We start from the raw sequence: 56,731 nt of genomic DNA on the forward strand, positions 1-56,731 counted from the left end.
CCAGCATGTCCGCCCAGCGATCCTCCAGCCTTTGCAGCACATCCCGCCGCACCCGCGCCTGTGCCAGCAGCCCCTCGTCATAATCCCGCCCCGCATGCGGCACGGAAACGACCACCGGCCCGGCGGGGACGTCGGGTTCGTAAAGATCGTAGGCGGGCGTGGTTTCGGTCGGAACCGGCGGCGCGCTATGTCCCAAGCAAGATCCTTTCACAGGCCGCCGCCCAAAAATGGTTACTCGGCTGGATAATATTTACACCTTGTCGCATATATAGTCGCTTCACGCCATCCGCGAAGGGGGCGATCAGGGGTCGGCCGTCACAGGCCTGGGACGAGACGTACGGGGCAATGGTTCGAATTCTGCTGGCGGAAGATGATGAAAGCATGCGCGCCTATCTGGCCCGCGCGCTGGAACGTTCAGGATATGAAGTCGTCTCCGTCTCCACCGGAGCGCAGGCGGTGCCGCATATCGACAGCGACCGGTTCGACCTGCTGCTGACCGACATCGTCATGCCGGAAATGGATGGGATCGAACTGGCCCAGCATGCCGCCGCCGTGGCGCCCGACATGCGAATCATGTTCATCACCGGCTTTGCCGCCGTCACGCTGAAAGCGGGCAAGGCCGTGCCGCAGGCGAAGGTCCTGTCAAAGCCGTTTCACCTGCGCGACCTGGTGCTGGAGGTCGAGCGCATGTTCGGCACCGAAAGCCTGACCGGCCTCAGCTAGGCCGAGACAACCTCTTCCATATCGGGCGTCGGCGGCAGGGGCTGCCCGGCCATGGCGGCCGCGAACCGTTCCCGGTCCAGCCCCTTTTCCCAAACCGACACCACCACCGTCGCGACCGCATTGCCGATGAAATTGGTGAGGCTGCGGCATTCGCTCATGAAGCGGTCGACGCCCAGGATCAGCGTCATGCCCGCCACCGGCACCGAGGGCACGATGGAAAGCGTCGCTGCGAGCGTGATGAACCCCGCCCCCGTGACGCCTGCGGCCCCCTTGCTGGAAAGCATGGCGACCAGCAGCAGCAATATCTGCTCCTCCAGGCTCAGATGCACATTGGTCGCCTGCGCGATGAACAGCGCCGCCAGCGTCATGTAGATATTCGTGCCGTCCAGGTTGAAGCTGTAGCCGGTCGGCACCACCAGCCCGACCACCGACTTGCGGCACCCGGCGCGCTCCATCTTCTCGATCAGGCTCGGCAGCGCCGCTTCGGAGGAGGAGGTGCCGAGCACCAGCAGCAGTTCCGCCTTCAGGTAGCGGATCAGATGCAGGATGTTGAACCCGGCGAGCCGCGCCACCACGCCCAGCACCACCAGCACGAACAATATCGATGTCAGATAGAAGGTCGCCACCAGCCCGGCCAGATTGGCGAGCGCCCCCACCCCATATTTTCCGATGGTGAAGGCCATCGCGCCGAAAGCACCCAGCGGCGCCGCCTTCATCAGGAAGGACACCAGCTTGAAGATCGCATGGCTGGCCGATTCCAGCACCGTCATCAGCGGATCGGCCCTTTCCCCGATCATGGTGAGCGCGATGCCGAACAGGATGGCGACGAACAACACCTGCAGGATATTATGTCCATCCGCCACGGCGGAGACCAGCGTGCCGGGTATGATGTCCAGCAGGAAACCCGTGAGCGTTCGGTCATGCGCCTGCTGCTGATATTGCGCGACCTTCCCGGCATCCAGCGTCGCCGGGTCGATATTGAGGCCTGCCCCCGGATGGACGACATTGGCGACGATCAACCCGACGATCAGCGCCAGGGTGGAAAAGGTCAGGAAATAGGCGAAGGCCTTGGCCGCGACACGGCCGATCGCGCCCAGCTCCTTCATCCCCGCCACGCCGGTCACGATGGTGAGGAAGATGACGGGCGCGATGATCATCTTGACCAGCTTGATGAAGGCTTCGCCCAGGGGCTGTAGCGCGACGCCGGTTTCGGGAAAGAAATGCCCGATCCCAACGCCAAGGGCGATGGCGATCAGCACCTGAACATAAAGCTGGCGGTAGAATGGCAGGCGGGCGATGGGCTGATCAGACGGCGTGGGCGATGGCAGCATGGCGTTTGGCGTCCCCTTTTCGCACCGCAACATATGACCTGCCGGGCTGCTGTCCAGAAGAATAGCGGCAAGGCTCAATTTCCCGCTTGCGCTCCCTTACACCCCCGGCTATTGGCCCACTCCACCGTGGGCGTGTAGCTCAGTGGTAGAGCACTGTGTTGACATCGCAGGGGTCGCAAGTTCAATCCTTGCCACGCCCACCATCGAAAACCCCGCCAAATCAACGGTTTGGCGGGGTTTTTGTTTGCCTGCCGCAAGCCGTAGCGCCTGGCCATGCCCATCAATTTTTGGGCAAATTCTGGGCAAATCCGGGTCTCTTTGGGCAAATTCTGGGCATGCAAATGCCGGGCGATGGGAGCGAAATCCCGAGTCGCGCACACCGCCGAAATTATCTCGGACTGCAAGCGATTCGCTTAGCTCGGGCTCCAAAAGGGTCGATCCCGCAGCCGCGCAGGAAGCGTATAAACGCTGCTCGCCCATCACGGCCGTTGCCTACCGACGCATCCGTGCACTGCCACGAAGCCGGGCACCTCCATGGAATGGATGATCACCTTGCTGTCGCTTGGCATGCTGTTCCAGTTCAGCATGCGCCCGTACCAATCAGGACGACAGCATGCCCCAGACCTTCATAAAAGCTAACGCGCCTCACGCTGAAGCATTTGGAGCGAAACTCCCGGCGCAAGCGCGCGATCAGATGCAACAGGAAGATAAGATGCTCTCCATTCGAACCCGTGGGAAGAACGGCATTTATTATATCCGAGGTACCGTCACGCTTGGCGACAAGCACATCGACGTCAAGGAGTTCAGTTCAGGTACGAGTGACCGCGATGCTGCGGCGCACCTGATGGCGGAACATGAAACGAAGCTGCGGCACCGGCTGATGTTCGGTCCGGCCGCAATCGTGGCGCAAGGCAAAATAGCCGACGCTTTTGAAAGCTACCTGACCAAGGCGAAGCCCCCCTGCCCGTCCGATGTCCTGCGCATCGGCAAGCTCGATGGCCTGATCGGAGACTTCAGCCTGCGCGAACCCAAGCAGGCCTGGGAGCATTTTCGCCGCGCCTATCTGACCGGCCATGACCCGGCGGGCCAGGATCGCTATCGCGCCGTGTTCCAGGCCGCGATCAACGTCCATCACGACCTGCACGACCTTCCGCCCCTGCGCATCAAGGCGATCCCGTTCGACAATGAACGGGTGCGCTTTCTCAGCAAGGAAGACCGCGACCGGCTGATCGAGGCCTACTCACCGCACATACAGCCGATCATCACCCTGCTCGCCTTCCATGGCCCACGTATCCAGACGGCATTGCAGCTCCCGTGGGGTGTCGAGGGCGTCGATATGGAGCAAGGATCGATCCGGCTTAACCACAGCAAGAATGCCGTCATCCGGTCCGTTCCGATGCATCCCCGCGTCATGGACGTTCTGCGTCCGATCTGGGAGAAGCGAGGGCAGCCGACAAAGGGGCATGTTTTCCTCAACCGGTTGGGCAAGCACTATTCCGACACCCGCAAGGCGAAGATCCCCGGCGGCAACCCGATCAAGAACCAGCACGCCACCGCTTGCAGGCGTGCCGAGATAGAGGATTTCACCGTCCATGACTGGCGACACCACTGGGCATCGCACTGCGTCATGGCCGGGATCGACCTCATCACCATCATGAACATGGGCGGCTGGAAGTCGCTGCGCATGGTCCAGCGCTATTCCAGCGTCAGTGTCGACCACATGCGCGAATCCATCAATAGGCTCAGCTAAAGCGAGCCGCACGTCCGAGAAGGATTTGGGGCAGACCGCACAGTCTGCTCCATTTCCTGCGAGAACCGATAGCCTGGCGAAGCCGCCCATAGGGTGCAGCGCAATCAGAGAAAGCGCCTCGAGAGGTTGTTCAGTGGTTGAGCGAGCGACTGATGGCGGCATGGATTGTAGCCTGCCTCGCGGTCGATACCAGTTGCGGGTGTGAAGCCAGGTCCCCGCGCCTGTTGCGGCGGCCTGATGCATCTCGACAAAGTTTCGGGGGGAATATGAGAGCGGGATACCGCTATCTTCGAACACTTAGAGCGGAATTCCGCTTGATCTTCGAAATTTTTCCTGTAGCGATATTCCGCATAGTATATATTTTAGAGCGGAATTCCGCATGCAAATGGATATTTTTTCTATCTTGGGGGATCAATTGCGTCAGTGGCGCGGCAGACGCTCCATGAGTCAACTTGGATTGGCCCGGCGGCTTGGTCGTGATCGCGCGCGCATCTCTGAACTCGAACGTGATCTGATCGGCGGCCGCCGGGGTCGCGACCGCCTGACCCTATTCGCCGAGATCTGCGACGCGCTGGATCTGGTGCCCGTCCTCGTGCCACGCGCCCAGGCTAGCACAGTCCGTGATCAGGTCGAAGGCGCGCGCGGCATCGACTTCAACCGCCCGGTGCGCTCGACGTTCGAGGAGTTGTTCGTCGATCTCGATGAGGACGAAGAGGAGAACCGCTAGATGGGGAAGGCTTCCGCGATCCTCGGCGTTCACCTGCTTGATGCGAAGCTTGGGCCAGTGAAGGTAGGAACGCTCACGCGCGATGCCGACGGCGCGGTCGCCTTCACAGTGTCCGAATCCTATCTCCGCGACACGGCACGGCCCGTACTCAGCCTTGGCTGGTATGATCCGACGTCTGACGCAGGCACCCGCGACCGGCTTTCCGCTCGTGGCGACAAGATTGGCCTGCACGGCTCGATCCCGCCCTGGTTTGCCGGGTTGCTTCCCGAAGGCGCGCTTCGCGAACTGGTGCTCACCGAAATGGGTCCCGGGGATCATGACCAGTTCGACGTGCTCACCCGGCTGGGCGCCGACCTTCCCGGCGCCGTGCTGGTTACAGCCGAAACCGACACACCAGCCTCCGCCGGCCCTCTCGATCTGATATCTATAAAAGGCTTCAAGGCGGCCGAACCCAAGGGTGTGGTCAAATTCTCACTCGCCGGAGTCCAACTCAAATTCACCGCCAATATCGACGGCGAACGGCTTACACTTCCCGCCCGGGGCGACACCGGCCGCTGCATCATCAAGGTAGCAAGCGATACCTATCGCGGGCTTCCGGGAGCTGAGCATGGCGCAATGACGCTGGCGGGCATGATCGGCGTCGAGACAGCGCCTTGTCGGCTGATGCCGCGCGCCGCCGTCGCGGGTATACCCGACGAAATGCTCGAACACGGCGAGCAGGTATTGGTGGTCGATCGGTTCGATCGCGCAGCCGACGACACGCGCATTCACATTGAGGACGCCGGGCAGGTCATCGGAGCGATCGGGGATCGCAAATATACCATGGCCACCACCGAAACCGTCATCAACATGATCAGCCGCTTCAGTACTGACCGCCGCGCCGACATCCTCGAGGCAATCCGCCGCATTGTCGCGGACGTGCTGATCGGCAACGGCGATAATCACCTCAAGAACTGGTCCTTCCGTTTCCCTGAACCGGGGCAGGTCCGCTTGTCACCAGCCTACGACATTGTTCCGACTGTCCTTTTTCAGCCGCGCGACACGCTCGCTCTACGGTTCGTACGCACCCACAGCTTCGACACTGTCAACCTCCACCGATTCGAACGAGTGGCGAGCTTTCTGCGGGTGGACCCCAAGTGGGTCGTTCGCGAGGTCAAGGCGACGGTGGAACGTGCGTTGGACACTTGGCCAGCTACGGCGCCGGAACTTCTGGGCGAGCGGTGGTCGGGAACACTTCTCGCAAGGCTCAACACGCTGGCGCTGGTCCAGGAAGTGCGAGGTTCGGCAAAGATACCGATCGGCTCTTGAAGTTCGAGAGATGGCTGGACACCGTCCACGACTGGCGCCACCACTGGGCATCGCACTGCGTCATGGCCGGGATCGACCTCATCACCATCATGAACATGGGCGGCTGGAAATCGCTGCGCATGGTCCAGCGCTATTCCAGCGTCAGTGTCGACCACATGCGTGAATCCATCAACAAGCTGAACTGAAGCGGATCAGGTAACATCAAAGAAGAATGTGGGGCAGGCGACGGAGACCAGCTCCACTTTTTCAGTCATACCATGAAATCCACTCGCCACTCTCTGGGGTGCTGACAGGTCCATGAAACCCTCAAGGGATCCACGCCGCCTGGCGCTGCAAATTACAGATTATATTCCCTAAACTTTGCAAACCCCCAGATTCCTATTCACCTCGATACTCCAGCGCCATCAGCTGTGCCTCACCAGGCCAACCAACGAGAAGCGTACCGGCAGGACCGCCGACCCTGCCGGTTCTACTCAGAGACCTATCACGCCGGCAAGACCGCCGATATCCGCGATTTGGTGGGTGGCATAATGAGGTAGGCTAGGCTCATGTCCGCGCGCGACGAACACGCGCGCACCGTAACCCAGATCACAGGCGGACATGTGATCATACCGAAAACTGGAAGATACGTGCATGGCTTCTTCGGGGGAGCACCCGAGCTGGTCGAACATATATTCGAAAGCCTGCAGCCGCGGCTTGTACGCCTGCGCATCCTCTGCCGTGAAGACATGGGCGAACGGAGCGCCAAGCTTGGCGACGTTATCATGTATCTGTGCGTTATCCGCGTTGGAAAGAATCACCAGGGGGATTTCCTTGGCGACCTTGGCTAGGCCCTCGGGGACATCGGGATGAGGACCCCAGGTTGGAATGCTATTATAGATTTTGGATGCGTCCGCCTCGCGAAATTCCACGCTCCACTTCCGGCAGAGACGTTCGACGGAGTTCCGGACTACCTCATGCAATGGCTTCCAGTCGCCAAGAACTTCGTCGAGCCGGTATGCTTTAAAGTCCGCGAGAAAGGCCTCCATCTGCTCCGAGGCAATACGATCGGCAAACAGCTGACGGCCCATCGACCCCATCTCGTAATTGGTCAGGGTGCCATAACAATCGAATGTGATGTATTTGGGTCTAAATTGGCTCATTGGAAATCCTTCCCGTTGTTCGTTCCGCACCGCGAGAACGCGACGGCCCCGCTGGCCCAATACTGGTTCAGCCAAGCAGAAGAAGATTCCGATTAAAGGCGAAGCGTGCAGACTTGTAGCCGTTTTTAACCACGAAATAGGCAATAAACGTGCCTGTAGCATAGTAAGATCATGTCAGGGAGTTTTGAGACGAGGCGCGGATGCTTGACGATGACAAAGATGCCAGGAAGTCGAATGACAAAAAGGCGCTGCGCAGCGCACGCTGGTTCCGCAAGGATGATTTGCCGGGCTTCATTCACCGCTCCACGCTTGCGGCTGCCGGCTGGAGCCGTCAGGACCTGATGGAGCGTCCGGTCGTCGGGATCCTCAATACCTGGTCCGACATCAATCCATGCAACATGAACCTCCGCGTCCTTGCAGAAGATGTGCGGACCGGGATCATAGAGGCAGGCGGAATCCCATTCGAGACGCCGCTGATGTCGCTCAGCGAAAACATTATCAAGCCCACCTCGTTTCCGTTTCGCAACCTTCTGGCCATGGAAGTGGAAGAGTGCGTTCGCGCCTATCCCTTTGATGCGGTAGTCCTGCTGGGCGGATGCGATAAGACACAGCCAGCGCTCATCATGGGAGCGGTAAGTGCAGGCGTGCCGTTTATCTTTCTCGCGAGTGGCCCCGCGACGCCGCGCTCGGCGACCGGCGGGAATCTCGCCAATGCCACCGGCGTTTGGCGAATGGTCGACAAGTTGCGCGCTGGGGAGTTTGCGGAAGGGGAGTTCGCCGATTTTGAGCGCAATGTCATGGGAACGGTCGGACATTGTGCCGAAATGGGCACTGCATCGTCGATGGCGGTCATTTCCGAGGCACTGGGAATCTCCCTGCCGGGCAGCAGTCTTGTGCCTGCAGTCGATCGGCGCCGCAACCAATTTGCGCGGGAGGTGGGGCGCCGCAGCGTAATCCTCGCAAATGCTGCCGAAGCCGGGCGCACACTACTTGACAGGCGCGCATTCGACAATTTGACAGGCGCGCATTCGACAATGCGATCACATTGCTCTGCGCCGTGGGCGGATCGACGAACGCGATCATCCACCTTCTGGCGCTTGCCGGGCGCGCCGGTGTGGACCTCTCGCTCGAACGTTTCGATGAGATTGGCCGCCGGGTGCCGCTGATTGCCAATGTTCAGCCGGCCGGCGAGCATCTGACCGAGCGATTGATGGCTGCGGGCGGGGTGCCGGCATTACTTAAGAGGCTCGCTCCCCTGCTCCATTTGGACGCCCGCAGCGTTAGCGGTCAAACGATCGGCGATGTCGTTTCGGCGGCCGAAATACTCGACGAAGACGTTATCCGTCCACTCGACAAGCCCGTTCGGATCGGAGAAACTCTAGCGGTTGTGCGGGGCAATCTTGCTCCCGATGGCGCCGTTATGAAGGTCTGCGCCGCGGAAGCCCGGCTGCTCAATCACCGTGGTCGGGCCGTCGTTTTCGAAGACGTTCAGACGATCGCCGATCGGATCGACGATCCCGCGCTCGGCATTGACGAGAACAGCATACTGATCCTGCGTAACGCCGGCCCCGTGGGTGCGGCCATGCCGGAATGGGGCATGCTGCCGCTGCCCCGCCATCTCCTGGCGCAAGGCGTACGGGACATGTTGCGCATATCCGATGCTCGGATGAGCGGCACGGCTTATGGGGCCGCCATATTGCACGTCTCTCCCGAAGCGGCAGTCGGTGGGCCGCTGGCGCTGGTTCGCGACGGGGACATGATCGAATTCAATCTTGCAGAACGGAGGCTCGATCTGCTGGTGGACAGCGACGAGCTCGAGCGTCGACGTGCCCAATGGCAGGCACCACAGCCTCGCCACAACCGCGGCTATCGCTCGCTATATAGTCGCCACATCGAGCAAGCCCATCGTGGCTGCGACTTCGACTTCCTGCGCGGTGCCGAAAAGGATTCACTCCCCGACGGGCTGTTCGACGGCTGGGTGGGGGGATGGTAAATGGCGATCCTCTATCGCTCCGACGCTCCTCGCGCCGCAGCTTGGTCCCAGTTTTTCGCCAAGCATGCTCCCGACCTCGACTTTCGCGTCTGGCCGGATGCTGGAAACCTTGACGAGATCGAGTATCTGATTGCCTGGCAGGCGCCGCGTGAGTTCCTGACATCCTTGCCGCGGCTGAAGGTCTTGTTCTCGTCGGGCGCCGGCGTCGATCATGTCGATCTTTCCGCGGTGCCTGATCACGTCCCCCTCGTCCGCATGGTCGAACCGGGCATCATCGACGGCATGGTCGAATATGTGAGTCTCGCGGTTCTCGCGGTTCACCGTGATTTCTTCGACTATGTCGAGGCCCAAGCATCGCGAGAATGGAACCCGCTCGAGGTTCCACCCGCTTCTTCCCGTACCATTGGGGTGATGGGAATGGGGGTTCTGGGCCGCGCGGTACTCGAAAGGCTGCGCAGCTATGGTTTTCGCCTCCGGGGCTGGAACCGGTCCCCGCGCACGATTATCGGTGTTGATAGCTATGCGGGGGCCGAACAATTCAACGAGTTCCTGAGTAGATGCGACGTTCTTGTGTGCCTGCTGCCACTCACGCCAAGCACCGTGGGTATATTGAACAGCAAGACATTCTCTGCCCTGCCTCATGGTGCGTCTATCATTAACGTCGGACGAGGGCCTCATCTGGTCGAAGCCGACCTCCTGGCTGCCTTGGACAGCGGTCATTTGAGCAGGGCCATCCTTGATGTCACTGAAACCGAGCCGCTCCCGCCCGAACATCCGCTGTGGGCGCACCCGCGGGTGTTTGTAACACCGCATGTGGCGAGCATGACCCAACCGGAGACGGCCGCACCGATCCTGCTCGACAACATTCGTCGAGATCAACGCAACGAACCGCTCATCGGCGTGATAGACCGATCCCGCGGCTATTGATCCAAGGTGGTGGGGCCACCGCTGGATCCTGTCATAGGCGGGGCGCCCGCTACCAATAAGCGACAGACCGGACGGAGCGGGCACGGGGCGGCCCCTCTCGCCTCTCTGCCTGTCTACTGAGTTCGCCTGTGGGCGCCGGGCCTGACTTCAGACCCGGCAGTCAGATCGCCGCGATGTTCAGCTTCGATCCATCGACCAGTCGGGACAGCCGGAACGGTACGGGATCCACGCTAGGCGTGTCGTTCGCGACAAGCTCTGCAGCCAGATAGCCAAGACCCGGACCCAATCCGAACCCATGCCCGGAGCAGCCCGCCGCGAGGACAAGGCCATCCACCCCGTCCACCTTCGATACGACAGGCACTGCGTCCGGCGTGCAATCGACGAAGCCACCCCAGGCGCTATCAATCTCGATTTGGCCGAGTTGGGGGAAGGTCTTCCGTACACTCTCCACCACCTGGCTCACCAGCCATTTCAAAGGCGGAGGATCCAGCACGCGATTCTGTTCGAAAATCCGATCGTCGCCGGTCAGCAGGGCTTGCATTGAATCCGGCCCCGAAACGAACGATCGGCCGATGCCAAGCCTGACATTCTTCAGGCGACGGAAGAATTGCGGCATGAATTCACGGCTGTAACGGATAGCCTGCGGCGTGATTTCGAGGTTCGCCTTGCCACTGATCGCAAGCGTATAGCTGCCGTCCAGTCGGCGCGTGATCGTGCAGTAGGGTGTGGAGACCGCCTCGCCTATGTTGATCGTCGGGGTGGAACGTAGCGCGGTCTGTCGGATGCTCGCCTGAGGGAAGCTGATCCCGAGCGGCCTAAGGAAGCGAGAGGACCAGGCGCCAGCGGCACACAGCACGGCGCTGGCCTTGATGTAGCCTTTCTCCGTGTGCACGCCCGCAATCTTTCCGTTGGCCAGCTCGATTGCTCGCGCCGCGCATTCCTGGTGGATCGTCGCGCCCAAAGCCCTGGCCCCCTCGGCAATAGCCGGCGCGGCAAGGGCAGGCTCGGCCTTGCCGTCTTGTTCCGAATAGGTCCCGCCGACCCACTTGCCGCGCGCTTCGGGGACGCGCTCGGCCACTTCCGCCCGGCTCAGCACCTGGGTATCGACGTCGTATTCCCGGGCGATCTCGCGCCACTTTTCCCAACCGGCGAGCACGGCCTCGTCATGAGTCGCATAGACAAGGCCGCACCGTCGGAAGCCTAGGTCTCGATTAATTTCGCGCGTGAGTTCGTCCCACAGTCGCATGGAGAGCACGGAGAGCGGCAGTTCGCGCCGGTCGCGGTTCTGCTGGCGGCACCAACCCCAATTTCGGCTCGACTGTTCGCAAGCGACGTGGCCCTTCTCGAGGAGCGCCACAGAGAGGCCGCGCTTCGCTAGATAATAGGCCGCTGTAGAGCCGAGGATGCCGCCGCCAACGATGACGACGTCAGCCTCAGACGGAAGACGCTCGTCACTATGAATGCGCTCGACCTGGGGTGACATGTTTCAACGGACCTCGATGCAAAGAGGTGGAAGCGGGGTTCCATCATTCTTCATTGCATCTTGCACTTGATAGAATGCACCGAAATCACGCTGGATTTCGGAAGATTTTCGGGATTTGGCCGCTTGATTGATCGGAAACGCTCTGCCTGGCATGCCGCACCGGCTAGTAAGGGTTGGAGGGCGAGCAGACCGTCCATTTTAGACCAAGCAGCGACGGTTCGAAAAAAGATGCCCGCTGTGAGCACTTTCGAGGCGGGGCTGGCGATGGTGTCGCCCACGGATGAGCGACTTTGCGGCCGCCGCCGACGCAACTGACGGCCACTGAAAATGGCCCCGCCTCAGTAGGGGGACAGAGGCGGGGCCAAGACTTCTTCCAAAGGGGGAGAAGAGCAATGATATTGCGCCTTTCTGACCGAGTCGTCCATCGCGCAGATGGAACGGCTTTGGATGCGGCGCTATGCATCCACCGACAAAATCCTAAATTGCCACCCTGGCCCTTACCTCGCCAGCATATACGCATGCCAGCGACGAAATGGCTCCTTATCGCGCGAGTGCCGTAATATCTATCCGGAACGACCTTCATGAACAAAGTCATGCCAGTGGCGGCATGGCAGATGGATTGCCCGCCAAAATGCAAATCGCGTGGCCCTGATGAAAATTGTCCCGCCTCTTCGTGGAGGGAGGCACGAAGAGGCGGGAACGCGACCCTGTGGCTTCTTGGTTCGGGGTAGAGGAAGGATAGCGCTTATCCTTGGCCATGTCTCATAAGGAATCAAAGACTTGCTGAGAGATGGGTTCATATTGGTCACTCAAACTGGCAGCTATTACGGGGTTTGATGCTCCTCCCGCCCCTCGGCCACCAGAACGAGATAGTCGCGTATTCGAGAGCGGAACTCCTCCGCCAGATGAATATGCATCCGGCGGCCATCCACGGTATCCGGCGCCCGGATCACGGCCCCCTTCTCGCACAGCTGATTGAGATAGCGCAGCGCCGTCGTATGCGGCGCTCCCGAAGCGATGCAGGCGCTGCTCACTGAAATGGCCTTTCCCTCTGTTTCGGCAGCGAAAAGGTCCAGCAGCATATGCCAGGCCGGATCGACGGTGATGCCGAACGGTAACACCGCCTGCCGAGCATCGCTTTCCCGCAACAAGCGCCGCGCCAGGGAGCCAAGACGCTTCTCCGCCACGTCACCCATCGAAGAAGGGGTTTCCTGCCCCCCGGCATCGACAAGGATTTCGGAAGGTCCCGTCAGCGATCGAATGGTTTCGCTGAGGCGGGCAAGATCGTTTTCGATCGCCTTAAGATCTGTGGGGCGGAGCAGTGCTGCGCGTTGGCCGAACATGGCGGTCATCTTTGAATCCCCCCATTTTCGAGCCTTCTCGAGGCACGTTGATCCATCAGCACGCCGACGGCCATGACGATCAGGATGGGAATGCCCCAGGCGGTGGTCATGCTGTAATAGACCTTGGAAACCAGCTTGGGCGCTGCCCAGGCAACCAGGTGCGAACAGACGCCATTGAACTGGAAGGCCGCTGCCCAGATCGGCCACCATCGTGACGAGGTCAGCGCGAGATAGATGAACCCGATCAGCAGCAGCAGGTCGCCGCTGAACACCAGAGGGTTGGGCTTGCCGAATGGATGGTGGCCACCCATTCCGATATAGGTGAGCAGGCTCGCCAGCATGACGAGCAAGGCACCTGCTTTTCCTGCCCAGCCACCTTGGAGCCAGACATAAAGCGCTATGCAGATCAGAGCTGCATTGAAGGCGGCGGACAGATCCATTCGACTTCCCCGAGATAGGCGGCCTCTCAGGCGGCGGCACTGCCGGGCATATCGCCGAACAGCGACGGCACGCCCGCCTTGCCGCTCTGCATTTTCTCCCGGGGGCAGCCAAAAAGATTCTCGTCGGCGACTTCGGAGCGCTTGCGGATGCGGTGCGCCTTGCTATGCGCCTCGACCAGGCTCTGGCGGCTTTGCAATATGGCGTTTGTGCAGCGCGTAAGGTCGGAAAAAATCTTCTGCCCGCTTAGAGGATCAAGTCCCATGGACCGCCCCACTTCTATCATATTCGCGCTGGCCCGAAGCGTGTGGGCGAGTAAATCGTCGAGCTTAGCGTAAGCCATGTTCAGGTCGGTGACCACCGTCTGAGCGGCATTTTTGCTAAGCGGCATGGGGCTGTCAGCTTTGGACATGGGATCTCCTTGGACGACGAGCGTCGTCTTGAAAGTCGGATTGTCTGAACGCGCGACCGCTATGAAAAGAAAGACATGATCCACAGGCCGGCCGCGACAAGCGCGGCAACCGTTCCGCCGATCATGAGCGCCAGGCTCAGGATCCACTTCATGCGTTGCAACGCATCTAGATCATTGTCTCGACCTCCCAGCGGAGGGATGCGCAGCGCTTGATGTTCGACCGGCATCTCCTGCCCCCCAACAATCGACATTTGCGGGGCGATGGCAACCTCTTCCGGTTGATATATCAATGGCTGATATGTCTGCCGTCCCTCCACTTCGGAGAGGATGCGGGCGGCTTCGAAACGATCGGCAACCCCCAGCGCGCGCAATGCCTGGCGCACCCGCTGGTTCACCGCATGATCTGATTTGCCGATCTGCCTGGCGATCTGCTTGGTGTTGAGATTCTGGGCGACCAAGCGAAGGCATTCTTTTTGCTTGTCAGTGAGGCGCGAGATGTCCGGGTCGCTCATGTGCTTATATCCGGCGTAGGGACGATGGCGCACAAATCGACCGGGGCGCCAAATTTCATTCGCATATTCATTCCGCCATGGTGCAAGGCTGCCCCTCCCTCAGCGCAGCGTGGGGCAAGCGATTCGACGCCAAATTAGATAGTATTGTGATTCATGAACAGGCCGGCTTGGTCTGCTCGACCGCACGAAAGACTGGCGTGCGTCATGGCTGGGGCGTTGCCTCTCGACATCTTCGAGCCCCCCTATCCCATTGCCGAACATGCGGGAGATGATGCAACACCATCAGGCACCCGGCCTCACCTGGTTGCGGCAACGGCTCAAGAAATCCGCATCGATGCAATGGGAAGGGCCGCCAAGTCTTCCATAGACGGCAAGACGATGGTGATCGCTCTAATCTATCGGGAAATGTCGATGCATATTGTCAGATGAAAACCTATCGGATAAATCCGATGCATGGATCCGAACCTCGCTCTCAAAGCTCTTGCGGCGCTCGCACACTCCACGCGGTTCGATGCCTTTCGCCTGCTCGTCCGGCATGAGCCCGACGGTCTGTCCACGGGGGCGCTCGTCGAAGCCAGCGGCCTGAGCCAAAGCACCCTTTCCACCCATCTCGCTGTTCTGGCGAAGGCTGGCCTCGTCAGCGCCGACAAGCGCGGCCGGCATCAGATTCAGCGCGCCAATATCGACACGCTTCGCGGCCTCATGATCTTTCTCGCCAAGGATTGCTGTCAGGGCCGCGCCGAACTCTGCGAGCCGCTGCTCGCCGACCTCACTTGTTGCTGAAGGACCGGGCGCCCGTGACCACCATCGTCATCTATCACAATCCCGGCTGCGGAACTTCGCGGAACACGCTGGCGCTGATCCGCAATTCGGGGGTCGAGCCGCATGTCGTCGAATATCTGAGGACACCGCCGTCGCGCGCACTGCTCATCGAAATGATCGAGCGGGCCGGCATGACGCCGCGCGCACTCCTGCGCGAGAAAGGCACGCCTTATGCCGACCTCGGCCTGGGTGACGATACATTATCCGATGAAACCTTGATCGATGCGATGATGGCGCACCCCATTCTCATCAATCGTCCGCTGGTGGTGACGCCGCTCGGCGTGAAGCTCTGCCGGCCGTCCGAGGCAGTGCTCGACATCCTGCCGGATGCGCAGCGCGGAGCCTTCGCAAAGGAGGACGGCGAGCAGGTCGTCGATGGGGCGGGGAACCGCATCACGGCCGCGTGACCCGGCGTGCCGTCTTTGCCGAGGCGGCGGGCAGCTTCATGCTGTTCGCCACGGTCATCGGCTCGGGCATCATGGCCGAACGGCTTGCCGGCGGGAACGTCGCCATTGCCCTTCTCGGCAATGCGCTCGCGACCGGCGCGATCCTGTTCGTCCTCATCACGATGTTCGGGCCGGTGTCCGGTTCCCATATGAACCCGGCCGTCACCCTGGTCATGCGGCTGCGCGGCCACATCCGCACCGATACGGCTATCGCTTACGTCGCTGCCCAACTCGTTGGCGGCATAGTTGGCGTCTGGCTCGCGCATCTGATGTTCGACCTGCCGATCCTCCAATTGTCGGCCAAGATCCGCAGCGGTCCCGGCCAGCTCGCGGGCGAAGCCATCGCGACATTCGGGCTGATCCTCGCCATCCTCGGAACGGCGAAGATGCGGCCCGAGAGCATCCCCATCAGCGTCGCGCTTTACATCACCGCAGCCTATTGGTTCACCTCGTCGACCAGCTTCGCCAATCCTGCAATCACCATCGCCCGGTCGTTGAGCAACAGCTTCGCCGGGATCGCCCCGGCCTGCGTGCCCGCCTTCATCGCTGCCCAGCTTGTCGGCGCGCTGGCCGCGCACTTCATTGCCGACACGATCTTCGCGGAACCGCATAGCGAGGCCGCTTAGATCGGATCTTCTTCGATACGATATTTCCCAAGGAACCGTCATGACCCGCGTTCGCCTGCTTTGCGATCCCGATCACCTCCCGGCACTTGACCCGGCCTATGTTATTTCCCGCCCGGCGCTGGGCCTTGGCGACGACCAGCCATCACCCCGCATCCTGCTACTCTACGGGTCGCTACGCGATCGATCCTTCTCGCGCTTCGCGGTCGAGGAAGCTGCCAGATTGCTTCAGCTATTCGGCGCAGAAACGCGCATATTCGACCCATCCGATCTACCGCTGCCCGACCAGGTCAAAGGCGACGATCATCCCGCTGTCCATGAACTGCGCGAGCTGTCGCTCCGGTCGGAAGGCCAGGTCTGGTGCAGCCCCGAGCGACACGGCGCGATCAGCGGCATCATGAAGGCGACGCGGTCGAGAAGATGTCGCGCGACTGGTTCGATGATCTCCGGCAGAAAGCCGACCTCTGGCTCACCGCCGCGGCGCGGGCTAGAGCGGGTCGAGAAAGGTCTCTCCTCACGGCATCCCATTCATGGCCGTCGTTCATGGGCTCTTCTCCAACCCTCCGGAATGGCCACCATTGTTCTTGCCCGAAGGCAGAAGGAGGGGAACCAGGGATCCTTCCACCCTGCCTGTCGACACACTAATCGAAAGGCCCGTCGGCTCACAACATTGCAATTTCGCCCGATCGCAGCGTCGTGGCAGAGGCGTTCCTGCTTCCCCACGGTTCGGCCGTTCATCTTCGATTCCGGGCAAGACGCGGCATTTTGTGCAGGCGCGACGGGAAATTACGCGCGATAATCTTTCGAAAAAAAGGCGAAGGCAGCAGCCAATGCTAGCCAGGGTGACTACATGTCGGTTTCTGGACAAGCATCAGGCGGGTGTTTCATCCGCCAGGGAGCGACGGCATGGCGACAAGCGTAGGTACGATGGCGACGTTGCGACGGATGACGGTGGACGATCTGCCCGCCGCGCAGTCGCTTTCCAAGGCTCAGAGATGGCCACACCGCGTTGAGGATTGGGAGATTCTGCTGAGTCTTGGCTTCGGCTATGTCGCGGAAAGCGAGGACGGCATCGTAGGCACGGCCATGGCGTGGCTCTATGGCGCCGACGCCGCGACATTGGGGATGGTCACCGTCTCGCCGGAAGCGCGCGAATCCGGCATCGACCGGCAGTTGATGGACGCGGTGCTGAGCGACCTGGGCGAACGCACGATCTTGCTCAACGCCACGGCCGAGGGGAAGCCGCTTTACGCCGAAATGGGATTTGAAGCTGCCGGGCCGGTGTTCCAGCATCAGGGCGCCGCCTTTGCCGTGCCGATCGCCGAACTCATTCCAGCTGAGCGGGTGCGTCCGCTGGGAGCCAAGGACATGCCCACTCTGCACGATCTTGCCCGTCGCGCCACCGGGATGAATCGCGACGCCCTGTTGAATGCGCTGGTGCCCGGTGCGCAGGGGGTGGTGCTTACCCGCGACAACGAACCGGTCGGCTTTTCGCTGTTCCGCCGCTTCGGCCGGGGTCATGTCGTGGGCCCGACGATCGCGCCGGATAGCGGCGGAGCGAAGGCGCTTATCTCCCACTGGCTGGGGTCTAATGCCGGCATCTTCTGTCGCATCGACATACCGGCGGAAAGCGGCCTTGGCGACTGGCTCGAGGAACTGGGGCTGCCGCGGGTTGCGGAGGTGACGCGCATGGTGCGTGGTCGGCCGCCCAAGGCCGACCCTTCGGCCCAAATTTTCACTCTCACGACGCAGGCCCTCGGATGACTATTTCACTCAACAATCCTGACCTTTTCGTCCAGCACGTCCATATCGACGGCGAATGGACGGGCGCGCGATCCGGCGCGACGATGGACGTCGACGATCCGGCGACCGGCGCGGTCATCGGCATGATCCCCGATTGCAGCGAAGCCGACACACAGGCCGCCATCGACGCGGCGGAGGCGGCCTGGCCGGCATGGCGCGCGAAGACGGCCGGCGAACGGGCGGCGCTGCTGGAGCGTTGGTACACGCTGATGATGGACAATGTCGCTGATCTCGGCCGCATCATGACCGCAGAGCAAGGCAAGCCGAAGGCGGAGGCAGAGGGCGAAATCCGTTATGCCGCAAGCTTCGTCAAATGGTTCGCCGAGGAAGGCCGGCGCATCGATGGCAGCATGATTCCCGCGCCCGAAGCCAATCGCCGCATCCTGGTGATGAAGGAACCGGTCGGCGTCTCGGCGGCGATCACGCCCTGGAATTTTCCTTCCGCCATGATCACGCGCAAGTGCGCGCCAGCGCTGGCGGCCGGCTGCCCGGTCGTCGTGAAGCCATCCGAACTGACGCCGTTCAGCGCGCTGGCGCTGGTCAAGCTGGCCGAACAGGCGGGTTTCCCCAAAGGCGTCATCAACATCGTCACAGGTCAGGCCGCCCCCATCGGAAGCGCGCTGACCGGCAGCGAGACCGTACGCAAATTGTCCTTCACCGGATCCACCCGGGTAGGCGCGCTGCTGATGCGACAGAGTGCCGACACCATCAAGCGCCTCAGTCTCGAGCTTGGCGGCAACGCGCCGCTGATCGTTTTCGACGACGCCGACCTGGACCTGGCGGTGGCCGCGACCATGGCGAGCAAGTTCCGCAACGCTGGCCAGACCTGCGTGTGCGCCAACCGTATCCTCGTGCAGGACGGCGTCTATGACGCCTTCGCGCAGAAGCTGGCGAAGGCGGTTTCAGCGCTCAAAGTCGCGCCGGGCGACCGGGACGGCAGCACCATCGGCCCGCTCATCAACCGGGCGGCCGTCGACAAGGTGCACGCGCATGTCGAGGATGCGCTTTCCCATGGAGCGAGCATCTTCGCCAAGGCGCCCGAAGGCGCGACGGGGGAACGCTTCGCTACCCCCGTGATCCTGACCGGCGCCACCCGCGACATGCGCCTCGCGCGCGAGGAAACCTTTGGACCGGTCGCTCCTCTTTTCCGCTTTCATGACGAGGCGGAGGGGATCGCGCTAGCCAACGACACCAGCTTTGGCCTTGCCAGCTATTTCTACACGGAAAATCTCCACCGCGCCTTCCGCGTGGGCGAGCGGCTGGAAGCGGGCATGGTCGTTCTGAACACGGGCGGCATGGCGATGGAAATGGCGCCCTTTGGCGGGATCAAACAATCCGGCCTGGGCCGGGAGGGCGCCCATGCGGGGATCGAGGAATATCTTGAGACCAAGGCGTTCCACATCGGCGGTCTCAAACTGTAATCCGGATATCTAGGGGGATTTCGTGACGCGCACCTACTCCATTTCCGTCATTCCAGGCGACGGCATCGGCAAGGAAGTCATGCCCGAGGGCATCCGCGTGCTCGAACGCGCGGCAAGCCTCTATGGCTTTGCCATCGAGCAGAAATGGCAGGATTTCGCCTGCTGTGACTATTATGCCCGGCATGGCGTCATGATGCCGGAGGATTGGAAGGCGCAGATCGGCAATCCCGATGCGATCTTCTTCGGCGCGGTGGGCTGGCCCGACATCGTGCCCGACCATGTCTCGCTCTGGGGATCGCTGCTCCAGTTTCGGCGTGAATATGATCAATATGTCAATCTGCGCCCGGTGCGGCTGATGCCCGGCGTGCCCTGCCCGCTTGCCGGGCGCGAGCCGGGCGATATCGATTTCTGGGTCGTGCGGGAAAATACCGAGGGCGAATATAGTTCGGTCGGCGGCAAGATGTTTTCCGGCACTGATCGGGAGGTGGTGATCCAGGAGACGGTCATGACCCGCCACGGCACCGACCGGGTGCTGCGCTACGCCTTCGAGCTGGCTGCGACGCGTGAGCGCAAGCATCTGACTTCCGCAACAAAGTCCAACGGCATCGCCATCACCATGCCCTGGTGGGATGAGCGGGTCGAGGAAATGGCGAAAAACTACCCGACCGTCGCGCACGATAAATATCATATCGACATTTTGACCGCGCAGTTCGTGCTGAACCCCGACCGGTTCGATGTGGTCGTGGCATCCAACCTGTTCGGCGACATCCTTTCCGATCTGGGCCCGGCCTGCACCGGCACCATCGGCGTGGCGCCGTCCGGCAACATCAATCCCGATCGCACCGCGCCATCCCTGTTCGAACCGGTCCATGGATCGGCGCCCGACATCGCCGGGAGGGGCATCGCCAATCCCGTCGGCCAGATATGGTCCGCTGCCATGATGCTCGAGCATCTGGGCGAGGTGGAGGCCGCTGGCGCGATCATGCGGGCCGTCGAGACGGTGCTTGCCGAGCCGGCGCTGCGCACGGGAGACCTCAAGGGCAAGGCCACGACCGAACAATGCGGCAGGGCGATCGCGGACGCGATCGGCTGAAGCGGCCGCCAAGCGCCATGTCCAGCCGGCGGCAGATTATGCCGCCGACTCCCGCCGAAAGGGCGAGTACGGGTCGCTGCCCGGCGCACATCGGCCTTTCGCTCCGCCGCATGCGGCTAGGCTTGGACCATGATCACAACAGCGAGCCCACTCATGACGCTCCATTCCAACCGGTCGTTGCTCGACATCGACCGCGACCATCTGATCCATCCCGTCACATCCTTCCGTGCGCATGAAGCGCGAGGCGCGACCATGCTGCAAAGCGGCAAGGGCATGTGGCTGACCGACATGGAGGGGCGCGAACTTCTGGACGCCTTCGCCGGCCTGTGGTGCGTCAATGTGGGCTATGGCCACGACAGCATCGTCGAGGTCGCGGCAGAGCAGATGCGTCGCCTGCCCTACGCCACCGGCTATTTCCATTTCGGCAACGAACCGGCTGCGCGGCTGGCGCAGCGACTTGTCGACCTCAGCCCCGAGGGGCTGGATCATGTCTATTTCACCCTGGGCGGATCGGATGCGGTCGATGCCGCGATCCGCTATATCACCCATTATTACAACGCGATCGGCAAGCCGGCGAAAAAGCAGTGCATCGCATTGGACCGAGGCTATCACGGTTCGACCAGCACGGGGGCAGGGCTGACCGCACTTGCGAATTTCCACCGCAATTTCGACCTGCCGCTGCGCTGGCAGCATCATATCCCCTCCCCCTATCCCTATCGCAGTGACCTGGAAGGCGATGATGATGGCATCATCGCGCGCTCGGTCCAGCAACTGAAGGACAAGGTGGCCGAACTGGGCGCGGACAATGTCGCGGCCTTCTTCTGCGAACCGATCCAGGGGTCTGGCGGCGTGATCGTGCCGCCGGTCGGCTGGCTAAAGGCGATCCGCGCCACCTGTGACGAACTCGGCATCTTGATGGTGGCGGACGAGGTCATCACGGCGTTCGGACGCACCGGCCCGATGTTCGCCTGCGAGGCGGAGGGCGTCGCGCCCGATCTGATCACGGTCGCGAAGGGGCTGACCTCCGGCTATGTGCCGATGGGCGCGGTACTGATGTCGGACAAGGTTTATCAGGGCATCGCCGACGGCGCGGCGGTTGACGCGGTGATCGGCCATGGGGCGACCTATTCGGGCCATCCGGTGAGCGCGGCCGTCGGGCTGGAGGTGCTGCGCCTCTACACCGAAGGCGGTATATTGGCGAACGGCCAGAGGGTCGGCGCGCGGTTTGAAGCGGGGCTGAGGGCTATCGCCGATCATCCGATGGTGGGCGATACGCGTGGCCGGGGCCTGCTCGGCGCGATCGAGCTGGTGGCGGACAAGGGCAGCAAGGAACGGTTCGATCCTGCCCTGAAACTGCCCGATCGCCTTTTCGCCAAAGGCTATGAGAATGGCGTCATCTTCCGTGCCTTCGGCGACAATATCATCGGCCTTGCCCCGGCGCTGTGCGCGTCGGACGAGGAGATGGACATGATCTTCGCGCGCATCCGCAAAACGCTGGACGACCTGCTGGAAGAGGCGGATATTCGCGCGGTTGTCGGGTAAGACATAAGGGGGCTAGGAACATGTTGGGCGGACCCAGACTGGACAGGATTGATCTCAAGATCCTCTCGCAGCTTCAGCAGTCGGGCCGCGTCACCAATGTCGAGCTGGCCGACGCGGTCGGCCTATCCCCCAGCCCCTGCCTGACCCGCGTCAAGCGGCTGGAGAAGGCGGGATATATCACGGGTTATGGCGCGCATATCAATCTCCACAAGCTCGGTGAATTTCTGACCGTGTTTACCGAAGTCACGCTGACGGAGCATCGTTCAGGCGACTTTTCCAGGTTCGAGGCAAGAATTCGCAAGCTCGACGAGATCGTCGAATGTCACCTTGTGAGCGGCGGCTACGACTATCTTCTGAAATTCGTGACGCGCGGCGTCGCCCATTATCAGTCGATCATCGAGAATATGCTTGAAAGCGACTATGGAATTGAGAAATATTTCAGCTACGTCGTCATCAAGTCTCCTTTCATCAAGCATCATTATCCCATTCAGCATCTGTTTGGCGAACAGCGATAGGGCGGAGCGCGACCCATGACCGACATTGCCGACCTCATCGAACCGCTCGTCGCCTTTCGCCGGGACATCCACGCCCATCCGGAACTGGCTTTCAGCGAGCATCGCACGGCGGGTCGGATCGCCGAGCAGCTGCGCCTTCTCGGACTGGAGGTGCACGAGGGAATTGGGCGAACGGGCGTCGTTGGCGTGCTGCGCAATGGCAGTTCGGCGCGTTGCATCGGGCTGCGGGCGGATATGGACGCGCTGCCGATCGACGAACAGACAAACCTTCCTTACGCCAGTCGTAACCCCGGCCATTTCCACGGTTGCGGACATGACGGGCATGTCGCCATGCTGCTGGGCGCGGCGCAGCATCTGGCCCGCAGCCGCACCTTCGACGGCACGGTCCATTTCTTCTTCCAGCCGGCCGAGGAAGGCCATGGCGGCGCGCGCGAAATGGTGCGGGAAGGGTTGTTCGACCGCTTTCCCTGCGATCGCGTCTTTGCCGTGCACAACTGGCCGGATCTTCCTGCCGGAACCATCGCTACCCGGCCCGGTCCGATCATGGGCGCTGCCGACAAGTTCGAAATCAGGCTGGAAGGGCGTGGCGGCCACGCCGCCATTCCGCAGGACACGCCGGACGCGATCCTTGCTGCGGCGGCATTGGTGCAGCAATTGAACGGCATCGTGTCGCGCCGGGTCGCGCCGACGGCCTCCGCCGTCCTTTCGATCACGCAGATTCATGGTGGACATACGCATAATGTCATACCCGAGGCGGTGATCATATCCGGCACCGTTCGCACCTTCGACCCCCAGATACAGGATCGCATCGAAGCGTCGATACGCCAGATGGCGGCAGGCGTGGGGCTGGCCGGGGAAGTCACCGCGACGGTGACATATGACCGCTATTATCCGGCGACGATCAACGACGCCGAGGCCGCGCAGGAGGCGCTCGAAGCGGCTGCGACCGTGGGCGAAGCACGGCTGGCCCCCGATCCCGCCTTCACGTCGGAGGATTTCGCTTTCATGCTGCAGGCCTGCAAGGGCGCTTATATCTGGCTGGGACAGGCGAAGCCGGAAGGATCCGCCCCGCTGCATAATCCGCATTATGACTTCAACGACGATGTACTGGAACTGGGCGTGAGGCTCCATGTCGCGCTGGTCGAGAGACACCTTGCGGCGGGAAAATGACGACTCTGGTCGGCAGGGAGCATGCCGAAGCACAAAGACGCTATAATCTTTCATCTGAAGCGACTGGTCCGGCAGGAAGCGCCGATGCCCGGCGAAACTCGATACACGTCGCTTCGTAAGATGATCATGATCGGCATGGATCGATGCTGATCGGTGATGGGGACGGGACATGGCTAGCAACGCTTCGATGACACATGGCGCGGTCGGAATGAGCGCGTCCAAGACACCGGCCGCCGCAGCGGCGGGAAGGCTCCAGAATATCGATGCCCTGCGAGGTTTCGTGATGGTGCTGATGCTGCTCGACCATCTGCGCGAGACATGGTTTGTCTATGTCAACGTTACCGACCCGTTCGACGCGCGCATGGGCTTGCCCGCAATGGGTATCGCGCGTTTCATCGTCAGCTTCTGCGCACCCATATTTGTCGCCCTGACGGGGCTTGGCGTCTATCTGTTCAGCATTCATCACACAGCGCGGGAAACAACCGGCTTCCTTGTGAAGCGCGGCCTGTTGCTCATCGCGATCGAGCTTTTGTTCCTGTCGCCGCTCTACTGGGGAATCGTGCCGCAGCCCACATTCTGGCTCCAGGTCATCTGGTGTATCGGCATCTGCATGATCGCTCTGGCCGGATTGATGCGACTGCCGCGCCCGGTGCTGATCGGCCTTGGCATCGCCCTTGTCTGCTTCCACAATCTGCTCGATCCGATCCGGTTGGCACAGGGCGATAGTTTTTTCCCGCTCTGGGCATTGCTGCATCAGCGTGACACAATCCTGCTGCCATTGGGTTTCGTGGCGAAGACGACCTACCCGCTCCTGCCGTGGCTGGGCGTCATATCGCTGGGCTTCGGCATCGGGCCCTGGTTCCGGCCGGAGGTGGACCCGGCCACGCGCCAGCGTCGCCTGCTCTTGCTGGGCTTTGGCATGATCCTGACGTTCATCCTTCTGCGCCTGCTCAACATCTATGGTGACAAACCCTGGCATGCGATCGAGGGGGACCCGGTGCGCACGCTGGTGAGCTTCATCTCGATGACCAAATATCCGCCGTCGCTGCTGTTCCTGCTGCCCACGCTGGGCGGCGGCGCGTTGTTGCTGGCGCTGTTCGAGCGGATCAAGGATTCGCCGCTCATCGCCGCGCTGGCCGTGTTCGGTGGCGCGCCCATGTTCTTCTATCTGCTGCATCTGTCCGTGCTGCGTATCCTCTACCACAGTGCGCTCGCGATCTGGGGTCCCAACCACGGCGCGAATTTCGGGTTCGACAATTATAACTGGGTGTTCGTCTGGTACGCCGCGATGATCCTGCCGCTCTACATTCCGACGGCCTGGTTCGCGCGACTGAAGCGTCGCCGCCGGGATATTGCCTGGCTCAAATATTTCTGACCGGCAGGCCGGCCGACCCCCATCCGACAAGGATGAGTCGGCCGCCCGACCTGCCGCACAAACTGCCGGACGAGCGGCACAAGATGCCGGGCAATGCCGGACCGCCGCGACAAATCGGCAGAGACCGATGGCAAATGGCGATAGGCTTGGGACGGCAGCGCCCCATTCATGCCCTAGTGCATTCACATGAAGGAACAGGGACAATCCATGGCCAATGTCATTTCCACCGATCTGTCCCGGCGGATGCTGCTGGGGGGACTGGCTGCGGGGATGACGGTCGGCGGCGCGAGCGGAGTGACCGGTAGACCCAAGGCCGGCGGACGCATCCGCATCGCCAGCACCAATGCCTCCACCGCCGACACGCTCGACCCGGCCAAGGGCAGCACTGCTACCGACTATATTCGGCACTACATGCTCTACAGCGGCCTCACACAGTTTGACGGGCAGCTGCGCGGTCAACCGGGACTGGCCGACCGGATCGTGAGCCAGGACAATATCGTGTGGAATATCCGCCTGCGTCGCGGCGTGCATTTCCACAACGGCAAGCCGCTGACGGCCGAGGACGTCATCTTTTCGCTGCTGCGCCACCGCGACCCGGCTGCGGGGTCCAAGGTGAAGACGGTCGCCGACCAGTTCGCCGGCGCGAGGCAGACCGGGCCGCTCGAGTTGCAATTGCGGCTGACCGGTCCCAATCCCGATCTGCCCGCGATCCTGGCCGTGTCGCATTTCCTGATCGTGGAAAATGGCCGCCGCGATTTCAGCAAGGCGAACGGCACCGGGCCCTACACCCTGCATGAGTTCGCGCCGGGCATTCGCACCATCGTGCGCAAGAACCGCAATTACTGGAAGCCGGGCCGACCCTATCTCGACGAGATCGAACTGATCGCGATCCCCGACGAAATCTCGCGCGTCAACGCGTTGCTGTCGGGCGATGTGCAGATGGTCAATGCCATCGGTCCGGGTTCGGTCAAGCGCGTGCGCGCCACGTCCACCCATTCCATAATGGAAATCCCCTCGGGCCTGTTCACCAACCTGATCATGCGCCGCGACAATCCGGTAACCGCCAACCCGGATTTCGTATTGGCGATGAAATATTTGCAGGATCGCGAACTGATCAAGCGCGCGCTGTTCCGCGGCTTTGCCACGATCGCGAACGACCAGCCGATCTCGCCCGCCGATCCCAATTTCAATCCTCACATCCCACAGCGCCCGTTCGACCCGGATCGGGCGAAGTTCCTCCTCAAACGGTCCGGTCTATTGGGTGTGCGACTGCCGGTCTATGCCGCGCCGGTCGCCAATGCGTCCATCGACATGGGAACAGTGCTACAGGAACACGCCGCGCAAATCGGCCTGAAGCTAGCCATCAATCGCGTGCCCAGCGACGGCTATTGGGCGACCCACTGGATGAGGCACCCGATGACGTTCGGCAACACCAACCAGCGGCCGACGACCGACATGATGTTCAGCCTGTTCTTCCAGTCCAAGGCGCCGACAAACGAAACCGGATGGAACAATGCGCGCTTCGACCGGCTGTTGCTCGAAGCGCGCAGCACGACCGACGCCGCGCTGCGCAAGGAGATTTACGGCGATATGCAGTGGATCATCCATGAGCATGGCGGGCTGGCCATTCCTACCTTCATCAGCCTTCTCGATGGGTATGACCGGCGTCTCAAGGGCATGTTCCCAATCCCGCTAGGCGCCTTCATGGGCTATAACTTCGCCGAACATGCATGGTGGGACGCATGAGCGGCGCGCCTGCCATGTCCCGTTGGCGGGGGCCGCTGAGGCTCATCGTCAAGCGCATCGGGCTCGCCTTCCTCACTCTGTTTCTGGTATCCCTGGTCATCTTCACGATCAGCGGGCTGCTGCCCGGCGACGCCGCGCAGGAAGTGCTGGGGCAGAGCGCCACGCCCGAACAGGTGGCGGCGCTGCGCCATGAAATGGGCCTCGATCAGCCCGGCCCGGTCCGTTATGCGCGCTGGCTCCAGGGCATTCTCGTCGGCGATCCGGGCCAGTCCCTTGTCGCCAACAAGCCGGTCGCCGACATCATCGCGGAACGCTTGCCCAACACGCTGACGCTCGCAGCGCTCGCCGCCCTCGTCTCGGTTCCTCTGGCCTTCCTGATCGGGATCGCGTCGGCGGTCGCCCGAGGACGCAAGCTCGACCGCGCGCTCAACATCCTCACCTTGTCCATGGTCGCGCTGCCCGAATTCCTGGTGGCAACGATCGCAGTGCTGGTTTTCGCCGTCAAACTGCTCTGGCTGCCGTCGATCGCTCTCATTCCGAAGGACCCGACACTGGCCGAATTCGTTCGCGCCTATGCCATGCCGGTCATGGTTCTGACGGTTGGCGTGGTTGCGCAGTTGGCACGGATGGTTCGCGCCGCCATCATCGCCGAACTGGATCGCCCTTATGTTGAAATGGCTCAGCTCAAGGGCGTCGGGCGCAGCCGGCTGATCTTTCGCCATGTCCTACCCAATGCGGTCGGTCCCATCGTCAATGCCATGGCGCTCAGCCTGTCCTATCTTTTCGGAGGTGCGATCATCGTGGAAACGATCTTCAGCTATCCCGGGCTCGCCAGCCTGATGGTGAACGCGGTCACTTCGCGCGACATGCCCCTGCTTCAGGCCTGCGCGATGATCTTCTGCGCCGCCTATCTTCTGCTCGTGCTGATCGCGGACACCGTCGCGATCCTGGCCAATCCGAGGTTGCGGCAGGGATGAAGCGAAGATCGCTCCTTCGCCGCGCCGGTGCCTTGCCCCTTTCGGGCAAGATCGGGCTTGCGCTTGTCGGCTTCTGGATCCTCGCGGCGATTCTTGGCCCCCTTGTCGCTCCCTACCCGCCCGGTGCGTTCGTCAGCGAAGAGGTCTTCGCCGGTTCGACCAGCCAATTCTGGTTCGGCAGCGATTTCCTGGGCCGCGACGTGCTGAGCCGTCTGCTGGTGGGGGCGCGCCTTACCATGGGGCTGTCCGCGATCGCGGTCGCCATCGCGGTCGCGCTCGGGACCGGGCTGGCCTTGACAGCGGCGGTCGGTCCGCGCTGGCTCGACGAGCTCCTGTCACGCGCAATGGATACCTTGATATCGATTCCCAGCAAGATATTCGCGCTGGTGCTGGTCGCGGCCTTCGGATCGTCGGTGCTGCTGTTGACGCTGATCGTCGCGATTACCTATGTTCCGGGTAATTTCCGGATCGCGCGCTCGCTCGCGGTTGGGCTGGCCCGGCTCGATTATGTGGAGGTCGCGCGCGCGCGCGGCGAAGGGCGGATTCATATCGCGCTGGTCGAAATGTTGCCGAACATGATCCGGCCGTTGTGCGCCGATATCGGATTGCGGTTCGTCTTCATCGTGCTGCTGCTGTCTGGCCTGAGCTTCCTGGGCCTCGGCCTGCAACCGCCCGAGGCCGACCTGGGGGCGCTCGTGCGCGAAAATGTTTCTGGTCTGGCCGAGGGCGCGCTTGCGATCATGGCGCCGGCGGTGGCGATCGCCAGCCTGACGGTGGGCGTCAACCTGCTGATCGATGCAGCCACGCAGGGGAATGTGAAGTGATGGCGGACGCCCATGTCGAGGTGCGCGATCTCTGCGTCACCGTGCGCGGTCCCGATGGTGCGCCGCTGCGGATCGTCGATGACATCTCCTTCGATGTCGCCCGTGGACAAATGCTGGCGCTGATCGGCGAGTCGGGTTCAGGCAAGACCACGATCGCCCTGTCGCTGATGGGCCATGGTCGAGGCGGCGCAGCCATCAGCGGCGACATTCGGGTGGGCGACGCGACCCTTGACGGTGTGGGTGCCCGATCGCTTGCCGCGCAGCGAGGCCATCGCATCACCTATGTCGCCCAGAGTGCCGCGGCGGCGTTCAACCCGTCGCGGCGGGTGATCGATCAGGTGATCGAACCCGCGCTGATCCACCGCACCGCCTCGCCAGCGACGGCGCGGCAGCGAGCGGTCGAACTTTTCCGCGCGCTCGCACTGCCCAATCCCGAGACGATCGGCAGCCGCTATCCGCACGAACTGTCGGGCGGACAGCTTCAGCGGCTGATGGCGGCGATGGCGCTGATCACCAAGCCGGACCTGGTGATCTTCGACGAACCCACGACCGCGCTGGACGTGACGACGCAGGTGGAGGTGCTACAGGCCTTCCGCCGAGTCGTGCGCGAACAGGGGGCGACCGGGGTATATGTGTCGCACGACCTGGCGGTGGTCGCACAGATGGCGGACCATATTCTGGTGCTCAATCGCGGCCGGGTGCGCGAGCAGAATGACGTCCGCACCATATTGGAAGCACCCACCGACGATTATACCAAGACGCTGATGGCGGCGGCGCATCCGGTCGTCGCGGTGGCCGCTCCAGCTGCCCGCGCGCCAGAGCCGCTGTTGGCGATCCACGGCATCTTCGCCGGCTACGGTCCGGTGGACAAGGCAGGCCGCCCCGCCAATCCGGTCTTGAGCGACGTCAGCCTGACGATCGGCCGGGGCGCGGCGGTCGGCGTGATCGGCGAGTCCGGATCGGGCAAGTCGACCGTCGCGCGCGTCGTCGCCGGTCTGCTCGCGCCGACCGCCGGTCAGGTGACGCTCGATGGAGAGGCGCTTGCGCAGACGGTGTCGGGGCGGACACGCGAACAGCTGCGCCGCGTGCAGATCGTGTTCCAGAATGCCGATGTCGCGCTCAACCCGGCGCATAATGTGGGCGACATATTGGGGCGGGTGCTGCGCTTCTATCATGGGGTCAGTGGCGCGGAAGCGGGCCGGCGGGTCGCGCAATTGCTCGACCTGATCCGCTTGCCGGCAGGCGTTGCCGATCGACGGTGCGGCGAATTGTCGGGCGGCCAGAAGCAGCGCGTCAATCTGGCGCGCGCGCTGGCAGCCGAACCCGACGTCATTCTGTGCGACGAAGTGACATCGGCGCTCGACACGGTGGTTCGAGGCGCGATCCTCGACCTACTGGCGGACCTGCGGCGCGAGCTTGGCCTCGCCTATCTGTTCATCAGCCATGACATCGCCACGGTCAAAGCCCTGTGCGACGATATCGTGGTCCTGTACAAGGGTACGCGGGTGGAAAGCGGCCGATGCGAAAGCTATTCCACAGCGCCCTTCCACCCCTATACCGATCTGCTGATCTCCTCGGTTCCGGAAATGCGGACCGACTGGCTGGCTGACGAAAGCTTCCGGAACAGCGCCCCTTTTGCCGGGATGAACGAGCAGCCCGCGCTTTGCCGGTTCCTGCCGCGCTGCCCGGTCGCGATAAGCGGACGTTGCGACACGATCGCGCCGCCCTTGCAGTCGATGGCCGCCGGCAACATCATCCTGTGCCATCGGACGGAAGAGGAATTGGCGCGGTAGCAGAAGGCGCGGCGGCCGCTGCATCGCGTGCTTCTGAAGCCGGTGGATACGGCGTAACATACCGAAGCATGTGTCAAATTGGTGAATCCTGCTGATCCCCCGCCATAGGCTCGACCCACAACCGTGGAGGAGAAAAAGCGTGGCGAAACTGAAATCCCTCATCTGGTCGACTGCGGCGGCGGCCGCCCTTGTCACACCGACCATCGTCCAGGCGCACGGCATCTACTTCGCCCAGCGCGCCAAGCAGATCGCCGTCATCTATGGCGTCGGCGCCGACGATCTGGAATCCGTCAAGCGTCAGCCTAATATGGAAAGCGTGCAGGCATGGGACACCGACCTCAATCCGGTCGGCGCGCAACTGCGCACCAATGGGCCGCTGGTCGTCCTGGATACCGACGAGCCGCCGGCGATCGTGAGCGCCGTGCTTCAGAATGGCACCTGGTCCTGGGTGCCCGGCGGCGAGATCGTCAAAAAGACCAGGGAAGAAGTTCCGAACTCGACCAAGACCGAGACGACGATCAAATATGCTGTGTCGATCCAGGGTCCGTTGACCAAGCCCGTGCCGCTGATACCGGCACAGGCGCTGCAGATCGTTCCCGTCGGCAAAATTCCCGAAAAGCTGGGCGAGCCGCTGACCTATCGCGTGACCTGGATGGGCAAGCCCGTGGCAGGGGCTGGAGTGATCAACGACTTCGTCAACGACCCCGATGCGGTGGAAGTCAAGACCAGGGCCGACGGCACGGTGACGTTCCCGGTGCGCAACCAGGGATTGAACGTCATCCGCGCGGTCCTGGTCACGCCGAGCGACAATCCGGCCAAGACGGATCGCTACGAGCACACCGCGACACTGGCTTTCACGCTACCTCACAAACCCGAATAAGCCTGGCCGAAAATGGGAGAATCCTCGATGAAGTTCCTATCCTTCGCGATCGCCTCCGCGCTCGCCGTCACGCCCGCATTCGCTCATGGCGATGACAAGCCGCGCCACGGCGGCCAGGTCGCAGAAGTCGGTGAGACCATCTTCGAACTGGTCCGCACGCCGGCCGGCGCATCCCTCTATATCATGGAGGATGGTGACGAAGTGCCGGCCGCGTTGATGACCGGCAAGCTGATCGTCACGGCGGGCGGCAAAAAGACCGACGTTCCGCTGGTGGCGGCGAAGGGCAATCAGTTCGTTGCAAAGGGTGCCCAGATCCCGAGCGGCGCGCGCGTGGGCGTGCTCGTGATCAACAAGCAGACCCAGGCCCGCCAGTCGGCGACCTTCGCCATCAAATGAACGGCCGACGCGCCGCCCTATTGGGGCTAGCCGGTCTCGCGCTTGCGACAGGTCTCACCGACCTCGCCGCGGCGCATGGCGTGGCGGAGGGTGACAAGGCCTTCATCCAGAACAATCCCGGCATGAACATCGTGCCCTACATGTATCTCGGCGCCAAACATATGGTGACGGGATATGATCATCTGCTGTTCCTGTTCGGCGTCATCTTCTTCCTGTACCGGCTGAAGGATGTCGGCACCTATGTGACCCTGTTCGCGCTGGGACACAGCACGACGCTGCTGGCGGGCGTCTTTTTCAACATTCACGCCAATCCGTTCCTGATCGATGCCATCATCGGGCTGTCGGTCGTGTACAAGGCGCTCGACAACCTCGGCGCCTTTCCGACGTTGCTGGGTTTTCAGCCCAATCAGAAGGTGGCCGTGCTGGTCTTCGGCTTCTTTCACGGGTTCGGCCTTGCCACCAAGCTTCAGGACTTGATCGCCTCGCGCGAGGGGTTGATCCCCAATCTCGTCAGCTTCAATGTGGGCGTGGAGATGGGCCAGTTCATGGCGCTCAGCGTCATCCTGATCCTGATGGGCCTGTGGCGGCGATCGCCCAGTTTCACGCGCAATGTCGTCATCGCCAACAGCGCGCTGATGTGTGCCGGAATCGTCCTGACCGGTTATCAGTTCGCCGGCTTCATGATGGAGAAGAGCCTATGACTGCCACGGCCTCTGTCGCGGCGCCCTATCGGGCGCAGCCCGCCACCCTCTGGCGCGCGGCCCTCGCCGCCGGCGTGGCCGGCGCGGCGATCCTGCTGCTGTTCGTGCTGCCCGCCGAATATGGCGTTGATGTGACGGGCGTCGGCCGGGCGATCGGCCTTACCGCGATGGCGGGGGACCAGGATGCCGCGGAACCCGCAGAAGCAGCCGTGCCGCCGCCAGCTCCTGCGGCCTATACGGTGCCGCCCCAGACGCAGGCGAGCATCGCCAAGGCCACTGCCTTCCGGAGCGACACCAAAACGATCACGCTCGCCCCGCACAGCGGGATGGAGATCAAAGCCCGGATGAAGGTCGGCGACACGTTCAACTTCCGCTGGACCGCGACCGGCCCGGTGCGCGCGGACATGCATGGCGAACCGATCGGCGGCAAGGAAGACGAATTCACCGACTATTGGAAGCAGAAGGACATCAAGGGCGCGCAAGGCAGCTTCACCGCCCCCTTCGCCGGCACCCATGGCTGGTATTGGAAGAATCGCGAGGATGTTCCCGTGACGATCACGGTCAAGACCGACGGCTTTTACGAAACGCTGTTCGAACGGACATGATCGGTGGAAGGACATGCGGCACGTCCTTCCGGATAGCGTCGGTGACGTTCAGCGACTGAACACCATCTTCACGGAATAGGGGTAATCGTCATTCACTTCATGTCCGAACAGGAATCGGCCGCGCTTGTCTCGCACGAGATGGCCTATGCCGCGACACGCGAAGCTTTGATCGCAGCGGTCGACGATGCCGTGCTTTTCCCCGCCGTCACCGCCCACGGGTCGAAGCAGACCAACCGCTTTTCGATCAAGTCGGCCGCCACCGGGTCCTTCGCGGGGCTGAAGGTCGGGTCCTTCTGGGCCGACAACGACGCCCTCGGTCTGCCGCGGCATAATTCGCTGATCTTGCTCTTCGACCAACAGGTCGGACGCATCGACTGGGTGATCGAGGCGGGGCTGGTCAATGCCTATCGCACCGCGGCGGCCGACGCCGTGGCGGCCGACATGCTCGCGCGTCCCGACGCGAGCACCCTTGCGATCTTCGGCGCCGGCAACCAGGCCTTTTACGAGGTCATGGCCCTTCGCCGCGTCCGTCCGATCACCGAGGTACTGGTCGTCGCGCGCGACGCCGACAAAGGCGCTGCGTTCGTCGCGCGGTTGCAGGAACAGGGCGTGGCGGCTGCCCGCGCGAGCGCGGAGGAGGCGTGCCGCCGCGCCGACATGGTGGTCACGGCGACGCCGGCGCGCGCGCCCTTGTTCGACGCGAGCTGGATAGGTCCGGGCACGCATGTCGCCAGCATGGGATCGGACGCTGCTGGCAAGCAGGAGCTTCCCCCTGCTCTGTTCGAGCAAGCGTCGCTCTATTGCGACCTTCCGGCGCAGTCGGTCATCATGGGCGACTTTCAACATTTCGCCGGCGATCGCAGCGCCATCGTCGCCATTGGCGACGTTTTGCAGGGTCGCGATCCGGGGCGCACGTCAGCCGACCAGATCACCATATTCGACAGTTCGGGCATCGCCCTGCAGGATCTCTGCATCGCACGTCATCTGATCGCGATGAAGCCCTGATTCGCGCCCCGCGGGTGCGGTATATCCTGCCGTGATGTGACAGATATAGGTCAGGTTGTGCCACGGCCGTGGCCAAGAAGAACAGGATCGCGTCGCAATCGAGCGCTAATCTCCGCGCAACGGTGCCGCCGATCCGTGGGGGAAGCGACCGATGGCTGTTCAGAGGCCGCTCGGCACGATCTACCGCGCGTCGCCCGGTTCGGGACGGTTCAGCGTTTTTGTAGAAGGGGTTTCCATGACGACTCTCAGGCCCAAGTTCATCACCTTTGACTGCTATGGCACCCTCATCAATTTTGAAATGGCGCCGGTTGCGCGACAGGTTTATGCGGACCGCCTTTCCGGACGGGCCCTGGAGGATTTCTGCGACTATTTCTCGGCCTATCGGCTCGACGGCGTGCTGGGCGCGTGGCGGCCCTATCGCGAGGTCGTCGCCGAAGCGTTGCAGCGCGCGTGCAAGCGGTCGGGCACCGAATATCGCGATGCCGATGGCGAAGCGCTATATGCCGCCATTCCGACCTGGAATCCGCACCCCGATGTGGTGGAGCCGCTCAAGCGCGTGGGCGAGAAGATCCCGCTGGTCATCCTGTCAAATTCGATGGTGGATCTGATCCCCTACAGCGTGGACAAGCTTGAAGCGCCGTTCCATACCGTCTGCACCGCCGAGGAGGCTCAGGCCTACAAGCCGCGCATGCAGGCATTCGAATATATGTTCGACACGCTGGGCTGCGGTCCTGAAGATGTGCTGCACTGCTCGTCCAGCTTCCGCTACGACCTGATGACCGCCTATGACCTGGGCATCAAGGACAAGGCCTTCGTCAATCGCCGCCATGAGCCGATGAATGCCTATTATGAGGTCAACGAGATCCCCGATCTGGGTGGGCTGCCAGGGCTGGTGGGTCTGTGAGCGCCATGATCGAGCAAGCGGTGGATGCGGTCGTCGACATGCGCGCCTATGCCGCGGGCACGGCGCCCGCGACGGACTGGTTCGCCGGCCGCAAGGCGCCGGCCTTCGCCGACAACGCGGCGCAGGTGTCGGCCGTCTCCTTGAGGGGTGAAGGCCGGGTCGAAGGACTGGCGGCGGACGAGTTCGTGCTGGTGCTGGAAGGCCGGCTCGAGATCGAGAGCGATGCGCGGACGCTGACGGTTCTGCCCGACAATGGCGTGGTGCTGCCAGTTGGATCGAACTTCGGCTGGCGGGCTTCGGACGATCTGCTCGCGATCGTCTATACCGCCCCTGCTCAGGGTCCGGGCAGCGCGACGACGCCGGTCGCGATCGATCTGGACGCCGACATGACGCCATCTAGTCCGCCGGCGGCCGAAAATCTGCTCGGTCCCGTTCCGTCCTGCCGCAACCACACCGACTATCTGTCGGCGAACAGCGAATTCGTCTGCGGCATCTGGGACTCGACGCCTTATCATCGGCGACAGATTCCCTATCGCCAGGTCGAGCTGATGCTGCTGCTGGAGGGAGAGGTCAGCTTCAGCAATGACAAAGGCAGCGTGACGTTCCGCAAGGGCGACGTGTGCATGTTTGTTCGGGGCGATGGTTGCGCGTGGCTGAGCGAGCAATATGTGAAGAAGATCTACGCCACCCAGCGTCCGGTCTCCTGATGAAGAAAGCGATGGCGGCGCTATTTGTCGCCATCGCTGCATGCAAGATGGCGGTTTTGGCGCCTTTGGAAGGTGCCGCCAGAGGATGATGGCGTGATGACCCGGTTTTCCTCTGACGAGACTGATTTTGGGGGCGTTGGTTGCGCGCGCGCAGCCGCGCCCGCGCGATAATTTCCGTGGGGCTGGCGACATGACCGACATATTTCCCGAGACGACGGTGACGAGCGATGCAATGCCGCTGACGCGCGATCATCTGCCCCAGGCGCTCGCCCTGTCGCGGGCGGTTCAATGGCCTTACCGTGCGGAGGACTGGGCATTCGCGTTCGATCTCGGCCGGGGGTTCGGTGTCGAGATGAACGGGCGCCTCGTCGGCACCGCGCTCTGGTGGCCCTATGGCGACGACTTCGCCACCGCGGGTATGATCATCGTGGCGGACGAAGCGCAGCGGCGCGGGATCGGCGCGCGACTGATGGACGCCCTGCTCGCTGACGCGGCGGGACGTCGCATCATCCTCAATTCCACCGACGAGGGACAGGCGCTCTATCGCAAGCGGGGTTTCACGCCCTTCGACAATGTGATCCAGCATCAGGCGGTGCTGGCTGAAACGCCGGAGCTCGATCCAGCGTTGCCACTGCGTCCCGCGACCGCCGACGACCGCGCGACATTGATGGAGCTGGACCGCGCGGGTGCGGGAATGGATCGCACGAACCTGCTCAACGCACTGTTTGCCATGGCCGATGTGCTGGTGATCGAGCGGGACGGCGCGGCGGCGGGCTATGGCTGTGTACGCCGTTGGGGCCGGGGCGTAGTGATCGGGCCGGTCATGGCCCCCAGCGACGAGGATGCGAAGGCGCTGATCGCCGCGCTCGCCGCCCGCCATGTGGGCGATTTCGTCCGCATCGACGTGTATCGCAGCGGCGGGCTCGGCCCGTGGATCGAAAGCCTGGGCCTGCCGCAGGTGGGCGAAGTCTTGTGCATGGCGCTTGGCGCCCCCCCGGAGGCGCGGGATGGCGTGCGGTTATACGCGCTCTCCAACCAGTCGCTCGGCTGAAGAGGTGAAAGAGATGATCGATACGGTTATGCAATCGGAACAGGCGCTCGCGGACCAGCGTGTCGACACGATCGAAACGCCGGCGCTCATGCTCGATCTCGCCAAAGTCGATCGCAACATCGCCCGGCTGCGCGGCCGGCTCGATGTGCTTGGCGTCACCTTCCGCCCCCATGTCAAGACAGCCAAGTCGATCGACGTGGCGCGGCGGCTCTTTCCCTCGGGCGAAGGGCCGATCACCGTCTCGACGCTGGCGGAGGCCGAATATTTCGCCGCCGGCGGCTTTACCGACATCTGCTATGCGGTGGGCCTCAGCCCGGACAAGATCGGGCGTACACGCGATCTGGTGGCGCGCGGCATTGACCTGTCGGTCCTGATCGACTCGGTCGATCAGGCCGAGGCACTGGGCGAGGCCGCGCGGGATGGCGCACCCATGCCCAAGGTGCTGATCGAAATCGATTGCGACGGCCATCGGGGCGGGCTTCCGCCGGACGATCCGGCCTTGCGGCTGGTGGCAGACAGTCTGCGAGATGGCGGCGTGACACTGGCCGGCGTTCTGACCCATGCGGGCGAGTCCTATGGCGCGCGCGGCGGCGTGGGTCTGCCCGAAGCGGCCGAGGCGGAACGGGCCGCCGCCGTCGCCGCGGCTGAAGCGCTGCGCGCCGCGGGGCATGCCGCGCCGGTGGTCAGCGTGGGATCGACCCCGACCGCCCATTTCGCGCGCAATCTTGACGGCGTGACCGAAGTCCGCGCCGGCGTCTTCATGTTCTTCGACCTTGTGATGCAGGGCATCGGTGTCTGCGCGCTCGACGATATCGCCCTCTCGGTTGTCGCGACCGTGATCGGTCACCGCCCCGAAAAGGGCTGGATCCTGATCGATGCTGGCTGGATGGCGCTCTCGCGCGACCGGGGCACGCAGAAGCATCCGGTGGATCAGGGCTATGGGCTGGTTTGCGATATTGACGGTATGCCCTTTGGCGATCTGATCGTCGAGGATGCGAGCCAGGAACATGGCATATTGAAGCTCCGCGCGGGCAGCACCGCCGCCTTGCCCGACCTGCCCCTCGGATCGCGCGTGCGAATTCTACCCAATCATGCCTGCGCGACCGGCGCGCAGCACGAGACCTATAATGTGATCGAGCATGGCGGCCATGCCATATCCGCCACATGGTCGCGGATGCGCGGCTGGTGATGCAGATGAAGGCCATGCCGCGCGGCGAGACAGCCGCATGAAGATGATGTCCTATTGGCTCGACACGACCAAGCCCTTCGCCTCCGGTGCACCCGGCGGCCCGCATGGGACCACGGATGTCGCGGTCGTAGGCGCCGGCTTCACTGGCCTGTCCGCCGCGCTGGCACTGGCGAAGAAAGGCGCGAAGGTCGTCGTGCTGGAGGCTGATCGGGTCGCCGGGGCGGCGTCGGGCCGCAACGGGGGCATGTGCAACAACGGTTTCGCGCAGGATTATGCCGGCATGGTCGGCAAGCTCGGCCGCGAGCGCGCCAATATGCTCTACCGTGCCTTCGACGCGGGAGTGGACAAGGTCGAGTCCATCATTGCCGCGGAAGGCATCGACTGCCATTTCGCCCGCGTCGGCAAGCTGAAGCTCGCCGCCAAGCCTGAACATTATGACAGGATCGTCCGTTCGCAGGAGCTGCTGGCCCGCGAGGTCGATCCGGAAACGAGGCTCGTTCCGCGATCGGACATGCGCGGCGAGATCGGCTCCGATCATTATTTTGGCGGGATGCTCTACGAAAAGGGCGCGAACATGCACATGGGTGAGTTCGGCCAGGGGCTCGCCGAAGCCGCCGCCCGGCATGGCGTGCTGATCCATGAGTATAATCCGGTCATCGGCATGAAGCGGCTGGCGGGACAGGCGCATGAACTGAAGACGCCGCAAGGGACCGTGCGCGCCAGTCAGGTGCTGCTGGCGACCGGCACGTCGGCGGTCGGGCCGCTGGGCTGGTTCCGTCGCCGGATCGTACCGATCGGAGCGTTCCTGATCGCCACCGAACCGCTGCCGGTCGATCTGCTCGATCGGCTGACGCCCCATCGCCGCAACACCACGGACACGCGCAATTTCGTCAGCTATTTCCGCACGTCTCCCGACAATCGCATCATCTTCGGCGGGCGCGCGCGCTTTTCCGGGCGCAGCGACGCGGCGTCCGACGCGAAGAGCGGGGTCATCCTGCGCCAGTCGATGGTCAGCGTCTTCCCTGAGCTAGCCGACGCGCGCATCGATTATTGCTGGGGCGGCATGGTCGACATGACCCGGGACCGCCTGCCTCGCGCGGGCGAGCGCGACGGCCTCTTCTACTCGATGGGCTATAGCGGCCACGGCACCCATATGGCGACCTATATGGGCGCGATCATGGCCGAGGTGCTGGACGGCCGGGCCGACCTCAACCCCTGGCGCGATTTCGACTGGCCGGCCATTCCCGGCCATTTCGGCAAGCCCTGGTTCCTGCCGTTCGTCGGAGCCTATTACCGCTATCAGGACCTTGTGAAATGACCGTTGATTCATGGACAAACTGAGCCAGGCGATCGCCCGCGGCGGAGAAGCCTTTATCGACGGCGCGTGGGTTACGGTGAACGCCGGCGAGATGCTGCCGGTCGTCAACCCCTCCACCGGCGACGTGGTGGCCAAGGTCGCTGCCGGCACGGCGGCGGACCTTGACCGTGCGGTTGCCGCCGCCCGCGCAGCTTTCCCGTCCTTCGCCCTTTCCGCCGTCGCGGATCGCCTGGCGCTGCTGGAGCGCATCCACGCGCTCATGCTCGACCGTGCGGAAATATTGGCACAGGCGCTGGTGTTGGAAATGGGTGCGACGATCAGTCATGCGCGCGCCGCCCATATCCCTCTGGCGGCCGCTCATGTGCAGGCCGCGATCGACGTGTTGCGCGACTATGATTTCCTGACGATGCGCGGCACCACCGCTATCGTGCGCGAGCCGATAGGGGTGTGTGGGCTGATCACGCCCTGGAACTGGCCGCTCTACCAGATCGCGGCGAAGGTCGCGCCGGCGCTGGCCGCCGGATGCACGGTGGTGCTGAAACCCAGCGAGTTGTCGCCATTGAGCGCACTCATGTTCGCGCAGATCGTGCATGACGCCGGTGCGCCGGCCGGTGTCTTCAACCTCGTCAACGGCACCGGGGCCGAAGTCGGTGCGGCCATGGCGGCGCATCCCGGCATCGACATGATCTCCATTACCGGTTCCAACCGCGCCGGGGTGCTGGTGGCGCAGGCGGCCGCGCCCACGGTCAAGCGGGTGACGCAGGAACTGGGCGGCAAATCACCCAATCTGATGCTGCCCGACACTGATTTCGAAAAGGCGGTCCCGCCCGGCGTCATGTCCGCCTTCCGCAATGTCGGTCAGTCGTGCAGCGCCCCCACACGCATGATCGTGCCGCGCGACCGGCTGGCCGAGGTGGAGGCGATCGCCCGCGCGACGGTCGCGTCGATCATCGTCGGCCAGCCCAGCGAGGCGGAAACGATCATGGGGCCGATCGCCAATCACGCGCAATATCGGCGCGTGCAGGCGATGATCGCGGTCGGCATGGAAGAAGGCGCGCGGCTCGTCTGCGGTGGACCGGGGCAGCCCGAAGGGCTGGAGCAGGGATTTTTCGTGCGTCCGACCATTTTCTCCGACGTCGACAGCGCCATGCGCATCGCGCAGGAGGAGATTTTCGGGCCCGTGCTCGTGATCATCCCCTATGACGGTGTCGATCAGGCGGTCGCGATCGCCAACGACACGATCTTCGGGCTTGGCGGTCATGTGCAGGGTGCCGACCTTGATCAGGCCCGCGCCGTCGCCCGCCGCATCCGCACGGGACAGGTGCATCTGAACTATCCCGCCTGGGACCCTCATGCACCCTTTGGCGGCTATAAGCGATCCGGCAATGGCCGCGAATATGGCGCCTTTGGCTTTGAAGAATATCTCGAGATCAAGTCCATCCTAGGCTTCGCCTGATCCGTCCGAACATTGGAGGTCCCGTTCATGCCCGCCCCGTTGCGTTTCATCGAATCCTCGCCCGAACTTCCCGCCGAAGCAGACGCTGTCGTGATCGGCGGCGGGATCATTGGCGCTTTCACTTCCTATTATCTGGCCAAGCGCGGCCTCAAGGTCGCGCTGGTCGAAAAGGGCGTGGTCGGCGGCGAACAATCGAGCCGCAACTGGGGCTGGTGCCGCCAGCAAAATCGCGACGAGCGTGAATTGCCGCTGGCGACCAAGGCGCTCGACCTTTGGCAGGCGTTCGGCGAGGATATGGGGGAAGATACCGGCTTCCGCCGCTGTGGCCTCTTCTATGTCAGCAATAATGACGAGGAACTCGACACCTGGGCGCGCTGGGGCGAATATGCCCGGTCGGTCGGCGTCAAGACGCGCATGTTGTCGAGCGAGGAGGCGACCCAGCACGCCCGCTTCACCGGCGAACGCTGGAAGGGGGGGGTACATTCGCAAAATGACGGCATCGCCAATCCCGGCATGGCCGTGCCGGCGGTCGCACGGGCGCTGATGCGCATGGGCAGCAGCGTGCATCAGGCGTGCGCGGCGCGGGGCATCGAAACCGCCGGCGGCGCGGTCAGCGGCGTGGTGACCGAGCGCGGCACGATCCGTACGCGGCTGGTCATCCATGCAGGCGGCGCATGGGCATCGTCCTTCCTGCGCCAGCTGGGCGTCGATTTTCCGCAAGCCACCGTGCGCCAATCGATCCTGGCGGTGGGCACGAGCGGTCTCAACCTCCCTGACGCATTCTACAGCAAGTCGCTGTCCATCACGCGGCGCGACGATGGCTGCCACACGCTGGCGATCAGCGGCCGCGCGAAGGTCGATCCCACGCTGCAATTTCTGCGCTATCAGAGCAAGTTCCTGCCGATGTTCAAGAATCGCTGGCGCAGCCTGTCGCCGGGCGGCCTGCACGGCCTGCGCGGTCGACATGAGGGGATGACGCGCTGGACTCTCGATGGCCCCACGCCGATGGAAAAGGTGCGTATCCTCGATCCGATCGCCGATCCCAAGACGGTGCGGCTGACGATCGAGCGCGCAGCCGACCTGATCCCTGCCCTGGGCTCGGTGCCGATGGTCGCGGCCTGGGCAGGCTTCGTGGACAGCACACCGGATGGCGTTCCGGTTATCGGCGAAATCCCGAACATCCCCGGCTTCATTCTGGCTGCTGGCTTTAGCGGCCATGGCTTTGGCATCGGTCCGGGTGCCGGGCATCTGGTTGCGGATATCGCGTCGGGTCAAACCCCGATCGTCGACCCGAAACCCTATCGCCTTTCCCGGTTCAGCGGCGGCGAAAAGATCGACGTATCGGAATTTTGACCCGGGCAGATGAGGTGCGGACCGCCCCGCATGTTCATGCCGTGAGGGTTCATCGATTCACAATATTGCACCGGCCGGCCCGATGAATTTGACGTAATATTTCCGTAACGCAGCCTAGCCTGATCTGTAACAAGAGGTGGAAAGAACCACCCCGGCGAAGGCTTCCGCGACAGGCAGGACAAAGCCCGTGCGGACATAAAAGCCAGCCCCACTTCGCAGGACATCGGGAACAGCGATTTCATAAGGGGAACACATCATGCGCATGTCATCGGTCCGCCGCCTTGGCTTCCTCGCGGGCTCCGCCGCCATCGCCCTGTCTGCCACGCTTTCGCCCGCCGCTCTGGCGCAAGAGCCGGCAGACCCGGCCTCCGACAGCACCATCGTGGTCACCGGCCTCAAGCGGCAATATTTCGGCGATACGCCGGTCAAGGAAATTCCCCAGGCGGTGCAGTTCCTGGAAGGCAAACTGCTCGACGATCTCAACATCACCCGCCTCGACACCGCGCTCGAACTGGCGAGCGGCGTGTCGCGCCAGAATAATTTTGGCGGCCTTTGGGACAGTTTCGCGATCCGCGGCTTTGCGGGCGACGAGAATTTCCCGAGCGGCTTTCTGGTCAACGGCTTCAACGGTGGACGTGGCTATGGCGGTCCGCGCGACGCGTCGAACGTCGAACGGATCGAGATTCTGAAAGGCCCCAACTCGGCGTTGTTCGGGCGCGGCGAGCCGGGCGGCACGGTCAACATCGTGACCAAGAAACCGACCTTCAAGGAAGGCGGCAGCTTCGCCATATCCGCGGGTAGCTGGGAGACATACCGGGTCGAAGCGGACTATAACCTGCCGCTGTCGGACAGCGTCGCGGTGCGGATCAACGGGTCGTCCGAGCAGGCGGAAAGCTTCCGCGACACGGTCAACACGCAGAAATATACGCTCACCCCGTCCTTCCTGGCCAAGCTGTCTGATGCCGACATCTTCACATATGAACTGGAATATGTGAACCAGGAGGTACCTTTTGAGCGCGGCGTGGTGGCGATCCCGACTGTCAACGCCAACGGCTCTATCAGCTATAATCTGGGCGCTATCCCCAACAGCCGGTTCCTCGGCAATCCCAATGACGGCCCGGTCAAGGTCGAGGTGCTGGGCCATCAAGCGCAGTACCAGCATGATTTCAGCGCGGATTGGACGCTGATGCTGGGTGCGGGCTACAAGGACACCACGTTCGAGGGTTTTTCCAGCGATCCGGAACTGGTGCTTAGCCGACAGCGGCTCGACAATGACGGACGCACCTTGACCCGCCAGCGCCGTTATCGCGATTACAGCACCACCCATATGGTGTTCCGCGGGGAGCTCAGCGGAAAGGTCAACACGGGATCGATCGTCCATAATATCCGCATCGGCGCGGACTGGGATCGCTTCAAGATCAAGACCTACCAGACCCGCTATCGTCCGATCGCTTCCGACCAGTCCTATGCGATCGACATTTTCAACCCCAACTACAACATTCCCGCGCCCACGCCGGGAACCGTGATCCAGAACGCGACCGAAATCCAGAAGGCCTGGGGCATCTACGCGCAGGACCAGATCGAGATTACCGAGCAGTTCAAGATACGCTTTGGCGGCCGCTATGACGATTTCAGCCAGGATATAGATCTGCGCCTCAACAACACCAATCCGCGCAAATCCTATACCAAGTTCAGCCCGATGGCCGGCCTCGTGTTCGAGCCGGTGAGCAGCCTGTCCTTCTACGCCAGCTATGGCAAGGGCTTCCGTCCCAACAGCGGCGTGGGCTTCGACGGCAATCCTTTCGAGCCGGAAATCAGCAAATCCTATGAAGTCGGCGCCAAGTTCATGACGGCCGACGGACGCATCACCAGCACCCTGTCGCTCTATAAGATGAAGAAGGATAATGTGCTGACGACCGACCCGGCCAACGCGGGCTTTTCCAAGCCGGTGGGGTCGGCAAAGAGCAAGGGCATCGAGTTTGACCTCAACGCCAAGCTGCCCGCCGGGTTCGAGCTGTTCCTGACCTATGCCTATACCGATGCGGAGTGGGCGACCAACGCGCTCGATCCCAATTTCGGCTTCCAGATCCTCAAAGGCGATCCGCTCATCAACATTCCCAAGCATCAGGGCAATGCGCTGCTGTTCAAGAATTTCTCGATCGGGGACCATGAGGCGATGCTGGGTGCGGGCGTCAACCACGTCGGCAGGCGGCTGGGGGAGACAGCGACGACCTTCTTCCTGCCTAGCTACACCATCGCCAAGGTGCTGGGATCGTTCAACATCACCGACCAGATCAAGCTGTCGGCGGATGTGAACAACCTCTTCAACAAGAAATATTATGCCAGCTCCTATGCGGCATTGTGGGTCGCGCCGGGTACGCCGCGACAGTTCACCGTCCGCGCGAGCTTCAACTTCTGATGCAATGCCAGGCCGCCGGCATTCTCGTGCCGGCGGCCTGGCATTGCCCCTTTTTAACACAGGCATATCATGTCCCGGCTGCAATGGCTTCGCCTTCATCGCTATGCCGGCCTGACCATGGCACTTTTCCTGCTCGTTCAGGCGCTCACTGGCGCGCTGCTCCTATATCGTGGACCTATTGAGCGCCTGCTCGATCCCGCGGGCCAGACCAGCCGGGGAAGAGCTGCGCTTATTTCAGCGGGAGAGGCGGCACGCGCCGCCAACAGCGCAATGCCTGGCACGCATCTCCTCCGTCTGTTCGCGCCGGACACCGACCGCGCCACATGGTTCGCCCATATGTCCGATGCGGATGGCCGCCGCACCTATGCCTCGATCGACCCGGCCGGCGGCGCGGTGCTGCGGGCCGGCGACCTGACCCGCTTCCCCCTCGAAGCGGCGCTACAGATCCATTACCGCCTTCTCACCGGCCGAGCCGGGATGATGGTGATTGCACTTAACGGCCTGGCGCTGGCGATCATGGCGGTGAGCGGCGTCGGTTATTGGTGGCCCAGGCGCAATCCCGCCAAGGCGCTGGCAATTCGATGGAAGCTTTCCCCCCGCCTCGTCCTGCGGCAGGTGCATCGGACCCTGGGCGTTATCGCCAGCGGCTTTCTCATTCTCATCTCTTGCACGGGTTTCCTGCTCGTTTTTCCGGATCTGGTCGGGAGCGGGGTTTCCGTTCCGCCGGCAAATATATCGGCTCTTCAGATCGATCGGAGTGTGACCCTCGCGCAAGGCATTTTCCCCGGCGCGGCGCTCCGTGACATAAGGGTCGGTGGTGACAGGCTGACCGTCAATTTCCATGCGCCGGATCGGAATGGGCGCGCGGTCGATGTCGTCGCGGTGGCCTTGCCGTCTCCCCATATCTTGAGTGCCATGCCCGCCTCCCGCAGCCGCGCGCTCTGGATGGTCCTGCTTCCCATTCATACCGGCGAGTTCATAGGCCTTACCGGCTCCGCTCTCTGGCTGCTCGTCGCCCTCTCCCTAATCGCGCTGGCGCTCACCGGCCCGCTCATGTGGTGGCACGTTGCAACTCAGCGCCGCCGCGCTCCTCGAAAGGTTCCGACATGACCCTGCTCTACACCTCCGATCCTGCGCGCGGCCGGGTCTTGCGTGACATTTTCGCGCGGGAAGCGGCCGATATTGCCTTTGTCGAGCCGCCCGAAAGCTACGATCCGAGCGCCATCCGCTATCTGGTCGCCTGGAGTCCCTCGGCGGAACTGATCGCGAGCCTTCCCAATCTGGAAGTTCTCTTCTCGATCGGTGCCGGGGTCGACCAATTCAACATGGACGGTCTGCCGCCCCATATTGACGTGGTGCGGATGATTGAGCCCGGGATCGTGGCGGGCATGGTGGAATATGCGACGATGGCGGTTCTGATGCTACACCGCGACGTTATCGCCTACCGGGAAGCCCAGCGGGAAGAGCGCTGGTCACCGATCAAGCTCGTTCCGGCGCAGCATCGTCGCGTCGGGGTCATGGGCCTGGGCCAATTGGGTCAGGCTGTGCTCGAAGCGTTACGCCCATTTGGCTTTGCGCTATCGGGCTGGAGCCGTTCACTGCATCGGCTGGCGGGCGTGACATGTCATGCCGGCACGACGGGGCTTGGTGACTTCCTCGCCGAATGCGACATTCTCTTGTGCCTTCTCCCGCTGACGCCGGAAACGCGCGGCATCCTGTGCCGCGACCTGCTCTTGCAACTGCCCCGGGGCGCGTCGCTCATCAACGCCGCGCGTGGCGGCCATCTCGTGACAGAGGATCTGCTGGCCTTGCTCGATGAAGGCCATATCTCCGCAGCCTTGCTTGACGTCACCGATCCCGAACCGTTGCCGACAGGCCACCCTATCTGGAGTCATCCCCGCATTCTGCTCACCCCGCATGTCGCGAGCATGACGCGCGCGGACAGCGCCGCCCACGCCCTCATCGCCAATATCCGCCGCCATCGGGCGGGAACAGCGATGGAAGGCAAGGTAGAACGCAGCACAGGCTATTGAAAGCACGACAGGCAAGTCGGAACCGGAGGGGTTTGCCGCCCCTTCGGCATTTTAAAGCTCCAGCGCCTTGTCCAGCACATCGACGAACAGATCGACATTCTCCCGGCTGAAGATCAACGGCGGACGGATCTTGAGGATGTTGTGATCCGCGCCGCACGCGCTGATCAGCACGCCGTTCTCACGCATGGCATTCACGACCTGGGTTGTTCGGGCACGGTCGCTCGCCTGGCTCTCCTGGTCCGTCACGATATCGGCGGCAACGAAAAGGCCAGCGCCGCGCACATGCCCGAGGCAAGCGTGCCGCTCCCGCAAGGCCTCGACTTGGCTCAGGAGATAAGCCCCGACATTACGGGCGTTGTCCATGATATGGTCGCGCTTGATGACCTTGAGCACCGCCGCCGCCGCTGCGCAGGAAACCGCGTTGCCCGCGAACGTGTTGAAATAGCGGGAACTGCGCCCGAACTCCTCAACCACGTCATGCCGGGTCAACAGACCGGCAATCGGCTGTCCATTGCCCATCGGCTTGCCAAGCGTCACGATGTCGGGATCAATGCCATGCCGCTGGAACCCCCACATATGGCTTCCAGTCCGGCCGAAGCCCGGCTGCACCTCGTCGGCGACGAAAATGCCGCCGGCTTTGCGGATTGCCTCGACTGCACCTTTCAGGAATCCGGGCTCTTCGGGAAGGATGCCGTCACTCGTAAAAAGCGAATCCACGATGAGCATGGCAGGCCGGATACCGTGCCTCTTCATATCGGCGATCGCCGACTCCACGTCGCGCGCGAAGCGTTCGCCGACATTGGGGCCGGTACGATAGGCTGCTGGCGCGGGAACGGTGCGCACATGCATCCCCAGCGGAACGCCCTCACCCAATGTCGGAGAGAATTTGGAAACCGCGTCGGTTATGCCATGATAGGCGGTCTCAGTGATGATGACACCGGTTCCGCCAGTGCGAACCTGCGCGATGCGATAGGCAAGATCATTCGCTTCGCTGCCTGAGCCGGTCAGCATCATATGCGACAAATCGCCCTCCACGGTCGAAAGAAGACTGTCGGCGAGCTCAAGGATGGTTTCGTGCAGATAGCGCGTGTTTGTGCATAGCGTCGCCACCTGTCGGGTGATCGCTTCTACGACATCAGGGTGGCAATGGCCGAGCGACACGACATTGTTGTAGGTATCGAGATAGCGCCGTCCATCGGGGTCATAGAGCCACACACCCTCGCCACGGACGAAATGGAGCGGCTTTTGGTACATCAACCGATAAGCGGGCCCAAGCAGCCGGTCGCGCTGTTCGATCATCCGCGCCTCATGTGCATCGAGTTCGACTTGCCCGGGGATGAAGGCGTTTACGGAGGACACGTCCACGAAGGTCATTCATTGTCTCCTGACTGACAGAATTGAAGCAAACGGCGGCTGGCCTCGGCACGAGGCAGCTGGTCGATATGGTCGAGGCCCGCCCATGCGAGACCGTTATTGCGCATGATATAGGCGCGATTTTCGGGGTAACGTGTCGCGCGCCATTCGGTGATGAGCACCGTAATAACAAGTCGCGCCATCACCAGGTCCAGCATCACGGCCTGCTCCGACGGCTCCAGCTGCAGCCGACCGTGATAGGCGCCGATCATTTCCGCTGCATTCCGAAGCGGGTCGGGACCGTCCACCAGTTGATAGGCAGCGGCAGTCGCGATCTCGCCCACGAGCGGCCCGTGGATCACATCGCCAAAATCGATGATAGCCGCCACCTCGTCGGTGCGGTCTGGTCGGACCAGCACATTGCCTAGGTTGAAATCATTATGGATCACCTGCGCGCGCAGCTTGGTGAGTGCCGGCAGTGTGTTTGTCTCATAATGATCCATGAAGCGCCGGACGAGCACGCGCCGCGCCGGGTCGGCAATGCTGTCGATCATCCCGGCAAGGCGATGCGCGGCCGCCACGTTCCAGAGCAAATCATGTTCTGCCGCCGGATGGACAAAGTCATGAAGGGCCTGATCGAGCGAGGCGAGACAGCGGCCCAGCGCCTGACGCAGCGCCGTCGTCCTGGGCGAGGCGACAAGCGGCGTTCCCGGCAGGAATGTCAGCATCCGAAGGATCGAAGCGCGACCGTCGGCCAAGGATATGTCCGTGTGGTACCGCCCGTCGAGGGCCGCCACTGGATGTGGCACGGGCAATGAAGGCGCCGCCTCCTTGAGATGATTGAGCACAGCATTTTGCAGATGCACGATTTCGCGCGCTTCGGCGGGGTTCGATATCTTCAGCAGGAACTGGCTGCCGTCGGGGGCGGTCATCCTGAAGTTGCGATCCCTTTCTCCACTCAGTTCAACGGCATGGAGCGCCTTGCCGAAGATGTTTCGCGCCAGGTCTTCTGCATCCTGCGCGCCGAGTTGGGGCGGCTGGGTGGTAAGCGTCGGATCGAGTAGCATATTTCGCCCCATGTTGATCGAGCCGCGATGGTATTTCCTGCGCAACCCGACAGATTTCGACGTTCCGCATGCTGGCATGCTATGAGGGACATGCTGCCGTAAAATGTGCCGAATTCGTGCGGAGTGCCGATCGATCAGGCTGCGATTTGAACCGCCTCGAGCATCTTTATGCCCATGTCAGTCCGCCGATTGGACGAGATCGAGGAATCCGCGTTGCCCGACCTCGAAACTGCGCACGACGAAATAACTGAAATAGCGGTCGACCAGACCGCTTTCCTCGACGATTTTCATGATCGTTTGGGAATAATGCGACACCGACCGGGTCACGAACTTCAATATATAGTCGCAATCGCCGCTGATACGCGCGCATTCCTGAAGTTCGTCGATAGTCTTCAGCTTCTGCTCGAAGCGCGACACCGTTCCCATACGCCGGTCATGCAACGTAATCTCCGCGAATACCGTGACCAGTTCGCCGATCGCCGCAAGATTGATTCGTGCGCCATAGCCGGTGATGTAGCCCGCCGCTTCAAGGCGATCCACCCGCGTCAGGCAAGGGCTGGGCGACAGACCCACCTTCTCCGCCAAGGCAGAATTGGTGATACGGCCATTCTTTTCGAGAACGGCCATAATTCGCAGGTCGGTCGCATCCAGCTTTATGGTCCTTTTCACGGCGACGGCAATTCCTCTATTCAGCGAAGTTGAAATGGCCGGCCATCAGCACCCGCGATCTCAAAGTCCCAGCAATGCCGGCAGATCGTTGAAATCGCGAATGCGGGTGAGACCATAATGTTCTGTCGGCGGCTCATGCCCGCGATCGACAAAGACCTTCGCGCCAAACCCGAGATCGTGGGCGGTCATGAGATCGTAGCGGGGGCTCGATGACACATGCATCATATCTTCAGGCGAACAGCCCAGCCGGTCGAACATATATTCGAAGGGCCGCATGAGCGGCTTGTAGGCACCCGCCTCCTCCGCCGTCAGCACAGCGTGGAAGGGCACGCCGATATTGCGGGCGCTGTGTGGGATCAGGTCCACCATGCTATTGGACAGGATGACCAGCGGATAATGATCGGCGATTCGCGACAGCGGACCCGGAACGTCCGGGTGCGGTTGCCACGTCGGAACGGCATCGTATAAAGCCTGCGCATCCTTGGCTTCGAAAAGGACGCCGTGCTTCCGACACGTACGCTCGATTGAATTGGCGACGACATCATGGAAAGGCTTCCAGGCACCAAGAACCTCGTCAAGGCGATAGGCGCGAAAGGATGCCAGAAAGGGCTCCATTTCCGATGGGTCTACCCGATCGGCAAAAATTTCGCGCGCGGTCGGCCCCATGATGAAGTTTATCATCGTTCCATAGCAGTCAAAGCTGATAAATTTGGGTCTGAACACCGGGCCGTACCTTTGCTGTCGTTGAAGAGCCTGATGAATAGCGTCTCTTTATCGGCAATTTCCGCTGTGCATTAAATTGTCGGAAGCGAATTCTTCCAATTTTTGCCGCCTTCACCAAAGATCAATCGCTAAGCGGCAGCGACGAATTGCGGATCGGCGTGCTGGAAACGATGAATATGGAATAGCTTTGGATGCCGAGATCCGCTTGCCATATCTGTTCCAGAATTCGCGCCGGCCCGTCATAGCCCTGAGCAACGATTTTCACCAGATAATCGAATTTGCCGTTCACCATGTGGAACTCGACCACCTCGGCTATACGCAAGATGGCCCTTTCGAACCGCTCCGCCTCCGCCCGCCGATGGTTTTTCAAGATCACCTGCACATAAGCGGTGACGAAATCGCCAAGCTTAGCGAGATCGAAATGGGCGTTATAGCCGATCACGATCCCCGCCGCCTCGAGCTTCTTGATTCTTGCCAGGCAGGGACTGGCCGACAGTCCCACCGCTTCCGCCAGATCGACATTGCTGATGCGGCCGTTGGTCTGCAGCTTGCGGAGGATTTTGATATCGATCCGGTCGAGCTTCATTTCGCTGGTCTGTTTCCCCGTCCCATCTGCTTTCGGCAGGCCAAGGGGTCTGCCTGTCCATCATGCGGTAATGCCACCAAAGATTCTGCGGTTCAGGAGCTTTGTACAATCCAAATATCAGGCTTGGACGTATCGAGCCGATGGATTCTGCCGACCGAAAAATCATAGCATCGGCCGCGTGGATCGCGGTGGAAAGTGCAATGGAAAAACTGGACCGGTTGGATTTCAAGATATTGTCCTATCTCCAGGAACAGGGCCGGGTCACGAACGTCGGTCTGGCGAACGCCATCGGCCTGTCCGCCAGTCCATGTCTCAGCCGGCTGAAGAGGCTGGAGGATGCAGGTTACATAAAATCCTACGGTGCGCGGGTCGCGCTGGAGAAAATGGGCGATTACCTAATGGTGTTCACGGAGGTGACATTGGCCGATCACCGCGTTGCGGATTTCGGGCGTTTCCTCGCGCGAGCCAGGGAAGTGCGCGAAATCGTCGAGTGCCACCATGTCAGCGGAGGCTATGACTATTTCCTGAAGGTCGTCGCCCGCAGCGTCAGCCATTATCAACGCATCATCGAGGGGCTGCTGGAGAGCGACGCGGGCATCGAGAAATATTTCAGCTATATCGTTCTGGGTTCTCCAATCATGCGCGACGGCTTTCCGATCGAGCGCCTGTTTGGCGGTGCGGAGTAGTCGGCCGACTGCTTCCCTGATCGCCTACAGCCGTTGCGGCAGGCTCGTGCCCCCTGCCGAAAATTTACCATCCGGCGCCGGTTGAGCTCGCCACGAATAGGCTCGCGACACGCCGACAGACCGAATCTTGGCAGATCTGAAAAGTCACAGGCTGAAGCCGAACCCGATCACCGCCATGGTCGACTGCAACGCATCGCCCGATTGACGCGCCAGCCGACGGGTGCCGCCAAGCAATCGCTCATGGACCACCGCTGTATAGATATTGATCTTGGGCGTCAGCCGATAGCGGAGGCGGAACGTCCCTTCGCCTTCGGTGAGGCCGGAAGCCACGCCCTGCCCTGCCACGCCCTGCGCGGACCATCCGACCGCCACGCGTGGTTCGAGATAGAGCCGCCCCGTGATCGGCAACTGGTAGATGAGTTGCCCTTCACCGGTCAGTTGCGCATCGTCCGAGAGGAAGAGGTAGCTCTCCCAGCTAAGGCGCGAGCCCACTGTGCCCTGCACTCCGATCGCGGCGTGGAGGTCGCGCGGATGGGGTTTGAAATCCTTCCGCACACCCGCCAGCCACGTCGTATTTCCCACCGTATGTCCGAGGAAGAGGCGAGCCTGCACCTCATCGATCTGACCGCCGAGCGCTCCGCCTCCCTGGGTCACCAGCATGACCTGATCGGTCGCACCGCCGTAGGAAAAGGTGCCGTCGAGAAGAAAGGCATCGTCCCCCTTCCCCATCCGCATTTCGATAAGGTCGAAGCCGCCCGACAAGGTCAACGCGCTCGTTCCTTCATCCTGCGCCATCACTGGCGAGCAAATGGCTGCAAAACACAGCGCCGACAAGGCGACACCGAAGAAGCGTCGTTTCTGTCCCGATCCCCGTTGTGGCATGGAAGAACAATAATGGCCAGCATACGGCGTTATCGCGCGAAGCGGCGCGTCCATTGCCCCCTAGGATGGCAAATTATTGCTGGCGCGCGGCAGCTTATGCCGCGATACGAGGCGCAGAGCCAGAAGCAGGGCCCACCACCAGACCACTGGAGACGCGCGGCGGCCCGCCAGTAGTTCTGGTTTGTCTCGCGCCTGGCTCTGGCGGGGGGTGGAATGATATCGGACAGAAATCATGCTCTCGACGCAAACGCTTTGGCATTTACTTGCACGAAGTTGATTATAAATCATTTGCTGCGCAAATGGGGGTTGCGCTGGATTGGCGATGAGCCACGGATGGGGGACACATAAGCCTATGACAGGGCATTCAACGGGCGGGGTCGGTGCAATTGCTAGGGATCGCTGTTCCCCTTGGAAGAGCGGCACAGAAGGCCTTCTGACACTGCTTACCTTGCAGAACCGCTCAAGGCGGATCGGCCCGGGGTTTATGCTTTCAATTATTATAACGATTTTAGGATTCCAAAATCTTCTACTTTGGCGATTTTTGGGAGTTTTCCCAAACTGGCTCTATGCAATGGGCATTCTGCTTGTCGGATTTATGTCCTGGTCCATGACAAGGATGCAGCAGCTATCGCACAGTCATGCGGATATGGAGGCTAGCCAAGCCCCCACCTGGCGGAGGATGTTTCTCCTGGCTTTGGTCGCGCTGGCCATCTTCATTCTCGGTGGCGAAGGCCGCTTTTTCTACGCCAGCCCCGATTGGCAGGTACGTGATTCTGTCTTACGCGACCTTGCCGTCTATCGTTGGCCGTTCGCCTATCGGTTCGATAACCATATCGAACTCCTGCGTGCACCGCTCGGCATGTACCTTCTCCCAGCGATCGTAGGCAAGGCGTTCGGTCTCGCAACAGCCGATCTGGCTCTGCTCATCCAGAACAGCCTTTTTCTCACGCTGATCTTTGGCCTTGGATCGATGCTGTTCACGACATCGCATGCACGCGCTCGAGCTCTAGTAATCGTTATCTTCTTCAGCGGCATGGATGTTATCGGCCAGTGGCTCCAATGGCATGCGAATGGGCATCCTTTCCCAGACCATATCGAGCAGTGGGGGATAACCCAATATTCTTCGCACATCACGCAGGCATTCTGGGTTCCGATGCACGCGCTGTCCGGCTGGTTGGGTGGAGTGCTGTTTCTTCTATGGCGGGAGAAGCGGATCTCGCTCGGACAGATGTATGCGCCTGTGCCGCTGCTGATGCTGATGTCTCCACTTGCCGTTATGGGCATCCTTCCCTTTGCCGCCTATGCCGGGATCGTGACCCTGTGGAAACGTGAACTCCGGGTCAATGATGTCCTGCTCCCAGCAATCACCACACTTCTCACCCTACCCGCCATACTCTATCTCGGAGCAGGCAGCGGCGAGGTCGGTCTGCGAATCATATCTCTCCCGCCCCTTCCCTACATGCTGTTTGAATTGCTCGAGGTCATACCCTTTGTTGCAGGAGCCGCGTTGATCGGTAGTCCGAGTACCGGCGAGCGAGCGACCTTGCTGCTGGTAGCGGCTTGCCTCCTGCTCATGCCCTTCGTGCAACTGGGCGAAGGGACGGATTTTACGATGCGGACCTCCATCCCGGCGCTTGCTATCTTGGCGGTCCAGATATCCCGGGCCTTTGATCGCGCGGCCACTGACCGCACATTCCGTCGACCCGCGATCATCATGGCGGGCATGCTGTTGCTGGGGTCAGTGACGGGGATGGTCGAAATCGCACGGGCTGCGATGAACAAGCCTTCGCCGCAGGTCCATTGCAACATGGCGACATCCATATATCAGGTCGCTTACCTGCGGCAGAGTTCCAGCAGAGCAACATATTTCGCCGCGCTCGATGACGTGCCTGGCGTGATCAGGCCGCAGCCTTCAACCATTTTGAGCCATGAGACTGCGCGATGCTGGGACCGCCCTTGGCAAGCAAGACGATTCTAAGCGATCACTCCGACCTTCGAACACCCTGGGACGCGAGATGATGAATTTTGGTGGTGATGATCTGTATGTGTGGCTAAGAAATAGCGGGGCCGACGCTAACATGACGTCGCTGGGGGTAGGTTGATGCAAGCAGTCATTCTTGCCGGAGGGTTGGGCACTCGGCTGGGCGAGGAAACGTCCATCCGTCCCAAACCGATGGTCGAAATCGGCGGGATGCCGATCATCTGGCACATCATGAAAATCTATTCGGCCGCAGGCGTGACCGACTTTATCGTCTGCCTCGGGTACAAGGGCTATATGATAAAGGAGTATTTCGCGAATTATTTCCTTCATACCGCCGACGTAACCATCGACCTGAAGAAGAACAGTGTCGAGGTCCATCAGAACTGGAGCGAGCCCTGGCGGATCACATTGGTCGACACCGGGGCTGACACACAGACCGGTGGGCGGTTAAAGGGTATAGCCAACCATCTTACTGAGGGGGAGCCTTTCTGCTTCACCTATGGGGATGGTGTCGCCGATATCGATATCTCCAGTCTCGTCGCCTTCCATCGCAGTCATGGGAAGAGAGCGACGATCACTGCGGTCGCGCCCCCGGGCCGCTTTGGAGCCATTGAGTTTGACGGCGAACTGGTGCGCAGTTTCCGCGAAAAACCGGCTGGAGACGGCGGCCTGATCAACGGCGGCTTTTTCGTTGCGGACAGGTCGGTGATCGACCTGATCGACGGCCCCGAAACCATTTGGGAGCAAAAGCCGCTCGAGCATCTTGCGGCGACCGGGGAACTGGTCGCTTATCGTCATGATGGCTTCTGGCATCCGATGGATACGCTTCGCGACAAACTCTATCTGGAATCGCTCTGGGAACAGGGTGCGCCTTGGAAAAGATGGTGACCGCCTCCTTTTGGAACGGTCGGCGCATACTCGTCACCGGCCATACGGGCTTCAAGGGCGGATGGCTTTCGCTTTGGCTGCATCGGTTGGGAGCCCATGTCACGGGTTTGTCGCTGCCACCACCTACCCGACCCAGCTTCTTCGAACAAACGCATCTTCGCGATCTCGTGAACCATGTCGAAGGCGACATTCGCGACATGCATACGGTCTCGAAAGTGGTCGAAGCTGCACGTCCGGAGATCGTGTTTCACCTCGCTGCTCAGCCTCTGGTCCGCTATTCATACGCCAATCCGGTAGAAACCTACGCGACCAACGTTATGGGCACGGTGCATGTACTGGAAGCCTGCCGCACCAGCGATAGCGTCCGGGCCGTAATTTGTGTCACGACAGACAAATGCTATGAGAATCGCGAATGGGTTTGGCCGTATCGCGAAAATGATCCGATGGGCGGCTACGATCCGTACAGCAGCAGCAAGGGAGCTGCGGAACTCGCTATCGCAGCGTATCGGCGCTCTTACCCTGACGGGCCAAAGATTGCCTCTGCACGCGCCGGCAACGTGATCGGCGGCGGCGACTGGGCGGAGGATCGCCTTATCCCGGACATCATCCGCGCACTAGGCGCGGGGGAACGACCGATGATCCGTAATCCTGCCTCGATCCGGCCCTGGCAACATGTCCTGGAGGCATTGTCCGGCTATCTCGCGATCGGAACTCGGCTGATCGAGGGCCGCGACGATATGGCGACAGCCTGGAATTTCGGTCCTTCCGACGATGATGCCCGCCCTGTGAGTTGGATCGTCGAGCGGATGCTTGCCGTTTGGGGTTCGTCAAATGGATGGGACCAACCCTCCACTCCTCAACCGCATGAAGCGGCCATGCTGAAATTGGATTCGAGCAAAGCGCGCAACGAACTAGGCTGGAAGCCGAAACTTAGCCTAAACGAAGCATTAACCAAAATAGTGGATTGGCATAAGGACGTGGCGCGCGGGGGAGATGCCCGCGAAATCAGCCTGCTTCAGATTGAAGAATATATGGCGCGCGGAACTGTGCGGACGAGCGAGGACCAATGGGCGTGAACGATATACCTGGAGCTTCGCAACTGCAGGCCTTGGCCGAACAGTCGGATGAGGCGCAACTGCGCCATCTTATCCTTGATCTCGTTGGGGAATATGCCCGCCGCCACCATGCCCCGCAGACCTTCGTCCCCGGCGAAAGCCCTGTGCCGGTTTCCGGCAAGGTTTATGGTGCGGAAGACATGCAGGCTCTCGTCGACTCGTCGCTGGATTTCTGGCTGACGACCGGCCGCTTCAACGCCGCGTTCGAGGAAAAGCTTGCGGCACGCATCGGTGTCCAGCATGCGCTGACGACCAATTCCGGTTCCTCGGCCAATCTGTTGGCATTGTCATCGCTGTGCTCTCACTATCTCAGGGGAGATGCGCTCAAACCCGGCGACGAGGTGATTACAGTCGCAACCGGTTTTCCGACCACCGTAAACCCGGCACTGCAATATGGGCTGGTTCCGGTATTCGTCGACGTCGATATCCCGACCTATAATATCAAGCCCGACGCGATCGAGGCTGCGGTGTCCGACCGGACCCGCGCCATCATGATCGCCCACACGCTCGGCAATCCCTTCGATC

58 protein-coding genes and 1 tRNA gene (2 of these 59 only partly in view) are annotated in these 56,731 nt (G+C 61.9%); 45 read left to right on the top strand and 14 right to left on the bottom strand.

Translation table 11 applies throughout. The features are described from left to right. Positions 1–196 carry the 5' portion of an N-formylglutamate amidohydrolase gene (locus EWH10_RS03140; RefSeq protein WP_044660217.1) on the bottom strand. Its footprint begins 698 nt before the window's first position, so only the first 196 of its 894 coding nucleotides appear in the window; it begins with the start codon at positions 194–196; the stop codon falls past the left edge of the window. Positions 197–345: 149 nt separating this feature from the next. Between EWH10_RS03140 and cpdR the strand changes: the two genes are divergently transcribed. Beyond that, positions 346–723: a cell cycle two-component system response regulator CpdR gene (gene cpdR, locus EWH10_RS03145; RefSeq protein ID WP_025551641.1), complete on the top strand. Its 378-nt coding sequence runs from the start codon at positions 346–348 to the stop codon at positions 721–723. Here cpdR and EWH10_RS03150 read toward each other — a convergent pair. Then, positions 720–2,054, bottom strand: coding sequence for a dicarboxylate/amino acid:cation symporter (locus EWH10_RS03150; protein ID WP_044660218.1), 1,335 nt, complete (start codon positions 2,052–2,054; stop codon positions 720–722). The two genes, cpdR and EWH10_RS03150, sit on opposite strands and share 4 nt — an antisense overlap. A 128-nt stretch (positions 2,055–2,182) precedes the next feature. Between EWH10_RS03150 and EWH10_RS03155 the strand changes: the two genes are divergently transcribed. From EWH10_RS03155 to EWH10_RS03175, 5 genes are all read left to right on the top strand, one after another. Then, positions 2,183–2,257 (top strand) — tRNA-Val (locus EWH10_RS03155). A 410-nt stretch (positions 2,258–2,667) separates the two neighbouring features. Beyond that, positions 2,668–3,804: a tyrosine-type recombinase/integrase gene (locus EWH10_RS03160; protein WP_229742375.1), complete on the top strand. Its 1,137-nt coding sequence runs from the start codon at positions 2,668–2,670 to the stop codon at positions 3,802–3,804. A gap of 379 nt (positions 3,805–4,183) precedes the next feature. Next, positions 4,184–4,531: a helix-turn-helix domain-containing protein gene (locus EWH10_RS03165; RefSeq protein WP_130029767.1), complete on the top strand. Its 348-nt coding sequence runs from the start codon at positions 4,184–4,186 to the stop codon at positions 4,529–4,531. Then, positions 4,532–5,839 (top strand): type II toxin-antitoxin system HipA family toxin, encoded by a 1,308-nt coding sequence (locus EWH10_RS03170; protein WP_130029768.1) that lies wholly within the window; start codon positions 4,532–4,534, stop codon positions 5,837–5,839. Then, entirely contained in the window at positions 5,836–6,024 is a 189-nt protein-coding gene (locus tag EWH10_RS03175; RefSeq protein WP_226870222.1) for a tyrosine-type recombinase/integrase, read from the top strand. The genes EWH10_RS03170 and EWH10_RS03175 overlap by 4 nt, the downstream gene beginning before the upstream one ends. 288 nt (positions 6,025–6,312) lie before the next feature. Here the strand turns inward: EWH10_RS03175 and EWH10_RS03180 are convergent, their stop codons facing one another. After that, entirely contained in the window at positions 6,313–6,981 is a 669-nt protein-coding gene (locus EWH10_RS03180) for a haloacid dehalogenase type II (protein ID WP_130029835.1), read from the bottom strand. A gap of 200 nt (positions 6,982–7,181) precedes the next feature. Here EWH10_RS03180 and EWH10_RS22085 point away from each other — a divergent pair, with 200 nt between their 5' ends. The 3 genes from EWH10_RS22085 to EWH10_RS03190 are packed head-to-tail and all read left to right on the top strand — an operon-like array spanning position 7,182 to position 9,901. Beyond that, positions 7,182–8,147 (top strand): dihydroxy-acid dehydratase domain-containing protein, encoded by a 966-nt coding sequence (locus tag EWH10_RS22085; RefSeq protein ID WP_207212571.1) that lies wholly within the window; start codon positions 7,182–7,184, stop codon positions 8,145–8,147. Further along, complete coding sequence (locus EWH10_RS22090) at positions 8,039–8,974, top strand: dihydroxy-acid dehydratase domain-containing protein (protein WP_229742371.1); 936 nt, start codon at positions 8,039–8,041, stop codon at positions 8,972–8,974. Before EWH10_RS22085 ends, EWH10_RS22090 begins: the two co-directional genes overlap by 109 nt. Next, positions 8,975–9,901 carry a 2-hydroxyacid dehydrogenase gene (locus EWH10_RS03190; protein ID WP_130029769.1) on the top strand — a complete coding sequence of 309 codons (927 nt, stop codon included), beginning with the start codon at positions 8,975–8,977 and terminating at the stop codon, positions 9,899–9,901. A gap of 160 nt (positions 9,902–10,061) precedes the next feature. Here EWH10_RS03190 and EWH10_RS03195 read toward each other — a convergent pair whose 3' ends face one another. The 5 genes from EWH10_RS03195 to EWH10_RS03215 all read right to left on the bottom strand — a co-directional run bounded on the left by EWH10_RS03195 (position 10,062) and on the right by EWH10_RS03215 (position 14,089). Next, entirely contained in the window at positions 10,062–11,384 is a 1,323-nt protein-coding gene (locus EWH10_RS03195) for an NAD(P)/FAD-dependent oxidoreductase (RefSeq protein ID WP_044660223.1), read from the bottom strand. An 824-nt stretch (positions 11,385–12,208) separates the two neighbouring features. After that, positions 12,209–12,736: a helix-turn-helix domain-containing protein gene (locus EWH10_RS03200; RefSeq protein ID WP_130029770.1), complete on the bottom strand. Its 528-nt coding sequence runs from the start codon at positions 12,734–12,736 to the stop codon at positions 12,209–12,211. Further along, positions 12,733–13,167: a hypothetical protein gene (locus EWH10_RS03205; protein WP_025551792.1), complete on the bottom strand. Its 435-nt coding sequence runs from the start codon at positions 13,165–13,167 to the stop codon at positions 12,733–12,735. Before EWH10_RS03205 ends, EWH10_RS03200 begins: the two co-directional genes overlap by 4 nt. A 26-nt stretch (positions 13,168–13,193) precedes the next feature. Continuing rightward, positions 13,194–13,577, bottom strand: coding sequence for a hypothetical protein (locus EWH10_RS03210; protein ID WP_048577276.1), 384 nt, complete (start codon positions 13,575–13,577; stop codon positions 13,194–13,196). 59 nt (positions 13,578–13,636) lie between these two features. Beyond that, complete coding sequence (locus EWH10_RS03215) at positions 13,637–14,089, bottom strand: helix-turn-helix domain-containing protein (RefSeq protein ID WP_044660225.1); 453 nt, start codon at positions 14,087–14,089, stop codon at positions 13,637–13,639. Between the two features lie 204 nt (positions 14,090–14,293). On the opposite strand from EWH10_RS03215, the gene EWH10_RS03220 reads away from it, so the two are divergent. The 31 genes from EWH10_RS03220 (at position 14,294) to EWH10_RS03370 (ending at position 46,256) form a co-directional block, all read left to right on the top strand. Beyond that, positions 14,294–14,518, top strand: coding sequence for a hypothetical protein (locus EWH10_RS03220; RefSeq protein ID WP_130029771.1), 225 nt, complete (start codon positions 14,294–14,296; stop codon positions 14,516–14,518). 24 nt (positions 14,519–14,542) lie between these two features. Beyond that, the gene (locus tag EWH10_RS03225; protein ID WP_130029772.1) at positions 14,543–14,872 is read left to right on the top strand and encodes an ArsR/SmtB family transcription factor; all 330 of its coding nucleotides are present in this window, start codon (positions 14,543–14,545) and stop codon (positions 14,870–14,872) included. Positions 14,873–14,886: 14 nt separating this feature from the next. Continuing rightward, on the top strand, positions 14,887–15,318 hold the full coding sequence (arsC, locus tag EWH10_RS03230) for an arsenate reductase (glutaredoxin) (RefSeq protein ID WP_044660227.1): 432 nt from the start codon (positions 14,887–14,889) through the stop codon (positions 15,316–15,318). Then, a complete protein-coding gene (locus EWH10_RS03235; protein ID WP_130029773.1) occupies positions 15,315–15,983 on the top strand; it encodes an aquaporin in 669 nt (222 codons plus the stop codon). Before arsC ends, EWH10_RS03235 begins: the two co-directional genes overlap by 4 nt. 40 nt (positions 15,984–16,023) lie before the next feature. Beyond that, the gene (locus EWH10_RS21935; RefSeq protein ID WP_229742369.1) at positions 16,024–16,779 is read left to right on the top strand and encodes an NAD(P)H-dependent oxidoreductase; all 756 of its coding nucleotides are present in this window, start codon (positions 16,024–16,026) and stop codon (positions 16,777–16,779) included. A 107-nt stretch (positions 16,780–16,886) separates the two neighbouring features. Continuing rightward, complete coding sequence (locus EWH10_RS03245; RefSeq protein WP_130029774.1) at positions 16,887–17,744, top strand: GNAT family N-acetyltransferase; 858 nt, start codon at positions 16,887–16,889, stop codon at positions 17,742–17,744. Then, positions 17,741–19,204: an NAD-dependent succinate-semialdehyde dehydrogenase gene (locus EWH10_RS03250; RefSeq protein ID WP_130029775.1), complete on the top strand. Its 1,464-nt coding sequence runs from the start codon at positions 17,741–17,743 to the stop codon at positions 19,202–19,204. Before EWH10_RS03245 ends, EWH10_RS03250 begins: the two co-directional genes overlap by 4 nt. Before the next feature lie 22 nt (positions 19,205–19,226). Next, on the top strand, positions 19,227–20,297 hold the full coding sequence (locus EWH10_RS03255) for a tartrate dehydrogenase (RefSeq protein WP_130029776.1): 1,071 nt from the start codon (positions 19,227–19,229) through the stop codon (positions 20,295–20,297). 153 nt (positions 20,298–20,450) lie between these two features. After that, positions 20,451–21,839, top strand: coding sequence for an aspartate aminotransferase family protein (locus EWH10_RS03260; RefSeq protein ID WP_037481982.1), 1,389 nt, complete (start codon positions 20,451–20,453; stop codon positions 21,837–21,839). A 20-nt stretch (positions 21,840–21,859) separates the two neighbouring features. Further along, positions 21,860–22,354: an Lrp/AsnC family transcriptional regulator gene (locus EWH10_RS03265; protein WP_025548322.1), complete on the top strand. Its 495-nt coding sequence runs from the start codon at positions 21,860–21,862 to the stop codon at positions 22,352–22,354. 15 nt (positions 22,355–22,369) lie between these two features. Continuing rightward, positions 22,370–23,524 carry a M20 aminoacylase family protein gene (locus tag EWH10_RS03270; protein WP_048577284.1) on the top strand — a complete coding sequence of 385 codons (1,155 nt, stop codon included), beginning with the start codon at positions 22,370–22,372 and terminating at the stop codon, positions 23,522–23,524. Between the two features lie 169 nt (positions 23,525–23,693). Continuing rightward, positions 23,694–24,899 (top strand): acetyltransferase domain-containing protein, encoded by a 1,206-nt coding sequence (locus EWH10_RS03275; RefSeq protein ID WP_188453285.1) that lies wholly within the window; start codon positions 23,694–23,696, stop codon positions 24,897–24,899. A gap of 207 nt (positions 24,900–25,106) precedes the next feature. Beyond that, positions 25,107–26,645, top strand: coding sequence for an ABC transporter substrate-binding protein (locus EWH10_RS03280; RefSeq protein WP_130029837.1), 1,539 nt, complete (start codon positions 25,107–25,109; stop codon positions 26,643–26,645). After that, positions 26,630–27,622 (top strand): ABC transporter permease, encoded by a 993-nt coding sequence (locus tag EWH10_RS03285; RefSeq protein WP_048577285.1) that lies wholly within the window; start codon positions 26,630–26,632, stop codon positions 27,620–27,622. Before EWH10_RS03280 ends, EWH10_RS03285 begins: the two co-directional genes overlap by 16 nt. Next, positions 27,619–28,446 (top strand): ABC transporter permease, encoded by an 828-nt coding sequence (locus tag EWH10_RS03290; protein ID WP_025548329.1) that lies wholly within the window; start codon positions 27,619–27,621, stop codon positions 28,444–28,446. The genes EWH10_RS03285 and EWH10_RS03290 overlap by 4 nt, the downstream gene beginning before the upstream one ends. Next, positions 28,446–30,239, top strand: a complete 1,794-nt coding sequence (locus tag EWH10_RS03295) for an ABC transporter ATP-binding protein (protein ID WP_188453284.1) — start codon at positions 28,446–28,448, stop codon at positions 30,237–30,239. Before EWH10_RS03290 ends, EWH10_RS03295 begins: the two co-directional genes overlap by 1 nt. A 139-nt stretch (positions 30,240–30,378) precedes the next feature. Beyond that, positions 30,379–31,119, top strand: a complete 741-nt coding sequence (locus EWH10_RS03300) for a DUF4198 domain-containing protein (RefSeq protein ID WP_229742368.1) — start codon at positions 30,379–30,381, stop codon at positions 31,117–31,119. Between the two features lie 27 nt (positions 31,120–31,146). Beyond that, positions 31,147–31,515, top strand: a complete 369-nt coding sequence (locus EWH10_RS03305) for a hypothetical protein (protein ID WP_044660243.1) — start codon at positions 31,147–31,149, stop codon at positions 31,513–31,515. Then, positions 31,512–32,216 (top strand): HupE/UreJ family protein, encoded by a 705-nt coding sequence (locus EWH10_RS03310; protein ID WP_025548334.1) that lies wholly within the window; start codon positions 31,512–31,514, stop codon positions 32,214–32,216. Before EWH10_RS03305 ends, EWH10_RS03310 begins: the two co-directional genes overlap by 4 nt. Beyond that, the gene (locus EWH10_RS03315; RefSeq protein ID WP_130029778.1) at positions 32,213–32,821 is read left to right on the top strand and encodes a hypothetical protein; all 609 of its coding nucleotides are present in this window, start codon (positions 32,213–32,215) and stop codon (positions 32,819–32,821) included. Before EWH10_RS03310 ends, EWH10_RS03315 begins: the two co-directional genes overlap by 4 nt. Before the next feature lie 99 nt (positions 32,822–32,920). After that, positions 32,921–33,826, top strand: coding sequence for an ornithine cyclodeaminase family protein (locus EWH10_RS03320; RefSeq protein ID WP_229742367.1), 906 nt, complete (start codon positions 32,921–32,923; stop codon positions 33,824–33,826). Between the two features lie 235 nt (positions 33,827–34,061). After that, the gene (locus EWH10_RS03325; protein WP_130029780.1) at positions 34,062–34,730 is read left to right on the top strand and encodes a haloacid dehalogenase type II; all 669 of its coding nucleotides are present in this window, start codon (positions 34,062–34,064) and stop codon (positions 34,728–34,730) included. 5 nt (positions 34,731–34,735) lie between these two features. Then, entirely contained in the window at positions 34,736–35,437 is a 702-nt protein-coding gene (locus EWH10_RS03330) for a cupin domain-containing protein (protein ID WP_229742365.1), read from the top strand. A gap of 190 nt (positions 35,438–35,627) precedes the next feature. Then, entirely contained in the window at positions 35,628–36,488 is an 861-nt protein-coding gene (locus tag EWH10_RS03335) for a GNAT family N-acetyltransferase (protein WP_130029782.1), read from the top strand. Positions 36,489–36,501: 13 nt separating this feature from the next. Further along, positions 36,502–37,677, top strand: coding sequence for an alanine racemase (locus EWH10_RS03340; RefSeq protein WP_130029783.1), 1,176 nt, complete (start codon positions 36,502–36,504; stop codon positions 37,675–37,677). 37 nt (positions 37,678–37,714) lie between these two features. Further along, a complete protein-coding gene (locus EWH10_RS03345) occupies positions 37,715–38,995 on the top strand; it encodes an NAD(P)/FAD-dependent oxidoreductase (protein ID WP_130029784.1) in 1,281 nt (426 codons plus the stop codon). 10 nt (positions 38,996–39,005) lie between these two features. Further along, entirely contained in the window at positions 39,006–40,451 is a 1,446-nt protein-coding gene (locus EWH10_RS03350) for an aldehyde dehydrogenase family protein (RefSeq protein WP_130029785.1), read from the top strand. 27 nt (positions 40,452–40,478) lie between these two features. Next, complete coding sequence (locus EWH10_RS03355) at positions 40,479–41,804, top strand: NAD(P)/FAD-dependent oxidoreductase (protein WP_130029786.1); 1,326 nt, start codon at positions 40,479–40,481, stop codon at positions 41,802–41,804. Between the two features lie 256 nt (positions 41,805–42,060). Beyond that, positions 42,061–44,223 carry a TonB-dependent siderophore receptor gene (locus tag EWH10_RS03360; protein WP_130029787.1) on the top strand — a complete coding sequence of 721 codons (2,163 nt, stop codon included), beginning with the start codon at positions 42,061–42,063 and terminating at the stop codon, positions 44,221–44,223. 69 nt (positions 44,224–44,292) lie between these two features. Next, a complete protein-coding gene (locus tag EWH10_RS03365; RefSeq protein ID WP_025548348.1) occupies positions 44,293–45,333 on the top strand; it encodes a PepSY-associated TM helix domain-containing protein in 1,041 nt (346 codons plus the stop codon). Then, entirely contained in the window at positions 45,330–46,256 is a 927-nt protein-coding gene (locus tag EWH10_RS03370) for a 2-hydroxyacid dehydrogenase (protein ID WP_025548349.1), read from the top strand. Before EWH10_RS03365 ends, EWH10_RS03370 begins: the two co-directional genes overlap by 4 nt. Positions 46,257–46,307: 51 nt before the next feature. Here EWH10_RS03370 and EWH10_RS03375 read toward each other — a convergent pair whose 3' ends face one another. From EWH10_RS03375 to EWH10_RS03395, 5 genes are all read right to left on the bottom strand, one after another. After that, positions 46,308–47,630 carry an aspartate aminotransferase family protein gene (locus EWH10_RS03375; protein ID WP_130029788.1) on the bottom strand — a complete coding sequence of 441 codons (1,323 nt, stop codon included), beginning with the start codon at positions 47,628–47,630 and terminating at the stop codon, positions 46,308–46,310. Next, complete coding sequence (locus EWH10_RS03380) at positions 47,627–48,676, bottom strand: phosphotransferase (protein WP_165363308.1); 1,050 nt, start codon at positions 48,674–48,676, stop codon at positions 47,627–47,629. Before EWH10_RS03380 ends, EWH10_RS03375 begins: the two co-directional genes overlap by 4 nt. 177 nt (positions 48,677–48,853) lie before the next feature. After that, complete coding sequence (locus tag EWH10_RS03385; RefSeq protein WP_229742361.1) at positions 48,854–49,345, bottom strand: Lrp/AsnC family transcriptional regulator; 492 nt, start codon at positions 49,343–49,345, stop codon at positions 48,854–48,856. A gap of 60 nt (positions 49,346–49,405) precedes the next feature. Beyond that, complete coding sequence (locus tag EWH10_RS03390; protein WP_130029790.1) at positions 49,406–50,068, bottom strand: haloacid dehalogenase type II; 663 nt, start codon at positions 50,066–50,068, stop codon at positions 49,406–49,408. Positions 50,069–50,189: 121 nt separating this feature from the next. After that, positions 50,190–50,654 (bottom strand): Lrp/AsnC family transcriptional regulator, encoded by a 465-nt coding sequence (locus tag EWH10_RS03395; protein WP_130029791.1) that lies wholly within the window; start codon positions 50,652–50,654, stop codon positions 50,190–50,192. A 200-nt stretch (positions 50,655–50,854) separates the two neighbouring features. Between EWH10_RS03395 and EWH10_RS03400 the strand changes: the two genes are divergently transcribed. After that, positions 50,855–51,340, top strand: a complete 486-nt coding sequence (locus EWH10_RS03400) for an Lrp/AsnC family transcriptional regulator (RefSeq protein ID WP_130029792.1) — start codon at positions 50,855–50,857, stop codon at positions 51,338–51,340. A 144-nt stretch (positions 51,341–51,484) separates the two neighbouring features. Here the strand turns inward: EWH10_RS03400 and EWH10_RS03405 are convergent, their stop codons facing one another. Next, complete coding sequence (locus EWH10_RS03405) at positions 51,485–52,108, bottom strand: copper resistance protein B (protein WP_207212572.1); 624 nt, start codon at positions 52,106–52,108, stop codon at positions 51,485–51,487. A gap of 685 nt (positions 52,109–52,793) precedes the next feature. Here EWH10_RS03405 and EWH10_RS03410 point away from each other — a divergent pair. The 4 genes from EWH10_RS03410 to rfbH form a co-directional block, all read left to right on the top strand. Beyond that, a complete protein-coding gene (locus EWH10_RS03410) occupies positions 52,794–54,200 on the top strand; it encodes a hypothetical protein (protein ID WP_207212573.1) in 1,407 nt (468 codons plus the stop codon). Positions 54,201–54,323: 123 nt separating this feature from the next. Continuing rightward, on the top strand, positions 54,324–55,091 hold the full coding sequence (gene rfbF, locus EWH10_RS03415; protein WP_044660256.1) for a glucose-1-phosphate cytidylyltransferase: 768 nt from the start codon (positions 54,324–54,326) through the stop codon (positions 55,089–55,091). Beyond that, on the top strand, positions 55,085–56,167 hold the full coding sequence (gene rfbG / locus EWH10_RS03420) for a CDP-glucose 4,6-dehydratase (RefSeq protein ID WP_130029839.1): 1,083 nt from the start codon (positions 55,085–55,087) through the stop codon (positions 56,165–56,167). The genes rfbF and rfbG overlap by 7 nt, the downstream gene beginning before the upstream one ends. Next, positions 56,158–56,731: the beginning of a lipopolysaccharide biosynthesis protein RfbH gene (rfbH, locus tag EWH10_RS03425; protein ID WP_130029795.1), read on the top strand. Its footprint extends 800 nt past the window's final position; the window shows 574 of its 1,374 coding nt (coding positions 1–574); it begins with the start codon at positions 56,158–56,160; its stop codon lies beyond the right edge, outside the window. The genes rfbG and rfbH overlap by 10 nt, the downstream gene beginning before the upstream one ends.

This window comes from Sphingobium fuliginis (assembly GCF_004152845.1).
Lineage (GTDB): Bacteria > Pseudomonadota > Alphaproteobacteria > Sphingomonadales > Sphingomonadaceae > Sphingobium > Sphingobium fuliginis.

Bases quoted from the DNA above. Each gene is read 5' to 3' on its own strand.
- rfbG (WP_130029839.1), top strand. From the start codon at position 55,085: ATGGTGACCGCCTCCTTTTGGAACGGTCGGCGCATACTCGTCACCGGC.
- EWH10_RS03170 (WP_130029768.1), top strand. From the start codon at position 4,532: ATGGGGAAGGCTTCCGCGATCCTCGGCGTTCACCTGCTTGATGCGAAG.
- EWH10_RS03285 (WP_048577285.1), top strand. From the start codon at position 26,630: ATGGTGGGACGCATGAGCGGCGCGCCTGCCATGTCCCGTTGGCGGGGG.
- EWH10_RS03195 (WP_044660223.1), bottom strand. From the start codon at position 11,384: ATGTCACCCCAGGTCGAGCGCATTCATAGTGACGAGCGTCTTCCGTCT.
- EWH10_RS03220 (WP_130029771.1), top strand. From the start codon at position 14,294: ATGGCTGGGGCGTTGCCTCTCGACATCTTCGAGCCCCCCTATCCCATT.
- EWH10_RS03365 (WP_025548348.1), top strand. From the start codon at position 44,293: ATGTCCCGGCTGCAATGGCTTCGCCTTCATCGCTATGCCGGCCTGACC.
- EWH10_RS03275 (WP_188453285.1), top strand. From the start codon at position 23,694: ATGGCTAGCAACGCTTCGATGACACATGGCGCGGTCGGAATGAGCGCG.
- cpdR (WP_025551641.1), top strand. From the start codon at position 346: ATGGTTCGAATTCTGCTGGCGGAAGATGATGAAAGCATGCGCGCCTAT.
- EWH10_RS03395 (WP_130029791.1), bottom strand. From the start codon at position 50,654: ATGAAGCTCGACCGGATCGATATCAAAATCCTCCGCAAGCTGCAGACC.
- EWH10_RS03190 (WP_130029769.1), top strand. From the start codon at position 8,975: ATGGCGATCCTCTATCGCTCCGACGCTCCTCGCGCCGCAGCTTGGTCC.
- rfbF (WP_044660256.1), top strand. From the start codon at position 54,324: ATGCAAGCAGTCATTCTTGCCGGAGGGTTGGGCACTCGGCTGGGCGAG.
- EWH10_RS03260 (WP_037481982.1), top strand. From the start codon at position 20,451: ATGACGCTCCATTCCAACCGGTCGTTGCTCGACATCGACCGCGACCAT.
- EWH10_RS03150 (WP_044660218.1), bottom strand. From the start codon at position 2,054: ATGCTGCCATCGCCCACGCCGTCTGATCAGCCCATCGCCCGCCTGCCA.
- EWH10_RS03310 (WP_025548334.1), top strand. From the start codon at position 31,512: ATGAACGGCCGACGCGCCGCCCTATTGGGGCTAGCCGGTCTCGCGCTT.
- EWH10_RS03200 (WP_130029770.1), bottom strand. From the start codon at position 12,736: ATGACCGCCATGTTCGGCCAACGCGCAGCACTGCTCCGCCCCACAGAT.
- EWH10_RS03315 (WP_130029778.1), top strand. From the start codon at position 32,213: ATGACTGCCACGGCCTCTGTCGCGGCGCCCTATCGGGCGCAGCCCGCC.
- EWH10_RS22085 (WP_207212571.1), top strand. From the start codon at position 7,182: ATGCTTGACGATGACAAAGATGCCAGGAAGTCGAATGACAAAAAGGCG.
- EWH10_RS03270 (WP_048577284.1), top strand. From the start codon at position 22,370: ATGACCGACATTGCCGACCTCATCGAACCGCTCGTCGCCTTTCGCCGG.
- EWH10_RS03225 (WP_130029772.1), top strand. From the start codon at position 14,543: ATGGATCCGAACCTCGCTCTCAAAGCTCTTGCGGCGCTCGCACACTCC.
- EWH10_RS03325 (WP_130029780.1), top strand. From the start codon at position 34,062: ATGACGACTCTCAGGCCCAAGTTCATCACCTTTGACTGCTATGGCACC.
- EWH10_RS03380 (WP_165363308.1), bottom strand. From the start codon at position 48,676: ATGCTACTCGATCCGACGCTTACCACCCAGCCGCCCCAACTCGGCGCG.
- EWH10_RS03350 (WP_130029785.1), top strand. From the start codon at position 39,006: ATGGACAAACTGAGCCAGGCGATCGCCCGCGGCGGAGAAGCCTTTATC.
- EWH10_RS03205 (WP_025551792.1), bottom strand. From the start codon at position 13,167: ATGGATCTGTCCGCCGCCTTCAATGCAGCTCTGATCTGCATAGCGCTT.
- EWH10_RS03290 (WP_025548329.1), top strand. From the start codon at position 27,619: ATGAAGCGAAGATCGCTCCTTCGCCGCGCCGGTGCCTTGCCCCTTTCG.
- EWH10_RS03355 (WP_130029786.1), top strand. From the start codon at position 40,479: ATGCCCGCCCCGTTGCGTTTCATCGAATCCTCGCCCGAACTTCCCGCC.
- EWH10_RS03345 (WP_130029784.1), top strand. From the start codon at position 37,715: ATGAAGATGATGTCCTATTGGCTCGACACGACCAAGCCCTTCGCCTCC.
- EWH10_RS03330 (WP_229742365.1), top strand. From the start codon at position 34,736: ATGATCGAGCAAGCGGTGGATGCGGTCGTCGACATGCGCGCCTATGCC.
- EWH10_RS03400 (WP_130029792.1), top strand. From the start codon at position 50,855: ATGGAAAAACTGGACCGGTTGGATTTCAAGATATTGTCCTATCTCCAG.
- EWH10_RS03295 (WP_188453284.1), top strand. From the start codon at position 28,446: ATGGCGGACGCCCATGTCGAGGTGCGCGATCTCTGCGTCACCGTGCGC.
- EWH10_RS21935 (WP_229742369.1), top strand. From the start codon at position 16,024: ATGACCCGCGTTCGCCTGCTTTGCGATCCCGATCACCTCCCGGCACTT.
- EWH10_RS03215 (WP_044660225.1), bottom strand. From the start codon at position 14,089: ATGAGCGACCCGGACATCTCGCGCCTCACTGACAAGCAAAAAGAATGC.
- EWH10_RS03320 (WP_229742367.1), top strand. From the start codon at position 32,921: ATGTCCGAACAGGAATCGGCCGCGCTTGTCTCGCACGAGATGGCCTAT.
- EWH10_RS03340 (WP_130029783.1), top strand. From the start codon at position 36,502: ATGATCGATACGGTTATGCAATCGGAACAGGCGCTCGCGGACCAGCGT.
- EWH10_RS03165 (WP_130029767.1), top strand. From the start codon at position 4,184: ATGCAAATGGATATTTTTTCTATCTTGGGGGATCAATTGCGTCAGTGG.
- EWH10_RS03180 (WP_130029835.1), bottom strand. From the start codon at position 6,981: ATGAGCCAATTTAGACCCAAATACATCACATTCGATTGTTATGGCACC.
- EWH10_RS03250 (WP_130029775.1), top strand. From the start codon at position 17,741: ATGACTATTTCACTCAACAATCCTGACCTTTTCGTCCAGCACGTCCAT.
- EWH10_RS03305 (WP_044660243.1), top strand. From the start codon at position 31,147: ATGAAGTTCCTATCCTTCGCGATCGCCTCCGCGCTCGCCGTCACGCCC.
- EWH10_RS03265 (WP_025548322.1), top strand. From the start codon at position 21,860: ATGTTGGGCGGACCCAGACTGGACAGGATTGATCTCAAGATCCTCTCG.
- EWH10_RS03280 (WP_130029837.1), top strand. From the start codon at position 25,107: ATGGCCAATGTCATTTCCACCGATCTGTCCCGGCGGATGCTGCTGGGG.
- EWH10_RS03370 (WP_025548349.1), top strand. From the start codon at position 45,330: ATGACCCTGCTCTACACCTCCGATCCTGCGCGCGGCCGGGTCTTGCGT.
- EWH10_RS03335 (WP_130029782.1), top strand. From the start codon at position 35,628: ATGACCGACATATTTCCCGAGACGACGGTGACGAGCGATGCAATGCCG.
- EWH10_RS03245 (WP_130029774.1), top strand. From the start codon at position 16,887: ATGGCGACAAGCGTAGGTACGATGGCGACGTTGCGACGGATGACGGTG.
- EWH10_RS03375 (WP_130029788.1), bottom strand. From the start codon at position 47,630: ATGACCTTCGTGGACGTGTCCTCCGTAAACGCCTTCATCCCCGGGCAA.
- EWH10_RS03410 (WP_207212573.1), top strand. From the start codon at position 52,794: ATGGGCATTCTGCTTGTCGGATTTATGTCCTGGTCCATGACAAGGATG.
- EWH10_RS03160 (WP_229742375.1), top strand. From the start codon at position 2,668: ATGCCCCAGACCTTCATAAAAGCTAACGCGCCTCACGCTGAAGCATTT.
- EWH10_RS03210 (WP_048577276.1), bottom strand. From the start codon at position 13,577: ATGTCCAAAGCTGACAGCCCCATGCCGCTTAGCAAAAATGCCGCTCAG.
- EWH10_RS03360 (WP_130029787.1), top strand. From the start codon at position 42,061: ATGCGCATGTCATCGGTCCGCCGCCTTGGCTTCCTCGCGGGCTCCGCC.